The organism is Paenibacillus haidiansis (assembly GCF_036553665.1).
GTDB lineage: Bacteria > Bacillota > Bacilli > Paenibacillales > Paenibacillaceae > Fontibacillus > Fontibacillus haidiansis.
Genome location: NZ_JAZHPZ010000010.1, coordinates 1 through 57,671 on the forward strand (window position 1 = coordinate 1; position 57,671 = coordinate 57,671).

Sequence of the window (57,671 nt, forward strand, 5' to 3'; positions counted from 1 at the left end):
AAATCATCTATGCGGCCTTGGTCCTGAATTCCATCGGACTGAGGCCGTTTAGTTTTCTCTGTAATCGTTCGTAATTGTAGAAGTGGATATAGTCCTCAATGTCTTTCTTTAACTGTTCAAAAGTTCGGTAGGTATGCAAATAATATTTCTCGCATTTTAGCGTCCCCCAGAAAGACTCCATCGGTCCATTGTCGATGCAACGACCAACTCGAGACATGCTCTGTTTCATGTCGGCGTTATCCAACATCTCTTTAAAGCTTATCGACGTATATTGGTAACCTCTGTCGCTATGAAGCATGGGCGTACTGCCTGACGCAGCTTCCTGCGCCAGCTCCAGAGTTCTTGCATAGAAGCTGTATGCTGAGCGACTCTGCCTGTTGCACGGCTTGTATTTCGAGATAGACATTCTCCTGTCGATGCTGGCTTAGCGTCGCCTCCTTTGGAACTCCTGTAACTTTTTTAAGAAGGCATTCTCCGCTCGCAGCCGCTCAACTTCGTACTCCAACTTCTTCATGGCTAGCTTTTGTTGGTCGACCTCAGTAAGCTTCCTCAGTAAGCTTCTCTGGCGCCTTCGTGCGTCCTCTGCCGTCGCGAAGAGCCTCTGGGCCAGGTTTTGTTATTTCACCTGTCTACCGTATGGGGAGCATATCAAAAGGGCGGTCTGTTTTTCACAAAGAGCCATTTAGCTTAGTCGGCTATAGGATGAAAGCCTTACGGTCCCGAAGCAAAGGCTTAATTTGACTCTAATAGCCTGCCGCCGGAGCCGTCTGAAGACAAAGAATCCGGCTCCGTTTTCGCCAAAACGCCTTTCTTAAGAAACCAGCAGAGAAAAAATGCCGCGATGATGAAACCAAGCGAAATCGTGAAAATAAACTGAAAGGCGCCGGCGAATACCGTTTGCACTTTGACGAGCACATCCGCATTCAATCCTTGGGGAATTCCGCCGGTAGCGATTTGGCCGGCCGAACCGGCAGGAAGCTGATCAGCCAGCGCGGAAACCCCGTCCTTGATATGACCGGCGAGCAGGCTGCCGAATACGCTGAGTCCGATCGTAGTTCCAAGTGATTGGAACAGCTGCACCGTTCCGAGGGCAATACCGCTGTGCTCCTTGTCGACGGATTCCTGTACGATCAGATTGTCTCCGCCGAACAGCGCTCCGAACCCCAAACCAATGATGATAAATGTCACGATAAAGAAAGGCACGGATGTTGTGATCCCGATTTGCGTCAGCAGGTATAAACCGATAATCGAAAGGGCGAAGCAAGCAATGAATAAATAACGGTAAGGTATTTTGGTAATCAGGAATCCGTTCAGGATACTGGAGGGAATCGCACCCGCCATGAAAGCCATCATAAGGTAACCCGCCGCCGTTGGCGTCAGTCCCATCACATTTTGGGCGAAGAACGGGAATGCCGAAGTTCCTCCCATGACGCCAAGCGTCGAAATGAATAAGAGTAGCGACATCACGACGATATTGCGCTTCCGGAACAAATGCAGGGGAATGATCGGCTCCTTGACCTTGGATTCGATACGGGTAAACAGCAGAATCAGCAGACCGGCCAAAATGAGCAGGCCGATAATGAGCGGTGACGACCACAATAAGCCCTGATTGTCGATCAAAACCGGGACCAGCAGCAGGGACAGAAGAGCAAGCACGAGCGTGACCGCCCCCGCCCAGTCGATTTTTTTGTTTTCGGTACTCCGGGATTCGCGCATGCCGACGGATAGCACCAAAGCCGCCAACAAACCGACGGGAATGTTGATTAAGAATACCCAGTGCCAACTGACATGTTCTACAAAATATCCGCCGACCATCGGCCCCAGCAACTGGGGCAAAATCATCATCGGCCCGATCAGGCTCTGAATTTTGGCCCGTTGTTCCAGCGGGTAGGCATCGCCGATGATGACGAGCGCAATCGGCATCAATCCGCCGGCACCGATGCCTTGAATGCCGCGGCCCAGCAGCAGTACGGCCATCGAAGGGGCGATTCCGCTGATAATCGATCCCAGGATGAACAGCCCCATACAGCTGAGATAGATGCGTTTACGTCCGTATAAATCCGCCAATTTGCCAAGAATAGGCATAAACATCGTCGCCGCGAGCATGTAAACGCCGGCGACCCAGCCGTAAAGCGACAACCCGTGCAGCTCGCGGATAATGGTCGGCATCGCCGTCGATACGACGGTTTCGTCCAGTTCGGCAAAGACCAGGCCGATCAATAGGCCGATCAGGACGAGGCTCTTGTTGTCTTTTATTTGAGTCATTTCAAAAGTTCTCCCCATTCTTCGATATTTTTTCCTCTAAACCAGCTAGCTTACGGATGCTCATTTTTCCATCATTTGATTCTTAGAAACAATATTGATTCCAGGAATCAATATATAATTTTGTTTCCGTCCTGTCAATAATGTTTCCCGGAATCTTTATATTGCCGAAAATGTTTGTTATACTAAACACAGCAAATTTCAAAGGAGATTTTCCTATGAATGGTTATCATGTCAATGCGCCGGCACAAGAACCGGAAGCCAATAAGGTCAGCCTAATTCATCAAATTACGGATGCGATCGAAAAAGTGCAGAAGCGTTTTCAAGCGGAAGGAGAAGACGAAGAGAGCTCTTGGATGATCCGGCAAACGGATAACCCTGCCGCCATTTCCTTTCTCAGGCGCGCAACTGTTATGATGCTGCATATCATTGACGCCATCGAAGAGCTGGAACCGGTAAACGGGATTCGTATATCGCAAAAGTTGGGAATTCCCAGGGGAAGCGTGTCCAAAATTACGAGGAAGCTGGTGCAGGAGAATGTCATTCAGATGGAGTATTTGCCTGACAACAAAAAAATGATATTGTTTCGGACGACCCCGTTCGGCCGGGAAATTTCCAGGATCCATCAGTCGTTGCATCGGCAAATAGGGATAAATGTGCACAACTTTTTAAATAAATATGATGCGGAACAATTGTCTTTCCTGGTTCACGTACTGCAAGACACTTTGGAAACTTCCTGGGTTGAGGACAACGCAAGCGGTGTGTCAGAGCCGAAAGGGATTTCCGCCGCATCCGGCCAGAAGTCCGGGGCGGTGCTGTCGGACGACCCGCTGCCCGACATTATGGATATGCTGAAGAGGTTGGATGCGGAGAGCCTGCTTAAGGTTAAGAAACTGATGAAGGTGTTATTTTTCGATGCGGATGTGAGACCATGAATCTCCGTTGTCGTCTATAACGATCGATCCCAATGAAAAGCGCCCGGCATTGAACCCGCCGGACGCTTGTATGCTTATGCCAGTCTATTCACCGATTGAAGTATAGCTATCGGTCAAACTGACATTGGAGAACTTGGCATAGTTGAGTTGCTCAATTTCATTCGCAACGTCGTTGCTGTCAACGGCAAAGCCGACATATACCGAGCCTTGCATCGCTACGGTTCTCTCGCCGATCGGCGTCCACTCTTTGCCGTCGGTCGAACCGTAAGCGTAGAAGGTATCGCCCTGGCGGCCGAGTTTGAGCCAGTAACCTTGCTCGACCCCGTCGATCTTGAACGGGATATCCGGGAGAAGTTGAATGCCGGCCTCTTTGGCCGCTGAAGCGCTGTCGAGCGTTTCGGTCAATTGATCGAAATCTCCACCCTGCGCGTCTCTGCCCGTCAAATAAGACGACCAGCAGTAAGCGTTGGACAGCTTCACCCAGGATAATCCGAGGGCCGCGGCGGCGCTATTCTCCGTCAAGTCATCACGGATCATCAGGCCTGTAAAGGCATGGTTGTCAACGGCTCCTATCTCCTCAAGTTTCGCGGTAATCTCCATATCTCCGGTCATTTCCTTATAAACGAAATGGAAATCGTCCTTGGCGGCATCATACTCTTGCGACCGTTCCGTGCTGCCTTCGCTCGTTCCAAGCTTTCCATTGCCCTTTATGGTTATAACGCCGTCCGTTTGACTTCCGGAACCTTCCAGGTCCGGATTGCCGATATCGGCGGATGTCCAGCCGCCGCCGGCCAGTGTCCCGCTATCGGTATTGATGTGAATTTGGGCCGCGGTCGTTTGGGTCGCATTTCCTTCCGCGTCGGTCACTCTTGCGGAAATGTAATGGGAAGCATCCTCAAGCCCTTCAATGGTATATACATACTTTCCTTTATCCAATACGGCGTCTCCGAGGTACCGGGATCCGTTGTATACGGCCACCTTCTTGATTTTGTGTCCGAATTTGGGGGAAGCCTTGATCTCCACCCGCACCGGTTCCCCTAAAGCAAATTGCGCGTTATTCGCCGGAGCCGTCAGCTTGGCTTCAGGGTTTTCGGCCGTATGCCCCATATCGGCAAGGCCGTTGATGTAAAGCTCAAGCCAGGTATACCCCTTATCCGTAACGGTTTTATAGGCGTCCGTGATGCCCCAGATTTTATGTTTCTTTTCCCATTGATCGTCAATCCCGTTTTGATTGGTATCGAAGTCTGCGGCACGCTGCTGCTCCACGACGCCAAAGTCCGAGATATATCCCCCAACCTCATGTTCGGTGTTGATATATCTCCCCAAGCCCTGCTCCACTTCCGCGACAATCCTGGCATCTATCGCATCGCGCCGCGGATAGGTCGCGCCCGCCTGCCCCAGCACGTCGTTCAGCAATTTTTCGTTCGCGGCTTTCACGCCATGCTGCACGTAATCGTCAAACGCTCGATTCGCAACACCGTGATTCGCTCCCGTACTGTCCGCGGACAGATACGGTTTTGTCGCATAGGTCGTTATATTGTCGCCGCTTGAGTCGCCGGAGCTTTTTACGTACGGCGACGATCCGTCCAGCAAACCTGTAAGCTTGCTGTTGATCCGATTGCCGGAGATGTAGAAACCGCCGAGCTTTTTGGATTCGCCCGCGTCAATGACCCTGGCTTCAACATTGTCCCTTGTACCCGGCCCTGCGATTTCGATATTGTTCATGAAGTTGGTAAACGTAAAGCCCCCGCCGTATGTGCCGTTAAAGCCCCAGTTATAAAGCACGTTGTTGGAGAACTGAACGACCGCCACGTGGTCCGCATCCGCGGCTCCGCCATATCCGCCGCCGAGCCGCGGATTCCGCGAAGTATGGTTCACGTACAGATTATGATGGAACGTGGTTTTGTCTCCGCCCGCAATGCCGCCGTAGCCGTGTCTGCCCTTGGAATGCCCGGAAAGCGTCAGGCTTTCCGAAATAATGGACCACTGCACCGTGCCGTTTTCGCCCCGGTACGTCGACAGTGTCTCGTCCGTATTCCAACTGAAGGAACAATGGTCAATGATAAATTGATTGTTGTCTCTTCCCCACAGCGCATCCATAGAATCGCTGCCGTTAAATACATTGGTCGCGCCCGGCCGGAAAGAGATATATCTGATGATGATATTTTCCGAATTGCTGATATTGGTGTCCCAGCCTGCGATGGTAATGCCGTTTCCCGGTGCGGTTTGCCCGGCGATGGTTAGATTTTTAATATTGTTCAGTCGCAGGGTGCTTTCCAGCAGAATCGTCCCGGAAACATGAAAAACGATCGTACGCCCCTCTTCGGGCGTGGATAAGATCCCATACCGCAGGGACCCCGGAATCGGTTGTTCATTTTCACCGTAATCCTCCAAGGTCGTTACGATGTAGACATCGCCGCCCCGGCCCCCGCTGGTGTAAGCGCCCCCGCCTTCCGCACCCGGAAATGCGACGACAGCCTCGCCCGAAGGCTTTTGTCCGGCCTGGGCCGAAGCCGTATCAAACGGCTGCACCCCCGAGATTGTAAGCGCTACCGAAATACTCAAAAAAACCGCCATGACCCTCCTGAACCCTTTAACCTTCCATCTCATCTCTTTTCCGTATAACCTGGACGCATCCTTTGCCGCGCAATGCTTCGGTCCCGTTATACTTCCTCCCTTCGCCGAAATGTTATGAAGGTAAGCTCAATTCATTCAGCTTACTGCTAATACTTTAAATCTTTTAGGCCATGGTTACCTGCCATATTTGACATTTTTTTATGCCAAATATTGCCCAATGTCCTTGTGTTAAATTGCAAATCCATTTATGTTCTTTGTATCCGAATTAAATTTCCTCACTGCCGGGAGACATTCACGCTGAATCGGGAGGTTTAGGCCATGAAAATCAAATACCAGCATCGCGATCAGCAATTTCATGCATTTATCTCCACCAATAACACCTATCCGCCGCATCTGCATAAAAACGTTGAACTCGCCATGGTCTTGTCCGGCCAAATCAACATCAGCATCAACCGGACGGAATATGTTCTGTCCGAGGGGGATATGGCCGTCATTTTTCCCAATCAACCACACAGCTATAAAACTATAGAAAACAGCCAGATCCTGCTGATCTTCTTCGATGCCGCATTTCCGGGGGATTATACGGGGGATTTGTTAAGCTATGTTCCGGAAAATCCGGTTGTCCCCAAGAATCCGTTAGTTTCGGCCACCCTGTCTACATTGTTCAAACAATACACCGAGCGCTGCGACCAACGTCTGCTCAAGGCCTACACCTCTGTCTTGCTGGGACACGCTATTCCGCTGATGTCTCTAAAGAAAATAGATTACATGAAAGACGCGGATATCGTCCAAAAAATTCTCGCCTACATAGACATTCATTTTTTGGAGCCCCTAACCTTGGATACGCTTTCAAGAGAGCTCGGCATCGGCAAATTTCAGATTTCGCGAATCTTTTCCGAGCAGTTCCGCATTTCTTTTCGCGATTACATTAACGGCCAGCGGGCGGCCTATGCCCACATGCTGCTGCAATCCACCACGCATCCGGTCACCGAGATCGCGTTCGACTCCGGATTCAACAGCTTGCGTTCTTTCTATCGCGTCTTCAAAAAGGAATACGGAATAACCCCCAATGAATTCCGCCGGAACATTCCGGAAGCGATGCAGGCCGGCGGATTAGGGAAATGAAGATTCTATCGAATAATTCGTTCTCCTATTAAAGATTAAAAAACTTCGCCGCTGTCTCCGTCGTCGCCTTAGCAACCTCTTGGGCGGGTATTCCGATACAGCTCGCAACAGTTTGCAGGATATGCGGCAGGAAGGCGGGCTCGTTCCGCCCTTCCGCCGGCTTCGGCTTCATATCCCGCGGGGTCAAGAACGGCGCGTCCGTCTCGAGCATTAACCGGTCAAGCGGTATGATTCGCACCAGATCCCTGAGATGCCGGCCTCTCCGCTCGTCGCAGATCCATCCGGTAATCCCGATATGGAGGCCCATTTCGAGGTATGTTTTCAATTCCGCATATGTACCGGTAAAACAATGGACCACCGCTTGTTTGACTTCATGCTCCTTCAGGATCGAGGCAAAATCCGCAAAGGCGTCCCGCTCATGCAGAAACAGCGGCATGTCCAACCGGGTCGCCAGGCGGATTTGCTCGGCAAACCATTTGCGCTGCACGTCCCGCGGCGAGAAATCGCGATTATAGTCGAGGCCGCATTCCCCGATGGCGGCCACCTGCGGCAGCGCCGCCAATGCTTCAAGTTCTTTGATCGTATCCTCATTGCATGACTTCGCGTCATGGGGATGAACCCCCGCAGTAGAATACAGTTTTCCCGGGTAACGGCCGGCATAGCGAGCGGCTTCTTTACTATCCCGCAAATTCGTTCCCGTAATGATCAGCGGAGTTACGTGGTTCGCAACCGCTCTTTTCACAACCTGCTCGCGATCCTTATGAAACGAACGATGCATCAAATTGACGCCGATATCGATAATGGGGTGGGTCATGATCGGTAGCTCCTTTAAGCTTTTATAAATAACACAATATGGATTTTTCGATCCAATACGCGAATGCCGTATCGGGACAGAGCTTTTCGAACTTTTTCATTTTCAAATACAGATCGATTCCGTCCGATACGTCATGCCATAAATCCGTAAACACAAAGTCGAATTTCCCTTGCGGCATCCCTGTTTGCGCATATTCAAAGGCGTCGGCTTTGACAAGCTTAACCTTATGAGCGTACTTGAATTGCGGCAAAATATATTTTTTAAACAGATCGATGACATCCTGATTCGAATCGACAACCGTAATGCTCGCTACATCATCCTTCTCGGAAACCATATAAGCGTAGTAGCCGAGTCCAAGCCCGTATGTAAGCACGTTCCCGGACGCTCGATCGACCGCTTCCTTCATCGTCTCGATTTCATTGGGCGTAATCGTCATCCAGATGCGGCCGTTCTCCAGAACCGCAGGATACCTGAATTCCGTGTCGAAAAATCCGATTTGCGGAATTTGTCTTCCCTCCGGCGTCCGGAGAATATCATCGCAAACAAAACCTTCAAAAGGTTTGTATTTTTCATACTTCAATTCACTATTGCCGATGTTCACCGTCGGAATTTTGATGTTCTTATAATACGGATTGTTATAATATTCACCAACCTCCAGCCGATGTACCATTTTGCTGAAATAGTTGTTGAACAACTCCTTATCTTCCGTATGATCAACAATATCCAGCCCGAAGGCGGCGGTTAATATCGCCGTGAAGGCATATTCGTAAGTCACCCCGTAATCGGCGATATCCTTGATTTCCTCTGCATTGATAAAATCGGAAGCATTATTCAAATAATGGCTCAGCAATGCAAATACTTTGGCATTTTCTCTATTAACTTTATCCGACGACACTTGGTTACTGCGATCCATATTCTCACCTGTTATTGAATTTTCCATTTCAGTTTTATTTTAGCTCACTTTACATAGGTTTGTCGTGATGAGTCATAATATTCGCCTTTTGTTCTGGACGTATCTATTTTGAGGGATTATAATAACAAACAAACCTTCAAAAAACGAACATTAAGGCGGTAATTATGATTAAATATATGCAATTGTTTCATGGCACTGCTTTCACCAGCATCTCTCCTAAAAAAATCAAAATTTTAAAGGATCATCTTTTTTGCGTTAATGCGGACGGAATCATCGAAAGAATCGTCGCCCCGGAAGATTCCGATTATCAGTCTTTATTGGATGCTTATCAGGGAAAAGACAACTTTCACCGTTTGGCCGAAGGCCAATACTTCCTGCCGGGTTTTATCGATTTGCATGTTCACGCGCCGCAATGGGCCCAGTCCGGAACCGCGCTGGATATTCCGCTTTATGATTGGTTGAACACCTATACCTTCCCGCTGGAATCCAAATTCTCGGATCTCCGTTTTGCCGGGGAAGTCTACGAGGACGTGGTCGGCACCTTGCTTGCCAACGGTACGACGACCGCGCTTTATTTTGCCACGGTTCATAAAGAAGCAAGCTTATTGCTGGCCGAAATATGCGCGAAGAAAGGTCAGCGCGGGCTGGTCGGAAAAGTCGTCATGGACGATCCGCAGCAGAACCCGGAGAATTACCGCGACAAGGACACCGTGACGGCGCTCGCGGATACGGAAGAATTTATTCTGGCCGTCAAAGAGCTGGCCAAATCCGCGAAGCAGGGCGTATATCCTGTCGTGACGCCGAGATTCATTCCAAGCTGTACGGACGACGCCTTGAAAGGCCTGGGAGAACTGGCCGCCAAATACGATACGTATATTCAGTCGCACTGCAGCGAAAGCGATTGGGCGCACGGGTACGTTCGGGACAGATTCCAAAAGAACGACGCCTTCGCCCTGCATGATTTCGGTCTGCTGCGCGATAAATCCGTCATGGCCCATTGCAATTTCCTGAGCGACGAGGACGCGGCCTTGTTTGCCGATACCGGAACGGCAATCGCGCATTGCCCGATATCCAACGCGTACTTTGCCAACAGCGTCATCCCCGTCGCCCATTTCCATGACAAAGGAGTCGAGATCGGGCTTGGTTCCGATATTTCCGGGGGCTTTTCGCCAAGTCTGTTCGATAACATAAGACAGGCCGTCATCTCTTCCAGAATGCTGGAAGATGGCGTCAACCCCTCCCTTCCCTCCGGGGACCGCGGCGTTCCGAATTCGCGCCTTACGATTCATGAAGCGTTCTATCTTGCTACAGCCGGCGGCGGTGAAAGCTTAAGCTTGCCGATCGGGCGTATTCAAGAGAGTTATGCATGGGATGTACAGATCATCGATACGAAACAGCCGTCCGCCAAATTGCCGATATTTGATGAGAATGAGGCTTTAGATGATATTTTCCAAAAAATCATGTATCTCGCCAGACCCGAACATATCCGTGAAGTCTGGGTACAAGGCGAAAAAGTCCATTCCCGTTAGAAATAAAAATCCAAAAAAATATGAGGTGTGCATCCAAAGTGAAAACACAAGCAGGCGAGCAAGAATTAGCGGAAATGAAGTCCCAACATCAACTAACAGTCTCACCCGATGAGAAAGTTTCGTTCGTCAAATCGGTCATCCTGGGCTTGCAGCATGTTATAGCCATGGACGTCTATGTCGTGCCTTTCCTGATTGCAATGCTGATCGGTCTATCATCCGATCAATCTAGCGCTTTGATTCAAGCTACTTTTATTGCAGCCGGACTTGGAACGATCGTACAAACCTACTTCTGCATGAAAATTCCTATGGCGCAAGGGCCTTCCTATGTTCCGCTCGGGGCGATCGTCAGTATTTTTGCCGCCAGCGGCGGCGGGCAATTGGGATGGAATTCCGTGCTCGGTTCCAGCTTAATCGGCGCCGTCCTGGTCATTATTTTGGGTCTTACCGGCGTCTTCAATAAAATTGTCAAGTCATTTATCCCGCCCATTGTAGGCGGTACGATCATCTTCATTGTCGGCCTTTCCTTATTGCCGACCGCGATAGCGGACAATATTTACGGCGCCACGGATGCTACCATCAATCAAAACGTGCTGCTGGCTCTCATTTCGGGGGCGGTGCTTCTGATTTTTGTCATCTTGAGTTCATTGATCGGGGCCAAGGGTTCTATCTTTCGGATTACTTCCGTGATCGTCGCGTTAATTGTCGGCTGTATCTCCGCCGATGTGATGGGCGTCTTGGATTTTTCGGCTGTTCAAAATGCCAAATGGTTCAGCATGCCGCAGCTCCCTTTTGCCGATTTTGGCTTTTCTTTCAACTTCTCCGCGATCATCACCATGATCATTATTTATCTCGTACTGCTGGCCGAGACAACAGGTACTTGGTTTGCCGTCAGCAATGTCATCGAGAAGACGTTATCGGACAAAAACATTAACCGGGGCGTGATCGGGGAAGGGATCAGCTGTCTGATCGCTTCTCTGCTCGGGTCGACTCCGGTTACGGGCTACTCCACCAACGCCGGAATCATCTCCATTACGGGGATTGCCAGCCGCCGCGTGTTTCTTGCGGTAGGCGGATGGTTCGTGATTTTCGGCTGCTCGGGCAAATTGGCCGCACTTATTTCTTCGATACCTACCGCCGTGATCGGCGGCGTATTCGCCATCGTCTGCGGGATTATCGCAATCAACGGGATTCAGGTAATGAAGAACGAGAAGATCGGCGAAAAAGAAATGTACATTATCGCGATCCCGATGATTATCACCTTGGCGTTAGTGCTCATTCCCGATGAATTCTTATATTCGCTGCCTACCTTCGTGCAATACCTGTTCGGCTCGCCTCTGCTGGCCGCATCGCTCGCGGCGATCATATTGAATAAATTGCTGCCGAGCAGAAAATAAGTTTTCTATTCTAATTGGAAAAGCATAGTATGTTGGTGGAAGCTATAAGAAGAAGACGCACGGATATATCCTATCCATGCGTCTTCTTCTTATTCTTAACGTTCATTGTTCATAATCAAAATAAAACCCTGTAAACTCTCCGTATGGCCGACCCTTGCCTTGTTTAGCGGAAACAGCGGCTAATCCAACTTTTGCTCCCACCCAAGCACCTTTGTCGATCACAAAAGGATCGCCTATATCGCTGAATACGCTGCCGTCCATGCTGAACCGGAGCACACAACGGCCGGGCTCGGTTACCTCGACTTGCAGGTACACTTCGGGCACTTTGACTTCGACCCTTGCCAGGACTATATCTCTTCGCCCATCGGGTTCTGACTCATATAAAGTCAGTGCGTATAAATCGGATTCGCTCGCTAACATCAAAGCTGCGGCCTTCTGTCCAAAAACGACGACTCCCGCCCGGTCGCCCGGGGAGAAATCCCATGCCCGAAGCTTTGTTGTAACCTTAAAAGCCGGGGCCGGAAACTTCTGCATCAAGAGCTGAGGGGCATCGTAAAGACCCGTCTCTTCTTCCGGAAGCGGCCATGCAAATAACCGAAGCGCCCCGTTTTCGGGCTGGCATTCGTACCACTCGTCCCGCGGATTGGCCTGCCACTGCCATTGCAACCCTAGCCTTTCCCCCCGAAAATCATCGGAGGTTTGCGGAATCGCTATTCCGGTCTCCCCGACTATATTCGGCTTGCCAAAGCTCCTCGCAGGCTCTCCGATCTTCTGATCCGGGGGTACGTTCCCCATCACAGGCCAACCTTCCACCCATTGCATCGGCTGCAAATGAACAATCCGCCCATACGCCCCTTTATCCTGAAAATGGATAAACCATGATTCCCCGTCAGACAATTCAACATACCCGCCCTGATGGGGACCGTTAATCTCGGTCGTGCCCTGGCTCAATACGATTTTGTCCTCGTAAGGACCGAATATCGAGTCGGACCGGAACACACATTGCCATCCTTCCGTTACACCGCCCGCAGGGGCAAAAATATAGTAATAACCATTCCGCTTATACAGCTTGGGACCTTCCAGCGTGGGATGTTTTACGGTCCCGTCCACAATAATGGTCCCCTCATCTAGGAGCCGGCGCCCGTCCCGGGACATCCGGCATAGCTGCAGCAAATGCTTCCGGCCGGAACGGCTAAACGCAAACGCATGGACCAAATAAGCCTCGCCGTCGTCGTCCCAGAACGGACAGGGGTCAATCCACCCCTTGGCTGCATGAACCATATGCGGAACAGACCATATTCCCAGCGGATCCTCGGCATAGCTCATGAATATGCCTTCATCCGGGGTGCTGAAGAATACCCAATACTTTCCTTCGTGATAGCGCAGGCTTGGCGCCCACACTCCTTTGCCATGCTGAACCCGGTCATATCCCGGCAAATCCAACCGTTGAATGACCTGGTTCACAATCGTCCAGTTTACCAAATCTCTGGAATGCAGGATCGGCAGCCCGGGCATATGATTGAAGCTGGAGGAGACCATATAGAAGTCCTCTCCCACACGAATTACATCCGGGTCGGAATAATCGGCGTGAATGACCGGGTTGCGATAAGTGCCGTCCCCCTGATCCGGAATCCACCCGACCGCTGTCTGGTCCGGCGCTCGCTTATTCATTTGTTCACCCTCCAAGATTCGGATTTCCCGTTCGTTTATGTTAGTCAAGAGTTCGATTGCTCATAGCTTTCTTTCTCTTCCATTAACAATCTGGCCCATTCATCCAGCATTTCCTGCGCGGTCATTTGTTTGGCCATCACCTTCTGGATCATCGGCTCCACCTCTTTTTGAACATTCCCATAGCCCGGCAGATAATAAGGGGTATCGGCAAATTTCGTTTCCGGATTATTAAGCAAATCGGAAGCCGATTTCATATAAGGAACATTCTGCACCCAGTCATCGGCCGCAGCGTCTTTATTGGCCGGAATTTCACCGTACAGCTCGGAATAACGGCTATTAATATCATGCGAAAGATAGAACGTCATAAACTTCCACACCGCATCCTTGTGCTCTGCGGACTTGGACATCGTTAGGCCAAGCGGCATCAGGCCGGGATGCTCTCTATAGCCCTTTACGCTTTGCGGAAAAGGAATCGCGGCGAATTTATTCCGGTCGCCGTCAAAAGCTTTCTCATGGGAGCTTGCTGACCCGAGATTATGAACGACAATCGCTGCCTTATCCGATTGAAAAGTCGCTGCCAGTTCGCTCCAGCCCTTGTTCAGATCATCCTCTGGAGTATAGACATTGTAGGCGCCGAGATATTGCTCAACAAATTCAGTATGCAGCGGATCATTAATCGTTGCTTTGCCGTCGGCCGTGAAATATTCGGTAATCCCGGAGTAGGAATACATCAGCATTTCCAAGGTGTTGGCACTGCCCGCACCGCCGCGGATGCTCAAGCCGTAATGATCTCTGGACTTGTCTGTCAGCTTCTCAACAGCTTCGAAAAAATCCGGCCAGGTATCCGGCAGTTCCAGACCGGCTTCTTTAAACCAATCAGGGCGTACCCACAGATTCCAGGTCTGCGAACTGTACGGCAACGCATACAATTTGCCCTCTTTGGTATCCAGCTTGCGGTTACTTTCCAGTGTCTCCTGAGAGATCAGATCTTTATCTTCCCAGGCTGCGAGATATTCATCCAACGGTTCCAGCACATCCCGGCTAATCAAATCGGCCTTGAAATCATTCATGATGTCAGGTGCCTGATCGGCGGCGATCGCCACATTCACCTTTTGCTGATATGCGGACAGATCTCCCGGTACTCCCAGAAAGTCAACCTTGATGTCCGGGTTCTGTTCTTCAAATTCCTTAATAATTTCCTCAAAGAACTGATTCCGCTCCGGTGTTACAGCCGCGGCCCAAAAACTGATCTTCTTCTGTTCTGCTTGTTCACTGCTGTTAGAATCGGCTTGTTTTTTTCCTCCCCCGCCACAGCCCGAAACCAGCAGGGACAAAGAAAGAATTAATACTGCGGATATGCGATAGATTCCTTTTCCCATTTTCATAATTGATGCCCTCCAAGATAAAAATTAGGTTTGTTAAGGAAAAAGCAGAATTAGCCTTTGACCGCTCCACCGCCAAGTCCTTGAATCAGATAGCGCTGGATATACATAAATAGCAGGACGGGCGGAATTAGCCCGATGATGCTGCCTGCGGCCAGAGAAGCGTACTCCACGCTGAACTCGCCGATCATGAACTTGAGTCCGATAGGGATCGTGAAGCGGTCCGGCGTAGTAACAAACGAAAAGGCCACGAGAAACTCGTTCCATACCCCGATAAATGCAAACGCACCGGTTGCCACAATGCCGGGGAGCACAATCGGCGTGATAATGGAAAAGATGATGCGCAGTCTCCCCGCTCCATCCACCATCGCGGCTTCATCAATCTCCTTCGGCGTCCCCGAAATAAAGCCCCGCATAAGGATCGTATTAAAAGGCACCTGGGAGACGATGTAGAAAAGAACAAGAGAGAACGGCGAATTGATTAATCCCAGATTTTTAAAGATTAGAAAAAGCGGAATAATGAACAGAATGACCGGCATCATCTGGGTTGCGAGCAACACCAGCATAAAGGCCCCTTTGCCCCTGAATTTGAACCTGCTCATTGCATAACCGTTCATAATGGAGAGCACTGTGATTGCGACAACCGAAATTAGGGATACCAGCAAACTGTTATAAAAATAAGTGGAAAAGTTATTTTGAGTCCATACTTTAACGAAATTATCCAAAGTCGCCGGACTCGGAATATATTGAATCTTTGAGCTAATAACATCGGATTCCCGCTTGAGCGAAGTAGAGATCGCCCACAGGAAGGGAAGCAAAACAAAGATCATTGTCAATGCGAGCGGAATATAGAACAACAGCTTGGAGCCGATTTTGCTCCAGATCGGACGTTTATTCATCCTGCATCCCTCCCGCCTTGTTCAGCCATAAATACAGGATGACAAAAATCATCAGAAACAAGAAGGTGACTACGCCGATTGCCGAGCCGTAACCGTAATTGCCTTCGAGAATGGAAGTCTTCATCATATAGATCGGCAGAGTTGTAGTCATATCCATCGGACCGCCGTTGGTCATGGTAAATATCATATCGATGGAGTTGAACTCCCAGATGGCTCTCAGCAGTGTAGTGAATACAATAGTCTCCTTCAAGTAGGGAAGCGTAATATAGAAGAGTTTTCTGGCCTTCCCCGCCCCGTCGACCTCACAAGACTCGTAGACCTCTCTCGGAATAGATTGCAGGGCCGCCAGCAAAGTAATCGCGAAGAACGGAATGCCTCTCCACAGTTCGGCAATCACTACGGAACCGAATACCGTATGCGTATTCGCCAGCCAGGCTATATTCTCATGAATGATTCCAAGCCGCTTTAGCAGATCGTTAATAACCCCGATATGCTGGTTATACATTAAAGACCATAGCATCGTTGTCAGTACGCCCGATACCGCCCATGGAACGAGAACCAACGAACGGACCAGACCGCGGAGCTTGAACGTCTCATTCAGCAGCAAAGCTACAATCAGCCCGAGAACCAGTTGCAACACCACCTCCAGTACGACCCATTTCACGGTAATGCCTACCGTACCGGGAAACAGTTTGTCATGGAAGAAGATGTTTCGGAAATTTTCTAATCCGATATATCCGGCCTCTTTCAGACGCGTAAAATCATAGCTCTGAAAGCTGAGATCGAACACCCGGAAGATCGGAAACACCATCACACCTACAATGAGAAAAAAGGTAGGCGCAATCAGGACATAAGGCAGCCAACCGTCGCTTTTTTTCCATCCCCTCTTCTTTTTGTATAATGGCTTTTCGTTCTGCGCCAATCTTGTAGCAGCCATAGCAGCACCTCCACATTTATCGTAATGGAGAGGTTTCTTAAGCTGAATACAATATCTTTCAAATAATGTTTGTTTTCTTTCACTGAACTGTTTGCAGATCAAAAATGAACTCCTGCCGCGCTTAACGGCAGGAGCTTTCTTGAAACTGTTTTCGGTATTCGGTCGGCGATAGCCCCGAGTATCTCTTGAATAAAACGCTGAAATATTGCGGGTTGCCGTAGCCAACCCTTTCGGAGATTTCATAGGCCTTGTAATCGGTTTTTGCCAAAAGTTCCGCGGCTTTCTCCATTCGAACACCCATAATATAATCCCCGAGATTGACATGGTAATATTTTTTGAACAAGGTACTCACATAACTTGGAGATGTATGCACCTCGCGTGCGATTGCGATCAGGTTCAGTTCCTCATCGCCATAGAAACGATCGATATACGCTTTTGCCTTGCTCAATAAAATCCGATGGGAGCTTTGCAGCTGCTCGATATCACCGCTCATGAACACCCCCGGTTCTTTCGCTACCTCTCTGGCTTGAACGGCATCCAGCGCTTCGCAGTATGACTCCGCAATTCGGTCATAACCCCAATACCTTCCGCCCACGCCGATGCTGAACGGGATTTTCAGAATTCGTTCCAATGAATTTCTCACCCCCTGCAGCAGTTCCGCAAGCTCCTTGTTGCCGTCCATTTCCTCAAAACAGAAGATCAGATTCATCCGTTGATTATAATGAACTATATAATAGGGGAACGCATGGATGTCCAGAATTTCCGCACATATATTGCGAATCGAGAACAGCAGCAGTTCGGCTTCCCGGTATGCATCCGATCTTGAGAACCTGGAGAAATCCTCCGGCGCGATGACCGCTACCTGAAAGTAGTTCTCAATGGCCGGGAACTGCAGCAATTCGATCTCTCTTGTCAGCCACTCCCGGGTGAAGCTGCCCTCCAATAGATTTACAAAAAGCTGGTTCACCATCAATGTGCTGCTTTTTCGTTCTTTCTCCATCGCCATCCGCTCTTGCATCAGCTTCTCACCGGCAGCAGCCACAGCATCCAAAATTATGGAGTTCTCCTCATATTTCAAAATATAATCGAAGGCTTGCAAGGTCAGCGCTTGTTTCGCATACGAAAAATCGTCATAACCGGTCAGGAAAATGACCTTTATGGGCATCTCCAGCTCTTTAATCTTATCCGCTAGCTGCAGCCCGTCAAGAAAGGGCATCCGAATGTCTGTGAGCACTATATCCGGATGAAGACTGCAAGTCATCTCCCAACCCTCTTCACCATCGGCTGCAATCCCGATCACATCGATTCCCCGCGCTCTCCAATCGATATTCCGTCGTAGTCCTTCCCGAATCCATACGTCATCGTCCACAATCAGCAATTTCAGCATGCTGGCCACTCCTTTCCCGGTCATAAGGAATTTCGACTCTTACACAAGTAAACGCTCCCGACTCGCTCTTGATACTCAGTCCGTAATCCGTGCCAAAATGCAGGCTAATCCGTTGATGGCAGTTGCGCAGCCCGTAGGTTATGGGTTTGTCATCGATTTTATCGGCATAGATCGAGCGCTCGAGCTTCCTTATGTCCCCTTCCTCCATTCCCGGGCCATTATCTAATACTTCAAGAATCGCTTTGCTTCCTTCCCGGAACCCTGTAACAGACAGGAACCCCGGGCCGCGCCTACCCTTGATTCCGTGATAGATCGCATTCTCTACAATCGGTTGCAGGGTCAGCTTAGGGATCGTCAACGCCAGCAATTCTTCCGGGATCTTGATTTCATATTCAAAATCCCCACTATATCTGATATTCAGAATCAACAAATAACTTCGGATATGCTCGATCTCTTCGCGAATCGTTATCAATTCACGGCCCTTGCTGAGGCCGATCCGGAAGAAATGCGTTAGAGCATCGACCATCCCGGATGCTTTCTCCTTTTCCTCCAGATCAATCAAGTGTTTTATAGAACATAGCGTGTTATATAAAAAATGAGGCTGAATCTGCGCCTGAAGCGCTTGTAACTCTATCAGGCGCTTCTGTTCCTGTTTTTGGCGAACTTCTTCCAGCAGCATCTGAACCGATTCGGAGAGCCGTGCCAAGCCGTTTCCCAGAACACCGATCTCATTGCGCTCATCCAACTGAAAATTCACATTGAAGTCGCCGCGCTCAAAACGCTTCACTTGTTTGGACAAGTAGCGGATCGGGTTCGTAAGCGTGCGGGCTACCACTGCAGCAACGATCACAAAAATAAGCAGTACGATAAGAATGATTAATAATGACACATATTTAATCGTATTCACGCTTTCGAGAATATCCTTCTCGGGGACAATGGCCGCAAGCACCCATTTATTGAGCGGCAGAGTATCATAGGCAACCTTTAACTTTTCTCCCCGCGCGCTCGTTACAGTCAGACTGCCTCTGTCGCCGGACATCCCCGCCAATTGCTCCAAAGTTTCCGGGGTAACCTCATACTCCGGAGCCATTGTTTTGGAGAAGAGCGTGCCGTCGCTGCTAATCAGAGCCAGTGTACCGTTCGGACTGATCTTCATATTTTCCATGATATTGAGAAGATAATCTTCTCGAAGGTTGATCAGAATAAGACCACTTACCGGGGAAGTTGTGCTTCCGATCATCTTGAAGCTGCTTAGAACCTGCCGCGGCTCCACAGTGTCAAACACTTGATCTCTATGACTATTCAACCAGTAATAGCCTTTATCCGACTGATCATATCTCGACAGCCAATCATTAAGATCAGCACCTACCTTTCGCGGCACAAATTCTTTCTGTAAATTGAATGAGCGTCCGTTGCTGAAGCCGACATAGATGGAATCTATCATTTGAAAATTGCCATGATATATCTCTTCGAACCGGTCATGCAACCCAATAATATCGGTGTAGCGATTCTGATCCTTCTCCTGCCCTTCATTTGAAAAAATATGACGAAACGAATTGTCATTCTCAATCGCTACCAATTGCTCGAAGATGGTGAGCATTTTATCATTAAGAAATAAGGTAGTTTGCTGGACCGTATCCGAGAGGTTGTAATAGCTTGTCTTTTGAAGCTGGCGCACTACCGATAAATAAGAGAAAAGTCCGGTCATCACAACCGATAAAATCAGGATAGGCAAAAAAAACAGCAGCAGTTTGGATTGAATCGGCCGGTCGCTTATCAAACGCTTAAGCAGCTTCAACAGTCACACTCTTCCTTTCAACTTCACTAAGTAAGCGTCGTCGTTAAATGTAAGCGCTATTATTTTGGTGCAACTATCATTTTATATCGCAAGCGTGGAGCAGGCAATGATTTTGCTTTCTTCTCCGATTTTGCAAAATAAAAATTGCGAAAAAATAGGCCAACCAAAGGAATCCGGTTGACCCATCACATCATACATTGACGGAAGATTATTCAAAGCCTTCTTAAGAGATCCTTCTTCTTCAAGCCGTTCTTCTTGGCGGTGGAGTGCCAAAAGGAATGTCCGGCTAGATGCCAGGCAATGCGCGGAAAATTGGGGCTGATCAGGATGGGTTCACCCGTGGAGCGGGTATGGATGTTATTGGCCAAAGTGGTCATGGCGCCGCCCAGATTTTTCATCGGGCCATGGCCGAGAGGCACCTTTTCAATAAAGCTTAGCATTTCGCCGGCGCCTTGGCCGATGGCCTGCCCGAAATGCAGCCCGGAGCGGATGCACCAGTTTTTAATGATCTCAATCGCAATATGATTCTGCTTCCCCTCGTAAAAGCCGTTATTCACCATGACATAAACGTATATATCCTTTTGGCGTTCCTTTTTCATATATTCCTCAAGGGTAACAAGCATTCTGAACAAGTGGGAAGGGATTCCGTCCACATAGAGAGGAAAGGCCAGGATCAGCTGGTCCATACGGCAGAGGTCGCTATATTGCTCAGGGGTAAACGGTTTTCTGCTCAGGGAAAAATGCACGATTTCATGTTCATTGCCGATCAGCGTTTCGAGGGACCTCAGCAGGATGGAGGAATTGCTTTTGCCCAGTTTGGGACTTCCGTCGATCATGGCCATTCTCATATCATAGCCTCCTTGACGGCTTGCGGGTTGTGATGGAAATACACCCTATTTCCCGTCGAGTTCAAGTTGACGCTATTCGCCGCAACCAGCGCCCTTGCCGTTTCCTTCTCGGACTCCGTGACATCGTCCCCATAGAAATGCACGGTGAAGGCGAAGGTGTGAGGATAACGTTCTCGGTGATGGGTTTCTCCGTTTTTCTTAACAAAATAAGGCAGCATGTAAGAGATGCTTCTGTTCAACACGTTGAGGACGAAGGGGCTGTAGCTTCCATAGACGCATTGGGTGATGATGATCAGCTCGTCGCTTCTGGCAAGAAGCTCGCCCATGTGCTGATAGTCGTCCTTGATCACGCATCTTCCGGGTGTTTTGGTCCAGCATCCGAAGCAGCCCGTACATTTGCGGATCGTGCCGTTGTCGGAGATGACCAATACATCTTGATCTTCGGCTGCGCCCCATGCCGCAAAATCCTGCTGGCTAAGGTCGTGCACAATCATTTTCATACTTCCCTCTCCTTTGCTTCCAATCTTTTGATGAAAACTTCACGCCAATCCCCCGAATACCGGACACCGGGATTCGTAAGCAGCGAAGCGATGCCGTGAACCATGGACCACAGAGCGATCAACCGCTGGGAATCGCCGCTTTCCGGCTGTCCCATCCTGCGGAACATTCGGTAGGCCGTCTTCCTGAACAGGGCGAACGCCGGATGCTCCATGAAAAATTCAATGTACGCCTGCCCAAGCAAGGAGACGGCTTCGCGGCTGTCCTCCCGCCCCCTGATGGACGCGCGCAGTTTATCCATAAACCGTTCCGTCACATGCTCTCCCATGGCACCAACCAGCTCATCGATATTCTTAAAATGGCTGTACGGCGCAGCGTGGCTTACATTGCATTTGGTAGCAACCTTGCGCAGGGAGAAATCCCTGAGTCCAACTTCATTAATAAGTTCAATTCCCGCTTCAATCAGCTCGTTTCGCAGGTTGCCGTGATGATAGGGCTTCTCCTTCATGGACTGAAACAACTTCCTTTCGCAAATCTTTACACTGTAAAGATTGTTACGGAAAATATTTACAGTGTAAAGGGCAGTAAAAGGATATTTTCCCGAAAACAAGAATATTTAATTTACGGCTATTTTTTTACAGGAGGGATTGCAATTGGAAGAGTTAATTAAGGAATATGCATTAGGATACTCCATGCTTCGGGAAGCCATAGAAGGACTAACGGAGGATGTGCTTCGTTACAAGCCCGGACCGGACAAATGGAGCATTCATCAAATCCTCATACATGTTACGGATTCCGAGGTCTCGTCCACATCGCGGCTAAAAAAGGTCCTGGCCGAAGACGAGCCGCTTCTGATTTCGTTTGACCAAGACGCATGGGCGAATAACTTGGGGTACGATTTGCTGGACCGTGAACAGTATCTGCTTCTGTTCCAATTGCTGCGTTCCAGTATGCAGCCTATTCTGGAACATCTGACTAGCGAACAAAGCAATCGAATAGGGGTGTATCCCGATCAGGAGCGGTTCACGTTTAAAGAATTGTTGGAATTCCGTGTCCGGCATGTCCGCGACCATCTTGCTCAAATTGAGCGGGTAAAGAAAGCTTACCGAGAGAACCGAGTGAGCTATTAAACTGCTGCAGGTGGTGTCCGGTTCCGGTTTGTTTCATGATGCTCATCCTTGAAATTTCCAGGTTCGCGTATGTTAAAATAAAGAGGAATTTACCTTTGGGTGAATTTAACTTCAGACGAAAAAGAAGGGAATAAAAATGAAACTATGCATTGGCACTGCTCCGTGCAAGGTCTGAATCGGACGAACCTGCACGGAGCGGACCTGCATTCGTCCGTTCGGCTTTGCACTTTCATTTGAATCTTTAAGATTTTAATTGAAAGAGGAGCAAAGTCATGATAAAAAAATTCAAAACGAACATCGGGGAGCTTCGTACTTTCCTGATTTTGTGGATTACACAGTCATTTTCGGCACTGGGCAGTGCAATGACCGCCTTTGCACTGGTGATCTGGTCTTATCAGCAGCAAGGGTCGGCTCTTACCACCTCGCTTTTGACCATCTGTTCCTATGCACCCTATGTCCTGCTGAGTATCTTCGCGGGTGCCCTGAGCGACCGATGGAACAAGAAGATCACCATGCTGCTCAGCGACAGCTTTGCGGCACTTTGTACCGTTTCGATACTGATTCTGCTGACAACGGGTAAACTCCAGATTTGGCATCTGTATTTGATCAACACCTTGAACGGACTGATGAACACTGTGCAGCAGCCGGCGTCGGATGTAGCCGTCAGCCTGCTGGCTCCGCAAAAACACTATCAGAAGGTTAGCGGGATGCGTTCCTTGTCCAATTCGCTGGTCACCATACTGACGCCTGTACTCGCTACTTCATTGCTTTCTTTTACAAGTATCCGGGTTGTCATCCTGTTCGATCTGATTACCTTTGCCACAGCGTTCGTGGCGTTGCTATTCTTTGTCAAAATCCCGCAAGCCGCAAAACCGAGCGGCACCGGGAGCGAGACGATATTGCAGTCGGCCAAAAGCGGCTTGCGGTATCTCAGGGACAACCGGGGAATCCTGGATCTGATCCTGTTTTTGGCCGTGATCAATTTTACCGCCTCCATCTTCAATGCCGCCCTGCCCGCGATGATGCTCTCACGTGTCGGCGGCGGAGAGTTTGCGCTGGGCATGGTCAATACCGTGACGGGGATAGCCATGATGGTTGGAAGCATTTCGGTCGCCGTCCTGCCGCCGCCTAAGAGCCGAGTTCGCGTCATTTGTAATTGCTTGCTTTTTTCCATGAGTACCGAGAATTTTATCCTTGCTTTCGGCAGGAGCACGCCCGTGTGGTGTTTGGGCGCCATCCTCGGATGGATATTCATTCCTGTTATGAACGCCAATATGGATGTACTTTTTCGCACAAAAATCCCTATTGAGATGCAGGGGCGTGTCTATTCGGTAAGGAATACCTTACAGTTTTTCACCATTCCTTTGGGATATCTGTGCGGCGGTGTTTTGGTCGACAGGGTGTTTGAACCGTTTATGGCGGTGCAATCGATGGACAGTTTGTGGGTCGCACTGGTCGGAGCGGGAAAAGGCTCCGGAGCAGCCCTGCTGTTTCTTGCCATCGGAATTTCCGGTGCATTATCTTGTCTGCCGTTCCGGGCCGACAAAAATATTTGGAGATTGGAAGAATAGTTGTCCTTTAGCCAAAACTATAAATAAGCACAGGGCAGCTTTTATAGCTGCCCTGTGCTTTTCTGTTGCATCAGCTCTATTAAAGAATCAACGTCCGTAGAGTTGACCGCATGCCGCATCAATGTCCGTTCCGAATGGAGTTCGCACAGTGACTTTGACTCCCTTGGGTAGTACGGTCATTCGCTCATATTCACCGATTCTTTGCTTGAAGATCGCATCCGTAATTTGTTGGAACCGGTATGCGGGTTGTTTCAATTCTGCCAATATGCGTTGAGCCATTTCATATTTCGAAGTTGATTTCATGTTTTTTCTCCTCTTGAGCCGGAGAAAATGCCTTAAGCACCAATAAGAGGTGTTTAAAAAGCCTACATTAACCAACTAAATTAAAACCCACGAAGCCTGTAGCTAGAGTCGCTACGTGCATCTATCAATAGATGGATAATGCTCCGGCATCCGTTTAGTTTGATCGTGAACCGTGCCAACGGACAATGAACGGTTCACCTGAACATTTACAACTTCAAACATTGATTTCAACCTCCATAAAAAAAAGGGCTACAAGAAAGGCACCCTTCTTGTAGCCCAAATAGATACACTAGCCCATAGCATTAATGAAATAGCAATGTATACCACTTTGAGTAAAGAGAATAAGTAACTTTCTTGCTTAAAAAGAATAAAACAGCTAATGTTCTGTCTTTTCTAAGTAAGCAAGAAATATTACATTATTCACTTCAACTCCAGTATACTCCTTGTAACAAGCCAGGTCTTATGAGGCTTGTAGGCCTGACCAATTGTTGAACCGCCTCTGTTTCGGCGCTTGTTTCTACGCTCCCGCTAATGCGGCGACTTGCTTCTGAAGAGCCTTCACTTGCTTTTGCAGATCTGCGGCTTCTTTGTGCTGCTTCTGCACCACGGAGGTCAGCACCCCGATGATGTCCATCAGGGACACGGCCTTATGGTCGGCAGTGGAGAAAATATCGGGCACATCCTCTGCGATAAAGCCGATATTATCCTTCTTGCCGATATCCTCCTTGTACCGGAAGGTGACCGGGGTCAGCTTGTTGAGCAGATCCATAGCCGATTTTGCGGACAGCTTCGCAATGCTTTCCTTCATAAGCCGGGACGAGGTCTGAGTCAGGTTGACGGCCCGGATTTTGCCGTTGACGTCCAGCTTGTAATCCTCCTCCGCCGTCTTGCCGATCCCCACGTTATTGTCGGCGTTCACCGTAACGGCACCGGTCAGCGTAACCAGGTCGGCGTGGGTATGATCGCTATACGCCAGCTCCTTCAAGCTGCCAGCAACGCCCAGCTGCCATTCGTCTTTGTCCTCGTTCCACAGGATCTGAGCCTTCGGGTCGGCGCCGCGGTCCAGCTCAAGGCCTTGGCCGACAGTCAAAACGCCGGTAATATCCGCGTCTTTGGCGACCAACTTGTTGCCGACCGATACGTCCTTTACCGTCAATGCACCCGTGACCTCCGCGTCCTTCGCGGTCACCTTGTTACTGACTTCGGCATCCTTCGCCGTCAGCTTGGCGGTGACCGTAGCGTTGCCGGTAATGGCGGTGTCGCCCGTAATCGTCGTGCTGCCGGCAATGTTCACTGTACCGGCCACATCCAACATCGCCGAAGGCGTAGCGGTGCCGATGCCCACGTTGCCTGAGCTTACCTTGAAGGCGCTGGACAGTTTCGTCAGCTCCTCGTGGGTATGGTCGCTATACGCCAGCGTCTTCATGGCGCCGACGATGCCGGCCTGCCATTCGTCTGCCGTCTCATCCCACAGCAGTTGGGCTTGCGGATCGCTTCCGCGAGCCACCTCTATGCCTTTGGCAACGGTCAGGCTGCCCGTGAACTCCGCATCCTTCGCGGCCAGCTTGTTGCTTACCGATGCGTCCTTCACCGTCAATGCGCCCGTAACCTCCGCATCCTTCGCCGTCAGCTTGGCGGTGACCGTAGCGTTGCCGGTTACATTCAAGCTGCCGTTTACATCCAGCTTCGCCGTAGGCGTGGCGGTGCCAATGCCAACATTGCCCGCGCTTACCTTGAAGGCGCCGGACAGATCCGTCAGCTCCTGGTGAGTATGATCGCTATACGCCAGCTCCTTCAAGCTGCCGGCAACGCCGAACTGCCATTCGTCCTTATCCTCGTTCCACAGGATCTGAGCCTGCGGATCGGTGCCCCGGTCCACCTCAAAGCCTTGGCCGACGGTCAAAACGCCAGTAATATCCGCGTCTTTGGCGACCAACTTGTTGCCGACCAAAGCGTCCTTCACCGTCAATGCGCCCGTGACCTCCGCGTCCTTCGCCGTCAGCTTGTTGCTGACTGCGGCATCCTCCGCGGTCAGCTCGGCGGTGACCGCAGCGTTGCCGGTCAGCGTAAGGTTGCCAGTCAGCGAAGCATTGCCGGTTACATTCAGGCTGCCGTTCACATCCAGCTTCGCCGTCGGTGCAGAAGTGCCGATGCCGATGTTGCCTCCGCTGACCTTCAGGTTGTCGGTAATGGCCGACATCTCCGGATGGGTGTGCCCCTTGAATTCCAGGGCCTTCAGACTGTCGGTTACACCGGCTACCCATTGGTCCGCCGCCTCATCCCACAACAGCTGTGCCGCCGGCGCTTTCCCACCGCGGAATACCTCCAGCCCTCCGTTGATGTCCATCGGCGTATCCCGGTTCGCGTACTTGTTCACTCTGACGATGTTGTCTTCCACTTCCAGTGTCGCGGCGTTAATCGTTACCATATCGCCGCTCACTGTCAGATTTCCCGCAACGTTCAAATCCTGCCATATCATCGCGCTGCCGCGTACATCAAGCTGCGCCGTAGGATTAGCGGTACCGATCCCCGCTTTCCCGTCCTTCGTGACCGCGAAGGCCGTTTGTCCGTTTTCGCCGTTCACGTCCAGCAAGGACCGGGGCATATTGGTGCCGACACCTACGTTGCCGACGGAATCGGCAAAGACGGCGATCGTATCCATATCCGCGCTGAACAGCTTGTTCTGGGCTCCGCCGCCGGAGCCCAGAGCCGTCAGCTCGGTTCCCGTGCCGTAGAACCAGGCTCCCTGCTCATTATCCCAAAGCAGCTTGGCGTTCGGAAGAACGGCGCCGTTGCTGTCTTGCCCCCGCTCAAATTCGATGCCGCCGGCAAACAGCTTGCCTTCCACCGTTATCGCATGCTTAATTACCGCATCCTGGGCGGTCAGCGTTTTATTGAAGGTCGCATTGTCGCTAAAGGCAGCCCCTTTTCCCACGTTCAGATTACCGCTGACCGTGGCGTCGCCGTAAACTAAAGCTTCCGTGCGGAAAAGCGCCTTGCCCGCAACATCGAGCACCTCCGTCGGGTCCTCGGTACCGATCCCAACCTTCCCGCTGCGGGATACGGCGACCGCTGTTTTGTCCGCCGTTCCCAGCTTCCAGCGATCCTTCACCCACTTCATTTGAGCATGGGTGGCATTGGTTTGCGGGATCTCGATTCCGTCCCCCAGAGTCATGGTGCCTGTGACTGAGGCGCTGGCCGCCGTTACGGCGCCGCGGAAATTCGCACCGCCCGCCTGCAGCGTGCCGCCGGAGACGACATTGCCGTCCTTGTCCACGGCGAATACATCCTTACCGGATACGCCGAGCTTCCACTCCTGCTTCGTCTCGTCCCAGGCAACCTGTGCGGCAGGTTGGTCTTTGCCGCGGTACACTTCGATTCCGCCGCCTGCTGCCACAGCCATCTCTTCGCCGTTTTTGTTCAGAATAACCGTCGAGCTTTTGATCTTCGTTTCATCGGAGTTTATCGTGGTGGACGGACCCCTGACCTCCAGGTTTTCGCCTACGACCAGATGGCTGCCCACGCTCAAATTGTGATGGACATCCACATCCCCTTCCGCGATGGCGCTCAGCGCCAGCAGGTTGCCCTCGGGATCGTACAGCTGGCTGTGATTATGGAGAGCATCCGCGTTCGTTTGCTTGGTCAGCTTGTCCCAGGCGCTGCCGCTGGCAATGATCTCGAGGGCCTCTCCCGCTCCCACCTTCCATGCGCGCTCGCTTTCGTCCCACATGATCTTCGCGGCAGGCAGGCTTTCCCCGCGGTATACCTCCAGACCGCTTTCGTCCACGGGCATGTCTTCGCCGTCGAACTTGTTGATCTGGATTACGCTGTCCTTCACGACCAGTTCTTCCTTCGTAACGGATGTGGTCGTCCCTTTGACGAACAGGTTCCCGTCGACCGTAACGGCTCCATTGACGTACAAACCGCCATCGATATCCGCTCCGTTATGGGCGGTCAGGGTCCCCATGATTTCAGCATCGTTCGTCACTTCAATATTTCCGTCGGAGTTGACGGACAGCATGGCTATTCCTTCGCTGTCGTTCAAAGCACTGTGTTTATGCAAACCATCGGCGTCGGAAGCCACGCCTCCGGTCAATACATCCCAGTTACTGCCGTATGCAATCTCCGACAGCTCTGTGCCGATGCCCAGCTTCCAGCTGCGGGAGTCCTCGTCCCATACGATCCGGGCCTTCGGGTTTTCCTTGCCGCGGAACACCTCGATGCTCGTTTCCTTCGATTTGGAGCTGTCACCCTCGTATTGGTTCAGCTCGATCTTATTGTTGCGAACAACCAGATCGATTTTCTCCACCGTCTGCATCTTGCCTTTGACGACTAAATCTCCTTGGATGGTTGCGGTGCCGCCGACATTCAAATTTGCTTGGAGATCGGCCTCTTGGCCCACTTTAAGGGTTCCGCCCAGCTCCAGATTGCCGTTGGCCTGCAAATTGCCGTTATCGTCGGCTTTCAGCGCGGTGCCGCTTCCCCCCGCCGTACTCAAGGTACTATGCTTGTGAAGCTGGTCTGCCGATGCACCGTTGACCAGGCCCCCGAATTTGGTGCCGTACGGGATGTCGGCCATCTCTCCCTTGACCCCGATTTTCCATCTCCGGTCCGCTTCGTCCCATTCCATTAGAGCTTCAGGAAGATTTCCTCCCCGGTGAACCGCAAGACCGCCCTCTACTCCCAGGGGAGAACCATTCTCCGCCTTGTTGACGGTGATGAAGCTGTTGTCAACCTGAGGCTCTACCCGGACGACGGTAACCTTTTCATCCTCGACGACCAGCTTCTTGACCGTCAGCGTCTCGCCGACGTTCAATTCATGGGGAATGCTTACATTGCCGTCCTTGCCGATCTCCAGGGCCAGCAGCTTTTTATCCTCGCTGTGAAATTGGGTGTGAGTATGCAGGGAATCGGCGTTTTTGCCTCCGCTTGTCAGCGTGTCCCAATCTTTGCCGTCGGGGATATCGTTCATTTCCCCGCCAACGGTGCCGATCTGCCATGACTTGGTTGCCTCGTTCCAGGCGATCTTGGCGTTCGGCAGCGATTTGCCCCGGGCGACCTCCAAGCCCCCGTTGCCCGAAATGAGGCTTCCGGTTACGGTCATCGTCTTCTCGACGGCAATATTCCCATCGGAATCCGCGCTTAGCACCGGCTCGCCCTTCAACGAATGAATCAGACTATGCTTATGAAGATCGTCCACCCGGGAGCCGTTATGCATATTATCCCAGTCCGGTCCGTAGGCAACCTTGTACACTCCGCTGCCCGCCTCAGCCGCGCTCTCCTCCGTCCCGATCTTCCAAGACTTGTCGGCTTCATCCCACACCAACATGGCACTGGGCATGTCCTTCCGGCGTACCTCAAGGCCGCTTGCGCCTTGTTCTTTGACGCTCTGGTTCATCGTCAGCATACTGCCGCTCACGACGACCCGCGGAACATCCAGGGTCGCCTGTCCGCCGCTGACCTCAAGCCCGCCGCGGGCGGTCAGGGTGCCGGAAACCGCTGCCGAGCCGGAAAGCTCCATGTCTCCGGAAGCGTTCACTTTGAGCGCCGGATCATTGTCGACCTTTACCGTCAAGGTGCCGTTCACGTCAACGTTGCCGTAGGTATGAACAGGGCCGCTGTTAATAGCTCCGCTGAATTCCGTTACGGCGGCATGAACGTACAGGTTATTGATATCTGTCGTTTTATCTTCCTCGGCACCGGACAGATAAGGATACGCGGGATCCTCCTTGGAGCCGACGATCAGTTTCTTCGCGTGGAGCACCTGCCCGCCTACGGCGCGGGTAACCACCTTGTTTCCTTCGGGGTCCAGCTCGCTGATCTCGCTGATGGCAAGGCTGCCTGTCTGGTCGTGGTTCAGAATGATCCGACCGAGGACAATCTCCTTGCGAGGATCCTCAGGCAAAGCGGAGGTCAGCTTAATCTCGGGAATCTCGTAAACGTGGATCTCTTTGTCCCCGCCCTTGACCGAATCCTTGTCCGCCAACTCCTCGTTATAGCTGACGGTGACATAGATGCTGTCCGTGGTGCTGAAGCCGGTCACCTCCAGTGTTCTTCCCGGATGGTTGTCGCTGATCAGAATTTCCTGGCTGATCTCCTCGTTATTAACGGAATCAAACACCCGGTTCAGCGCCATCCCGGAGGCAATCTCGATCTTGAGCCGGTCTACCTTGCTGACCGTTAAGCCCGTGACGATCCCCCAATCATGGAAATGCCGGTTATGAAGGCGCTGCAGCCGTTTATGGTATTCCTGATCCAGGGTCAAATCTTCTTCTTTCAATAAAAGCCCGTCAAAATAATTCATGCGTTTCATATCGTTCGGCACAATCTCACTCCTCCCGGTTCATTATTGAACGTAAGCGCCTCTTCGCGCAGTGAACCCAGACTATGCCTTATGCATGGACCGGTTCTTCCTCTTTGGCCAGCAGCTCTTCAAGCACCTGCATGGCGCCGCTGATGCGCAGCATGGTGGCGCTTAGATTGTTGCGCTTCTCCTCCAGATCCATCATCAGCTGTTGGCCGGATTCCAGCTCCGCCTTGAGTTCATTGATCCGTGCTTCCAATTGCTCTTTCATATTCTTTTCCTCCTAAAATTTTTGTGGAGTATTTACATTCAGAAATCCGCTTCGAAACAAAACTTGCTTCGGAAGCATTGAATCTTAGTTAGACTTAGGCCCCCATCAGGGTTCCGATTTGCTTTTGCATGCGGGTAATGGCTTTTTGCTGGTCTTTCAAAACGCTGGTTAGCACTGCGATGATCTCCATGGGGCTCACGGCCTGTCCATGGGGATCCGCCACTTGGCCGGGAACTTCTTCCGCAATGAAGCCCATCGTCCGATTCTTGTTGCTGCCTTTATAGTGGAAAGAAACGGGATTAAGCGAATCCAAGAGCTGCTTCGCTTCCTTGATGGAGACGTCGGCAATGTCGTCCTTATATTCCCGGGAGGAATAATAATACCAGTTGCCGTAGGCGTATACACCGCCGCTGGCATGCAGGTTGATCCGGTCGCCGCTGTCGTTGCTGACCCCGATGTCGAGAACGCAGTTCTCCCCGCTGGTCGGATAGTACTTGATCCAGGCCGAGTCGCCCCAGCCGCCGCCGGGATCGGACGGGAAGATGATCCCGTTGTTCCCGCTGCCCGCGCTTGGTACAATGGCTCCGCTGACATGCAGGCTGCTGTGGACGGCCGCATTAGCCCAGTCGTTACCGTAGTTCAGCACCAAAGTGCTGCCTGAGTCGACCAAAGCCCGGCCGGGACCTCCCCGCCGCCCGGAATAACCTATACAGAAGTCTGCACATCGGACGGTAGCCGTAAAATAGTTGGCCACGTCCAGCTTGCTGAACTGTCCGTCAAAGTTCAGCACCGCGGCCTTGATAGTACCTCCGATGGTCAAGTCGCCCGAAATAGCCGCGTTTCCGTATACCTGCAAAAATCCGTTCACGTCCAACCGGTCCCAAATGGCGACCTTTCTGCCTTGCAGGCCGGAAGAGTTCCCCACAATCATCAAGGCCTTGTAGTTCGTCGTATCGTTGCTGATCTCGGCCTCGTTCTTCACCGAATCCGGGAATCCGCGCCAGCTGGAGGTAAAGCGGATCGGGTTCTTGTCCGTCAGGATCCTTACGCCGCCGGCTACGTCCAGCTTCTCCTGGGGCTCCAACGTACCGATGCCCACATTCCCCGAAGGATTCAGCGAGATATGGTCTTCCTTATCGTTGGAGGTGCCGATTTCCAGAGAGCAATTCTCTCCGGTTCTCGGGAAGAACTTGATCCAAGCCAAATCCCCCGAGCCGCCTCCCGGATCTCCGGGGAAGATAATCCCGTTGCGGCTTCCTTTGCCGACGCTGGGGATAATCTCCTCGGAAGCCTGCAGCTTGCCGTTCACGTACAGGAATCCGTTCACGTCCAGCCGGTCCCATACGGACACCTTCCGGCCCTGTCCGGCGGATTGGTTCCCGACGATCATCAGGGTTTTGTGGTTCGTCGTATCGTTGCTAATTTCCGCCCCGTTCAGCTTATCGTCGGGGAACCCGGACCATACGGAGGTAAAGCGCAGCGGATTTTTACCGCTAAGGATGCGCATGTTGCCGTCTACGTCCAGATTATCCTCCAATGTCTTTCTCGGTCCGATACCCACATTGCCTGCGTTATTCCACGAAAGGGCAGGCTTTTCCACTAGCGTGACGCCGTCCGGGTTGTACCCCCGTGTACCCAGAATGCCGCCGCTTTTCCCGAATAGAACCGGCCCGTCGGCTTCAGCGCCGGCAAAGGGCTTCCCTTTGCCGAACCAGCCTAGACCGTAGGCGCTGTCTACCGCATTCTTGTCGGTGGCCTTCAGCCAGATGTTTCCGGCATCCTTGAGGGCTAAATCGCTGTCCAGGTAGAGCTTGCCGGAATCATTGAAGCCGACGGTATTTCCGCCGGGAGAGGTTAACCGGCTGTGCAGATGCAGGCCGTCGACAATCCCGCCCTTCGTCAGGCTTTCCCAATCGCTGCCGTAAGCGATTTTCTCCAACTGATTGCCGAGTCCAACCTTCCAGCTGCGTTCGTTTTCCACCCAAACGATCCGGGCATCTTCGGTGCCGTTGTTGCCCCGGTAGACCTCCAAGCCACCGTCTCTCGGCCCGGGAAAATGGTAGTCCGGGTCGTCCGTATTCTCGCTGTTGACTTGAACGAAACTGTTCATGATTCTTAGTTCATCTTGCGATTTATTGGTGTTTCTCAGAATCAATTCGCCCACCAGGCTCAAATCGCCGGCAATGTCCACGTTGCCGCTGAATTTGGTCGTAGGCGCTTGAACCTCCAGCACCGCTCCGTTCTGGACGGAGGTTAGGGTGGGCATGTCAATCAGCGTTTCGTCGTTGCTTGACATATCGTCGGAGTCACTTTTCGTTTTGACGACTAGAGTTTCGGCGACCACCTTTTTCCCTGCGGCCCCCGCATACACTCTGAGCGGAGTTTGCTTCGTATCGCTGTCGTAATCGAATATACAGCTCTTATCGATGACGAGGCCTTTATCGCCCTTCTTCGGAATCACCCGGGCAAGAACGATTTTGGACGGATCCGTCGGTTTCACGATGCCGTGGCCGATCTGTCCCCGTTCCCAGGTATGGATTTCCTTGCCCTGGCCCCGCTCGATGTTGCGCTCCGCCGCCTCCTCCAGGTAGCTGACCCAGATATAGATGTTTTCGTTAGCCCGGTATTCGGACAGGTCAACGGGATTATCCGGATGGCCGTCATAGATCAGGATTTCCTGGCTTATGCTTTCTTTCTTTTGCGTCTTCTCGTCCGTTACCTGTACCCGGTTCAGCGCCAACCCTTCGGTAACCCGAACCTTCATCTTCTCGCCCGAACTATCAAAGGGTTCTACCTTCAGCCCGACCACGATTCCCCAGGTATGGAGATAACGGTTATGCAGCCTTTGCAATCTCAGAAAAAACTCTTGATCCAGCTTGTAGTCCTCTTCATTCAGAAAGAGGCCGTCAAAGTATCGCATTCTCACAAATTCTTTTCCCATGAATCTAAGTCCTCCGGTTTTCAAATTTCTACTCCTCTTGCATTCCCCCAAGCAGGGTCTCTCTGCCAATCCGGCCGTATACACCGACTCGCATGGAGGGGACCTCTACGTTCAGCGAGGCATTCGTATAAAACGGCTTTTCCTTCCCGAGGGCTTCGCGGATGATTCGTACCTTGTTCGTAAGCAGCGTCCGGGTAGGGGCGGGAATTATCGAATGGACCGAAAAATAGCTGGGATCCGCAGCCCCTACCATCGCGTTCAGCCCGATCCGCCTGGCATATCCAATACCGGCCGGTTCCTCATAATCCTCTATGGCGATGGTGACTTCTTCCCCGGCAAAAACCTGCAGGATCTCCTTCAGGCCCTCCATGGTTCCCCGTTTTTTATACAGTTGCACGATGTTGCCAATCAGGTTTCGGTTCACCGAATGGCGGCTTACGCCGAGAGGAAGAATTTGCACCGGGGCTGCTTTGCGTTCCATATGGTCCGCTTCTCCGTCGTATTCCGGCCCCTCTTCCAGCTCCAACCCCAGCCATCCAGCCAACCAAGGAATAAACTGGGAGGGGGTACGGTTCGGGTCGAAATACTGGTGAAACTGGTCCAGCAGTGCCTCGATGCCAACGGATTCTTCGCTGACAGCCCCGGTCTTGCCGGACAGCATGGCTTCAAATCCTTTAAGGAAACGGCCGAGAAAGTAATCCGCCTCGGTCTCTTCAGCTTTTTGCTGAAACACCCTTGGAAGGTATTGCGTAAAGTTATAGCTTTGATCCTCCTGATTCGTTCCTTGGACGCTCATTTGATCGGTCATGTTTCCACCTCGACTTTCAGCTCTTTCAGCTTGAACAATTGATAGGGTTTCAGCTCCTGGTTTGTAAGGTCGATACGGACGACATGATCGATTCCCGGCAGCCCTTCCACCAGATGGTATAAATCGGAGGGATACAGCTTTCTTCCCGGGGGCCAGCCCTTCTGCTCCACACCCCCCGTAACGGGATCAAGAAACCCTTCGACGGCTTCCTTCACGGTGTTTCCGATGGCCTTGTCTTTACCCGCAACAAGGAGCTCGACGTTTACGTCGAGGTAATCCGGCTCCACTACATGAATCCGGGTCGTCAACAGCTTGCGTGCCTCGAGATACTCCTTCACCGCCTGCTTGATGCTTTCGATTTCCTTGAGGTATTCCATCCGGTTCTGGGTGCTAAGGACGAGGATGACCGTTACGTGCCCGAAGCGTTCCTTCGTTTCCGACATGCCGTTCTCCATGTCCTTGTTCACCAGGCAGATGGTCCGTACGGCAAGATCCGGATACCGGTCCAGCAGGTTCGGGATTTCCATCAAGCCCTGCATGGCGAGCAACTCGTAATCTTCGGCGGTTACCGCTTTATACCGTTCCGAGAACTGGCTTACGCCGCGGCGGATGCCGCTTTTCAGTTCTTCCCCGTTCTCAAGCTCGACGCCCATAAGCTTCAGGAATTGCAGTTGATTTTCCTCCGTTACCTGGTCGATCCGGTACAGAACCATCTCGCAAAACCAGGCGAACAGCTCGATCAGGGTGATCCCGGGATCGGACGGATTGTAGTTGGTCCACTCGGGATCATAGACGGGGATAAGTGCCTTGGCATCGGCTACCAGCTGGTCAAACCCCAGGTCGTCCAGGTTCGGTACTGGCAATGACATTCGTCTCCCTCCTTTCTAAGCGCCGTCATATACTTTCACTCTCCCATAGGAAAACAGTAGGGACATCTCTTTGGAAGCGGCTCCGTATCCGGAAGCTTGGCCGTATACTTTCTTTCTTCCTTCGGAATGTTCTCCAGCCCGCATTCCGCCACGGTTCCGCTCAAATCATGAATCTGGTCATTCTCTTTATCCAGCAAATAAGGGAATACGAGTTCTTCCTTCTTATTGATAAAATGGAACCCGCCGTAGATGAGCTCATCCTCCTCCAGAAAGATGTTCTCCGACCGGACCTCGTGAATCTTCAGCGGGGTCGTATTGACATATTCGTCCGTCCGGCTCAGGAACACGATATCCTTAGGCTCGAACAGCGCGATTTTGAGGTAAAAAGACGCCGCACCCTTGGGAACCTCGTTCATGATAAACGTGCGGACGGTGAAGTCGTCCGAAACGTCATACTCCAGGTCGCTGCCTTCCGGGTAATCGAAAGGCAGTCCCTCCCCGTTCACGGTACTGCATTCCAGCAGGTCGCCTTCCATGGAATCGAGACGAAGCTCCACCGGATCATAATTGCGGTAGCGCAGACGAATCTTTTCATTTTCCTTGAAGCCCTTGACCATCAAGGTTTTGACCCCGGTCCCGGCCTCGACCTGCTCCGCCAAGGAGAACAGGATCGTATTGTCATCGGTACGTACCGCGCTGGCCTTGGGATAATTGACGATCGGCTTGTAATAACCTTTTTCCAGAGGCTCCAGCCGCAAGGTCAGGCATTGGACCGATGCGTGGGCGGCGATATCGGAAACATAATCCACGCCGGGCGTATTCTTGATCACGGAGTATACCTCGGATACGTACAGGTTCTTGCCCAGATCCCATCCCGTATTCCCGTCGCCTCCGGTAAGCGGGTGAAAGAACGCCTTCAGGTTATCGATGATTTGCCCCTCCACGACCTTGCGCTGCTCCATAGAGGTGAAGGTGACGTTGGCATCGATGCCGATGCGCACATAGTCCGGACCGATGACCTCAATGCCCGGAACGCTCGTATCAAGAACGGCGGACATCCGCTCGCAGAGATAAGCTTCAATCTCGCCAAGGAGCTCCTGGCTGGGCATCGGCTTCGGCTCGTCGCTGTCCGGCACCACGATGACGGTGGCTTTGCCTGCGGCGAACTCCAGATCCCGGTTCACGGTGCTTAGGCACTTCACCTTGGCGATCTGCGGCATAGCTTCTCTAACAAGCCATTCCATGTCTTCCGCCGTTACGCCTCTCTCCCAGCTTTTCAGTGTATGGGGCCCCCGGATCTCCGCCTGCTCCGGCTCCTCCCGGTCGAACCCGCCGTCGGCCGCTACCGGATTTGTGACGGAGTCCAGCCAACTGAAGCTGTCCCATACCTTGGTGATGGAAGCTGCCTCCACGTTCCCCCTGGAACCGCCTCCATGCTTGTAATCGCACTTCAGGTTATCTATTCCCGTAGGGGGAACCATGCCGTTCTTGCCGTCTCCGAATTGAATCGTTCCGGTGCTGCGGTCCAGGATGTAATGCCTTCCGTCGGACCCCGACAGGGAAAAGGTGCTCACTTCCTCCCAGGGAACCCAGTCCCCCGTCTCGGCTGCTTCCCGCACCATCAGAACCTGGCCGGGCAGCACCGGCGTCTTCGATAGGGTGAAGCTTTGCTCCCCTTCCCCGTTGCTGGAGCCCAGAATCTCGCCGGTGATCGTGTTGGAATGCCGCGCCCATACGGCATTGGAATAAATGGCGTCGATTTGCGGAAACACCCTGTAGGTTCCTTCGTCCAGCCGGGCCCGGATCCAATACTGCTCCGTCCCGAATAAGGGCCGGGGCTCGATATCCGACGGAATGGCGAGCTGAAGGATTTCCCTTCTCGTAAAATGACGCAGGGCATCATTGACGCTGAGGGTCATCCACTTTCTGCCGTTCCAATACTCCCAGGCCACGATCGGATTCTCTCCCAGCTGCTCGCCGGTCAACGGGAAGAAAAGGGAAACGGGCAGGTCGCTGATATCCCGGTCGAAGGCCAGATAGAACATAGGGTCCCGCTCCGTACAGGGATAAAAAGGTTTGAAGTAACTGTTTTCGGTCAGGCATTCTTCCGTTGTATCGCGAAACGTAAAATTATTCTCCGTCAGCACCTTCTCAGGATGCGCCCCCACGGTATAGCTGTAATCGATGACGAGATTATGGACGGAAGGCGGCGCGAAGGTTGCTTTCGTGTATTGCAATTGGGCGATATTCACTGTTTGATCCCCGATCATGATGGGGGTGTCCTCGTAATCGTACTTATCCTCTTCGCCGTAATTGCCTCCGGTGATGCGGATCCGGATCCAGTAATTCTCCTCCCCGTTCACGACGCAAGCCTTTATCCCCGGACACTCGAAATGCATCGTTCCCGAAGCCGTCAGCGTTTCAACGGTGCAAAGGCTTTCCGGCTGCTCCGGTTCGCCTTCCTCCACTGACTTGGCTAATGTATACGTCGACTCCTGCAAGTTCTCGATCGCGGTCCATTCCGAGCCATTCCAGTATTCCCAGCTCAGCTTCACATAGCTTGTATCGGGCGGCTTGCTGATTTCGGGGTCAGACAGCTCCACGGTGAGGGACACATTGGAATGTTCCTTCGCGAAGGCCTCCCGGCAGGCGATATAAAAGGTATCGTTAACCTTCGGCTTCTCCCCGAAGGGATAAAAATCTTTGCTGACATCAACCTCGGTGCCGTTCGACAGCACCTTATCGGGATGCAGCGCTTCCGGGTTGACGATGCCCAGCTCCATCCGGATTTCCTCGATATCCGGCATCGGAGTGCCGGACGTAATGGGCGTCTTCAGCTCCGCGAAGATCCACTTGTTCGTCCAATCCATCCGTTCTTCCGAGGAGTCATAGCCCGAAACGGTCTTGGCGTATATTCCGGACAGATCGGCAAAGATATAGGCCGCGCTCCAGTCGGAATCCCTGGAATGCCAGCTGCCGGTCACATTCAGCCGCCTTGCGTTTCCTTCCTCGTCGAAGCAGTACCAATCCATGTCCAGAAGCGGCTCTTCGGAGCCTTCAGGGCTTCCCTCTACCCCTGGCTTGTTGAAATACACTGTCAGTTGGTTTCCCGGCTCATCAAAGGACAGAAGCTGGGAATGGCCCAGATAGAGCCGGTGCACCACCGTCGAATCGCCCTGGAACAATTCCGCAAACTTGCCGGTACGTTCCTCTGACAAGAGGAAATCCTGGTTGCTCCACCGGTCCTCGCCAGGGTCCAGGCTGACGGCGCGGACCGGCCGGGGCTGAATGACGGTCAACCCCTTTTCCGTTTCGAAAATCACTTCCTCCTGGTTCTCCGGCTGGGCCGATACCTTGGTCCCCGCCGGCAGGAAGCCAAGCTTGTCCCAATCGTCCTTCGCCTTGACGAGCAGCGGCGCCTTAGCTGCCCTCGGAGGCGTCGGACCGATCCCCAGCAGGTTCAGGAAAGCGATGAAGTTTTTTTCCGGCGCCTTATTTAAGCGCTCGATGACATTCTCCATCATGCGGGAAAAAATGCGGACCAGCGTCTCCGCCTTCTTATCCGCTTCCAGCGCAGGCAGGCTGTCCCATTCCTTCCCGCAATACCGATAAATGATTCGTCTCAGCTCGGGAACCAAATCTTCCTGATTCCGCCGGTCAATGTAAGGCACAAGTTTCCCCATTATTTACCCACACTTTCAAGAAAAAATGGATACACAAGATTGTATTTGCTGTTGCTGGACTTGATCGCGTAATCGATGGAAATATCCAAAACCGGAAGATCCGCGCTGGGGGTTACGGAGATATCCAATACCTCCACCCGAGGCTCCCAGTTCATGATGGCTTCCTCGATAAAGGTTTTGATCAGGGTGGCGGTGCTCATATTGTTCGGCGCGAATACCAGCTCCTGAAGCCTGCAGCCGAAATCGGGCCGCATTACCCGCTCGCCCTTCGCCGTCGACAAAATTAATTGAATGGACTCTTTGATGGACTCTTCCCCGTCGGCCCCGTTAATGCTGCCTCTTTGGGCCGAGAAGGGAAATTTCCAGCCTCGGCCCAGAAAATCGATGACTTCCATAAACTTAACCTCCTATGAAGACCGTTCCTGCGGCCACCACTTTCCCTACGGGCATGTCCGCGGGATCATTGCACGTTAGCGCCGTATCGCCGTTTCTGGCGGCCATTTTTCCGTTGATCTTTACCGTGGCGCTGCCCAGCATGATCTTCCCTTTGTTTTGCGGAGGCTTTTGAAAAGGCCCCCCTTGGGGAACATGGGCCGGAGTGTTGGTCGCCGTGGAATCCACCGTGGCCGCCGGTTTCCCCATAATCTTGACATTGCCGCTTAAAGCCCCGTCGATGATTCCCGTAAACGGATGGGGTAAAGGAGTCGGTACTAACGTCGGACCGGTGGGAATCATCACGATGTGGGTATCGGTGGCAAGAATACGGTCCCCCTGTTTCGCTGCCGGCTGTCCCATGAAGCTATCCCTCCTGTACTGAAACTAATTGATATTGACCGTTGCACCTTTCACGTTCATGGTGCCTGAAGCCTTGATGTCCATCCCCGCCGAGGACTCGATCTTGGTTGCCGCCGACGATTTCAGCTCGATGTCCTTGGCCTGAATGGACAGCTTTCCTTTGGGAGCGGCAATTTCGATATCCTTCTCCGATGTGATGGCGATTTTATTGTCCTTCGTTTGGATGACGATCTTGTTTTTGCCCGACTTATCGATGATTTGGACGGTCTCCTCGCCCTTTTTGTCGTCCAGCCGGATCACATGTCCTTTGGCCGTCGTGAGGGTCACCGATTCTTCATCCTGCTTGTCGTTGAACTTGAGAACATGGCCGCTCCGGGATTTGATCATCCGGATATTGTTTTTCCCGTCGCTATTGATGTCCGGCGGCGCATCCTTCCCGTTCCACAGAGCGCCGATCACATAGGGGCGGTTGACATCCCCGTTCTCGAAGGCGACCAGCACCTCATCGTCGATCTCCGGCAGGAAAAAAGCTCCCCGTTCCTTCCCCGCCATAAAAGAAGCCAAGCGTGCCCAGTTGGATTCTTTCATGCCGAGGAGCGGAATCTTCACCTTCACCCTGCCCGGTCCGGGCTTCTCCCCGTCGTTTGCCGAATCGTTCTTGATCACGATCCCGACCATGACACCGTATATTTTTCCGTCGTATTTGCCGCCGTCCCCGTAATTCGAAAAACCGATTCCCTCGCTCATAGCCCTGTCCTCTTCACTTTAAATGTAGTCTTGTACCCCTGATTGTCGAACTTGTGCACCGTCGAAACGATGTAGTAGATTCCGCTGAAGCGCTCGTCCATGCCGAGAAGCTTGACCGTCTTGCCCGCCTTAAGCAGCGGGTTTCCCCAGCACATGCCCTCGCCCGTGATGAACTCCCGAAGCCTGCTGTTATAAGCGGCGGCGGCCATGGACTTCGCCTCGTTCATGTCGGTGAGATTCTCCGCGGAGATGGCGATGGGGGACTCTTCGATGGCTTTGGCCGTCAGCTCGTAGCCGGATTCTTTGCCGCCCATCTTCGTCGTCTCGTCGCCCTTTTTCGCTTCGGCTTCGATCTCCTTCTTCTCCTTCACATCCCAGCCCCTTACGGCAACCTTGCTGCCGCGGGTCAAAGCACGAAGCTCCAGGTTCAGCTTCTCGAAGTCCTTCTTGAAGGTCAGATCCGGCAGCTCCGGCGACTTGCCCGCCCGGGACTTGACGAAGTACAGCTTCTTGTCGTCCGCATACAGCTCGTAGTCCAGCATCGCCGCCCGTTCCAGCAAAAACTCGTAGTTGCTCTGGTTGTTCTGGAACAAATAAGGGTACAGGGTTTTGGTATCGTCGACCACCGGAGTCAGCCCGTGCTCCTTGGCGATTTCAGAGGCGATATCGCTGTCCTTTTTCTTGGAAAAGACCTTGCTTCTCGTCCCCATGCGAAGCCGGTGCAGCAAATCGTAGCCCCGGATATCCAATATGGAGTGCTCCGAAAGGTTCAGGTCCAATGATGTTATCTCGCCGCTGATCATGGGCTCCACTTTGTCGAGGCCGAGGGAAACCTTGATTTTGTCCCCCGGCTTAAAGGTTTTCAGATCGATGCCCCGCCACGTTCCGTTGCCCGAGTTCACCATGTTCAGTTGGATAGAAAACATAGCGGGCAGGTTCAACTCGTCCTCTACCGTCACGCCCTCCACCGCAGCCGTCAGTTCATCCGAAAGCTTGCTCCCGTTCAATTCGATTTTAAAATTCGCTACGCTGATACTCATCCGAATTCCACCTTAATCCGGGATGACCAAGGTCCTCCCTACATCGTTTTGGCCCGGAAAGCCAATGGGGTTGACGATCCGGTTCAGCTCCGCGATGCGGCGCCATTTCGTCGCATCCTTCAAGGCTTCGTTCGCGATCAGGTCCAGCCGGTCCCCGCTTTTCACCACCCACAGCTTCCGGCAGGCGTTCAAGCCTTGGCTTTCCTCGATGACCTTGTCAGACTCCATAGAGGTGAAGGTTACATCCATCAGACATCTGACAGGCGTACCGTTTTCCAAAAACATCGTAAACTTCTGTTCGATCTTCGTTAAAATGCCGCGATAGGTAAAGCCGCCCCAGACAAACAGGCACACTGGAGGCCGCTTCGTGCTCTTCCCGCTGACCTTCGGGTCCAGCAGGGAAGTCAGCATCACGGTCTGCTTCCTCACATCCGTTCGCTTCTCATAGGTGTCATAAAACAAGGAAACTTTGAATTCCGGTGTCGATGATCTCTGAAACTGCATGTTGTTCTTCTCGCCCGTGTACTTTCCTTCGAAGGACACCGTGTATTCATTGGGGTTGAACATTACCTCAATGGCACCGCCGCCCATATCCAGCGGGATAATTTTCGCTTTTTCGGCCATTTACCTCAGTCCCCTCCGATCCTTTTGAATTCCGATTCTTTTTTCAAGGACTTGATAGACTTGCTCCGCCAAAAGCTTCACTTCCTCCGCGCCTATATCCAGCTTGGCTTTGGCGCTCTGGCCCGGAGCCGTCGCAGTATGGTTCTGTCCTTGGGCCGCGGCGGCCCATTCCGGAGCGGAGGCTTCCTGCGGCTTGGATTCGGCGGCCGCGGCCCGCTTCTCCGGATGGCGGAGCACGAGCTTGGGGGCAGGCCGATCCGACAGGACGCCCACCCCTTCTTCACCGGGCTCCGTCATCCGCGCCGCCCCTCCCCCTTGTCGTAGGTGGGACAAGGGGGAGGCATTGGCGAGCCGGGCGGGCGGCTCCTCGGCGGGCTCGCCGGTCACGACCGGCCACGGCGCGCCCAGGGCCGCCGGGGCCAGCGCCCGCCGCGCGGGGCCCCGCATGAGCGGCACCGCCGGCGGGAGCGGCTGCCCCCCTTCCCCTTGCCGGGCAAGGGGAAAAGGAGGAGCCGCGGCGCCTTGCGGCAGGGCCGCAAGGGCAAGGCCGGCCGGGCCATGGACAGCCCGTGACCAAGGCAGGTCACGGGGACCGAGGGCGGCCCGGGCGGTGGCAGATGCCGCCGGCCCCGGCGGGCGGTAGCGCTCGTCCAGCCGCTCCAAGGCCCGCTGGGTGCCTCGGCCCAGCACCAGCTTCAGCCCCGACGGCCCTAGGCCGCTAGGTCCCGCTGGGGGATTCGCGGCGGCAGTTACCGTCCCGTTCACGGAACCGTCTGTTGCTGCCGACGGTTTCATGAACGGCTTCCCGCCGCCGTTCCCCGCCGAAGCGGAAGCCGGCGCTGCGTGGCCGGCGCCCGGCACGCCCAACCCCTGCCGACCGCCGCTCTCCCGCTTCACGGTCAGAGGCTGGGCCCTGCCGTGAACCGGGGCCTTGCCCGCCTGCTGCCGGTAAGCCTCCAACGACTGAAGGGCGCGGATTTGCTTATTGATAGCGGAGGGCTGTTGAGAAAGTCCCCCACGATCACCACGGCCAGCCAAAGGATCCGCACTACCTATATCCTCTGTAGCTCCTCCCTCAACCGGGAGAATGCCTTGCATCCGATGCGTGAACGGCTGCTGCCTTCCCCTTAAACGTTCCGGCTCCTGCTTCATCTCCCTGTTGGTTAGACCGCCTGCGTCTTCGCTGTTACTGCCCTTTGGCAAGAAGCGCCCGGCAGCCTTTCTCTTCCCGCCGCCTGCCTCCAGCTCCCTTAAAGCCTTAGCAGCAGGGAGCTGCATGGATATGAACCTGCTGATCTTGTTATCAACCCGTTGACCTTGCGAATCGGAGCCCTTTGGGGGTAGCATCACTGTAACCACCGGGGTTAGGATCCTCTCGATGATCCGGCTTCCCTCGCCCTTCGCGTCAGCCAACCGTACCGTTTCTTTCGTGATTTGCCGTATGTCATTGTAGTGATGAATGTGGTTCGTGATGCGGACTTCCTTGCTCTCCGGCGGTTCCGCCGCTTCTTGCGGTTCCTGGAACGGCACCGGGTTCTGCCGCAAAACCAACCGATGGAATTGCCTTCGCCACCTGGCCATGCCGTACTTGCTCATAATTCCCAGAGCAAACTCCGTTTTTGCCGTTTTGTTCATATCCATCCAACCTTCATATTCGAAGTGGACCTTCCTAGCGCCGTTACCGGTATCGGTACAGTCCGTTATGGGTCAGCACCAGGCTTTCCACCGCTACGGCGCTGCTGGTCGCATTGAAGGCCGGCCCCTCCCACTTGATCGGGCAGGCTTCGATAAAGTTCCACCACACCCGCGGACTGCCCTCATGATCCAGCAAACAAATGGACCCGCTTCGCCGTTCGACGATCCCGCCTATGGCCAACTGGTACCAATTCCACAAAAAGTCGTCGGTCGTTACACCGTTTTTCAGCGTGATGTCGGAAAACTTCGTCTGCGTTAGAAAAGTAAATTCCCTATGATTCTCCCCGCCGAAGGTTTTCCGCTCCACCTGAGTTTCGATGCTAAGGCCCGAAACCTCCGAGAACCCGGCTACGGAAATGCCGTCGATCTCTACCACGAAATTGTAGGCAAGGTAAGGATCCTTCCGATATCCGGGCGCCCAAGGCGTTCTCCCTCCGATATTCACCATGTAGTGCCTCATTACCAAACCTCCTAAACCTCAAAGAAGTCCTTATTGTTCTCGTCGCCGTTCAACTGCTGATTGATTTTGCTGACTTCCTTGCACCAGCGTTCTCTTTCAAAATGCTCCAGGGACAGCACGGTTTTGTACTCCCAATGGGTGTAATACGTTAAGAAGGCTACCTCCTCATAGAGGCGGTCGAGGGGGTAGCCGACTATTCCCCCGCCGGTTCCAGTTCCACTTCGAAGGGGTGCTCGCATTTCGGGCATTTTGTTTGCAGGGCATTGGCGCCATGCTGGTTAATCCGGTTGTACATTTCCTGCAAATAGGCAAAATCGGAAGTGTACAGGTCCTCAATGACCCTGGGCGTAATCATCTTCAGCCCGTCCAGGCTGACGACGACCCGCGACAGCAGGATCACCGTCAGATAGGCCGGATTCTGCTGCACCCGGGGATCCCGGAGCGGCATGATTTCGTCCGCGGCGGTAGCCAGACGCATGGTCCCCTGCTTATGCAGCGTCCCCGTTTCGTCCACATACCCCTTCGGAAGGGTAAAACTGAATTCCGTTTGCAAAAAATCCATAACGATACCTCGCTTTATCCCATAGGATTCATGTACAAAAAACCGTCCGTAAATGCCGCAAAGAACATCAAATTGAAGTTGATAATCATACCTTTTCGTCCTGTGGTATTTGGCGTATATTATCTATTCAATTTGATGCCTTGCGGAAAATTTAATATGTCAGGCAGCCTTATCCGGCTTCCCTTACTTCACGCGGCTGACGCCTTCGTGGACCAGCTCGATGGATTCGATGCTGACCTCATTGCCTTTGGCGCTCAGAGCGCTGACATCGTACTTCACCGGCCAAGCCTCGAGAATATCCCATTGGGCTTTGTCGTTGCCTTCCTCGTCGACGAGAATGATGGACAAGCTCTTTCTGTTACCCAGCGCCCCCTTCTCTTGCACGCTTTTGCGCCAATTGTAGAGCTCCAAGGAATCGGTGAGGCCTTTTTTCAAGGTAATGTTGCCGAATTTGGTCAAGCCCGACAGCTTTCTGGAGTGGGGGGCATCCACGCCCTCCCGGTACTCTACGGCCTCCGTGGAGGTATCCGGAATGGTCGCGTCGGCGAAGGCCGCCGTTTGAATGCCGTCAATGACGACCCGGAATCGGTAATTGCGGTAGGGATCCATTCTTTTGCCTGTAGGCATAGGGTAATTCTCCTCTCGTTATGTTATTTGGACAGGGTCTTCTGGCTAACCCGGATAATGACGAATTCCGCAGGCTTCACCGGAGCGACTCCGACTTCGATAATCAATTGTCCGGCATCTCTCACGGCCGGAGGGTTGTTCTCCTCGTCTACCTTGACAAAGAATGCTTCTTCCTGGGTGGAACCGTATAAAGCCCCGTCTCTCCATACTCGGGTCAGGAACGCAGTCAGGTTCCGCTTCACCTTGCCCCACAGGCCGGGATCGTTCGGTTCGAAGACAACCCATTGGCTGCCTTGGTCCAAGGATTCCTCGATATACATCAGCAAGCGGCGAACGTTGACGTAGTTCCACTCGGAGTCGGCGGACAAGGTGCGGGCACCCCATACGCAAATGCCTTCCGGCAAGGAACGGATCACGTTGATACCCGACGGATTCAGTAACTCCTGCTCCGCCTTGGTAATGATCTTCTCGATGCCGACAACGGTATCCAGGTAGCCGTCGGAAGTACCTGCAGGCGCTTTATGAACGCCTCGGACGGAGTCCACGTAAGCGTAAGTACCGGCAACGGCACCGGACGGCGGCACCAGCTTTTGCTTGCCGGTCAGCGGATCGTTAATGAATACCCACGGATAATACAGCGCTCCGTAAGAGGAATTGAAGGAATTGCCCTGGAATTGTCCCGCGCCTTCCTTGAAATTCATCACTTCCTCAGGATTCAGGCCATGAGGCGGATCAACAATGAAAATACAGTCTTTTCTCAGCTTGCAGTAGTTCAGCATCTCCAGAATCGTATTGCGGCTGAAAGGCATGTCCGCCACGTCGGGCACCGCGACGATATTGATATTGTCGATGGTGTCAAAAGCGTGGATGCCGTCCCGGGTGGTTGCGCTGCCCAGGAAATCGATGGCTTTCATCCCATCTTCGCCGCCGGTTAAACCCAAGGCGGTCTCCTCGGTGAATTTCGGGATTTTCTCCAAATTCTCCAACACGGTCAAATCCACCAGCGGACGAACCGATACGAAAGCGGATACCTCGTTGATTTTGTCCTCGAAGTTGGTCAGCATCATGTTGTCGAATACTTCCACGATTTTGCCGCCTTCATCTCCTGCGTATTCGTCGTTGAAGGAGCTGTCTTTTTGATACTGAACAGTCAACTTAAAGCCGAAATCCTGCTTATTGGACGACGGACCCACCTTGACGGAAATCCGGTTGCCCCATGCGCCTTCGGAACGGGCCGTGACCTCGAACAGGTCTGCATTCTCCGAATCCTTTATGGCAAGGGTCGCTTTCTTGATATCATTCGGAGCCGCTCTCACCACATAACAGGATGTGCCGCCCTCGGCAAAAAAGTTGTACACGGCATAAGCCAGGTATCCGTTCGGAATAAAGTTTCCGAACTCATCGGTAAATTGTCTCCAATTGGTAACAAGCACGGCTTTGCCGATCACGCCTTTTTCGGAGATCCCTACGAAGGCCCCTACCGATGTGCCGACACCTGCGATCGGCTTCACTCCGCTAGATACTTCTTCCACATAAACACCCGGTGCTGAATAATTAGGCATCTCATATCCTCCTCGAATCGAGTGATTTTGGTCATTTTCCCGGCCGGCCGTTCATACCGACTCGGGGTTCATGACGGTGTACTGCTTACGAAAAAACCGAATACCTCCCTCCCATGAATCACTCCTTTCCAAGCCAAAACAAGCATAGGATCGGTGTTTTATATTGGATGAACTCCCAGATTTCTTTCCTGAACCCTCGGTATCGTCATGATCTTATCCGCCGGCAGCCTTACGGGAGACACGAGATAAGACAGACTGACCTTGGCAGGCTTTCCGGGAAAAACCTCCCACAGCTGCTTGATATCCTGGATGGTCAGATTATTGTAGGAAATTCTGATTTTTTCGTTGCCGCAAGCCTCCAGGTTTCCCTTTAGGTCGGTGTCGCTCAACACCGGATGCTCATGAAATAATTGGAATATTCTTCCTAGCAAAAGAAGCTCGGTTTCCCTGTCCTTCGCATAGGGAGTCATTAAGTAGTAGAGATCCAGATAAGCGGGCGGATATTGGAACTGGTCGGTGCCCTCCATCTCCTCACGTTCACTGTTTCGCATGCTCGGACTGTGGCTCAGGTAGTACAGACACATGGAGAGCTTGATCGTCGACGTGTCGATATCACTGGGTGAACCGAAGCTGATAAAGCTGTCGTCGTTCAGTTCGGGAATCCGGGCTTTCAAAAGCGTCTTCAAGCTGGTACTGACGTCTCTGATCACTGTACCGGTATCGATTGCCATGGCCTACGTCACCTCCATCCTTGTGGAATACGGCTCGAAATCCGATTTCAAAAAGGTCTTGCCCAGCTTCGCATATTCCCGCTTCGCCGCCATCAGGATCTGCTTCATGCCGATGGGGCAGGAGGCCTCGGCCGCGTAAAAGGCCGCGTTCAAGGCGATATTCTTGATATTGCCGCCGGCCATGACGAACTTCTCGGCCATGAATTCGAAGTCCATGTCCTCGTCCAGCGGGGCTCCCTTCGGGAACATTCCCCTCCAGATCCGCTCCCGCTGGTCCTTCTCGGGGAACGGAAACTCCACCTTGAAATGCAGCCTTCGCAGAAACGCTTCATCCAGGTTCTGGTTCAGGTTCGTCGCAAGGATGACAATGCCCTGATACTCTTCCATCTTCTGAAGCAGATAGCTGATTTCCACGTTGGCATAGCGGTCATGGGCTTCCTTCACCTCGGAGCGCTTGCCGAATAGGGCGTCCGCCTCGTCGAAGAACAGAATGGCGTTGGACGTTTCCGCCTCGTCGAAAATCTTGGACAGGTTCTTCTCCGTTTCCCCGATGTACTTGCTGACGATCTGGGAAACGTCGACCTTGTAGATCTCCAAGCCCAGTTCGGTGGCGATAACCTCTGCCGCCATCGTCTTCCCTGCGCCCGGAGGACCGGAAAAAAGAACATTCAAACCCTTCCCGAGAGAAAGCCGTTTAGCAAACCCCCAGTCCCCATACACGACGGAGCGGTACTTCACCTGATTGCAAATGTCCCGGAGCTGGCTCATCTGGTCCTTCGGAAGCACCAGCATGTCCCAGGTGTAGGCCGCATGGATCTTGCTGGCCAGGGACTCGATGTTCCGGTTGGATTGAAAATAACAGGCTTGGTACAGATCCTTCTCTTCCACCCGGATTTTAGCGGCACCGGCGGCGTTCCAAACCGCCAGGTCCACGCCTCCGGACAGCGCCGACCGGATCTGGCCGGCCGTAAACCGGAAGCTGCCGGAGAGCCCCTCCAGATCCGCCTTCGGGGAAAGGGGAACCTTCTTCGCGCAGGATTTCCAATAGGCACGGCGCGCCGTATCGTCCGGATACGGAAAGTCCATTTGCACGAAATGGACATCCGTGCCGTCCACCGCCATGTTCCATGGGGCTTGTCCATGGAGGAAGGTAACCGGGACCCCTTCCCGCAGCATTTCCATCAGCTGCCTGCCCTTGAGCCGGTTTCTTCCGTCCTCGCCGGCCATGGCGTCGAAGCGGGTAAAGCAAAGCGCCGATTGTTCCATGAGCGCATGCCGCTGTAGAAGCCGGAGCATGTCCCGGTACTCCATTTCGGAGTCCAGCAGCTTCTCCGTATCGATGAAGAGAAGCGGCAGGTTTAATCGGCGGCAAACCGACACGGCCGTCTCGGCCTTTGCCGGATCGTCCGGACCGCTGCAATAGAACAGCACGCTTGCGGACAGCGGTTCCGGCTCCGGCTCCGCGGGTCCGAAATACCGGATAAAACGAATCGCCTTTTCTTCAAGCTCTTCATGGGATCGGCCCCGTTCCGGATATTCTTGGTCCTCCGGTTCCGCTCTCTTCGCTACCTTCAATAGGCGTTCGTCCAGTACCGGGAATCCGAGCAGGCAGCTGATCACCCAGTTATCCAGCTTTAACGGCATTGTTATTAGCGTGTAACCGTTAGATGACTTTTCCCTTTGATCCATCGAGAACTTCATCAAAGGCCCATCCGGATCAAACAAGATCCGGGAGCGAATCCTCTCTTCCTCCGAGAGTCCGAACAGCGCAAAGAGAAAGTCCGGCGTGGGCGCCTTAGCGGAAAGATCATTTTGCAAGAAGGCATAGATCCGTTCGTATTTCCGATCCAGCTCCGGCGCAAGGCAGGCTATGATGATGCTCTTTTCCAAAGGGCCGAGGGGTAACCGCCTGGACATTCGCGGCAGCATGAGGCGAACTCCCTGACGGAGGCTGGCCTGAATCCTCTCCTCGATCCGGCGCTCCTGTTCGAGCAGCTCGGATTCCCATCGCGCCGGGTCTCCCTCAGCTGCATCCAGCAAGCTCAAGCCTTCCAGGAATCCGCCGATGTCCTCCTGCAGCAGTGCAATTTCCGCAAGGGGATTGCCGCCATCGGAAAGCTGCTCTCTCGCGAAATGAAGCTTGATCGCCAGGTCGAGCTTCCTCAGTTCGTCAGACAGATACTCCAGGTTCGAACCGTAGGCCAGCGCCGCGTCATTCACGGCGCCCTCGGAAGAAGCCTCCATCGTCGGCAGCATCGTAACTTTGGTTTTTTTATTCATCGCTCGTTGCTTCCTTATTCTCATTTTGTCTTTCATATAATAAGGAAGCGGGAACGGTTGATTTACAACTGAACATATGGAGAAATATTTGTACTAATGGGCAAAAAGAAAAGGCCTTAACGGAGGCGAAAACTCCGTTAAGACCTGGGGTTGATTGGTTCACACTGGGTAGTGCCAACAAATAGACTACCTCTCCTCTCGGCACAAATGAAGATATTGACCAAATACAGGGAAAACATCCCAATTCTTTTCAAGGGTATCTTTAGCCTCACGTTCCTCAACAGAACCCGTTATTAAGTCTCTCTTTTCCATGATTATATAGCCATCTTCTCGAAAGCCATAAATTAAACTGTTTATTTCGTTATCGGTTTGACCATCATATTCCCAATACATTGCTGTTCTTAAGAAAAGTTTAGCATCGCTCATAACTTTAAAATCATAATTCAAATATTTACGAATCAAATCATCATAAAACCCTACTGAAACCCAATCTTTTGTCACTTCTATAATATACTTAGGTTTATCATCCTCAGATAATACTGCTGTGTATTGTTGTTTCTTTTGATGACATAGGGATGCAGTCAATTCATCAAGAATGTTCCATGGCTTCTTTTTAATGTCTGACCATTCGTCACAATAGTACATTTGCATCAATTAAGTTGCCCGCCTTTCAGAACATTCGGATTAAACGGATTATTTGACAGTTCAGACTCTTATTTCCCTAGCCCGCCTTCATTACAGCTGATCAATTAACTCCTCTAGACTTTTTGCTATCTCTTCAAATTTTTCCGTTTCATGATCCTCAACAAAAATTTTTCCTGTTTCATTATGAACTACAACGACTGAACCATTTGCTTCGAATCCAATAGGTATATGTGTAAGTTGATGATTATGATTAGCGGAATACTCCTCCAGATTACGAAGAAAATCCCCTAATCCGATTCCAGGAACAACAGGTTCGAGGATTATGCTATAGCCCTTGCATTCCCCTGTTAATTCCAGAAACCAAAATGAATTAAAATAATTTTTAATGTCAGTATTTAAGTTAAAATGAAGATCATCTTGTATTTGCCTAAAATCATAAACTTCGTCTTTTTCAATAGCTTTCCACTGTACGTACCCCTCACTATTTACATCTCCAACATACATAAACGTTGATACATCCTCATCCCAACCTATCATTGGCAGAGTATTTTTATAAGCTTTCCATCTTGCATATTTTCTTTCAAAGTGCTGCTCAAGAGCGTGTTTCATGTTATCCTCACTCTCCCTATTCTATAGGTGGCGGCAGGCGGCAGATAAAAGTATACTACATGAGTTTGTCTTCATAAGACTCCTTGAACCATTCATAATTTTCAAGGATACGTGTCTTATTAGAGTCGCGGTATTATAAATATCTTCTTACAATTGCATTTAGAAACTCGTATGAAAGCGACTCTCCAAATGGTTGTAAACTATCTGCTGATAAACTGTCCATCATTGCTCCTAACAATGCTGTAGGTGCACCTATTATTTTTTTGTTATAACCCTTTTAGCTTTCTCATTGTCAAATTCATAAAGCAAATGAAAAGCCACCGCTTGGAGAAACTCGTCTCCCAAACTTTCCTCGAGTATTTTAAGACAAGGAGGTCCTGCTAATTCCTTATCCCTTATAGAAAGTTCTGTTAGAGCAGTAGTAACTTCATCAAAATCCTCTAATCTGTTAATGACAGCAATTAATTCATCATTATTCATTCTTGCAATATAGGTCTCATGATTTATCGTCCTATCTAATGCTTTTGCTTTATCCTGACTGTCCATATTACACCTCCATCTTAAACTTTGATTTTGGGCATACAAAGAAAGCTCATTCCTACTCATAATTCAAGTAAGAAAGAGCTTTTGAAAGTTTATCAAGTGTTTGAAATAAACTAAACCACATTCTCCCACCTTAAATTCTCTAGAAGTCTTCTGTCAATATATGACTCTGTTATCACTGAAAAATCATCTGAATTATTGTGAAGCCCATGCGACAGTATAAACTTATTCCCATTACCCATAATCATCTCAACACCGACCTCATTCTGCAGCTCAGCGAGCAAAGCATTTTGAGGATCACGTTTAATGATATTAACCATCTTTATATTCTGCCCTACAATCTGACTCCAATAAGAATTGCTATATTGATTATCCAAGGCACTAATCGTATAGAGATCAGTATCATTTTCGATAGGCTCGTCAGTTACGTAGCCTGTATCATCCCTTTCAACCCATATTATAACCGAATTCTGTGCGGGGTCACTGGCTGCCCCTACTACTAACCCTGATTGAAAATACATTAACACCGGCCCAGCGGTTAGTGAGAAAACGTCCTCTTGGGCTATTTCACATTGTTCCATTGCATCACTACTCTCCCACCAGCTGAATCTTATCAACTTGCAAAGCGTCTGATTCTTTACAACTTCAAATAATTTAACTTTTTCAGACGGGATAGAACTTTTTTTATTGTCTGCATCCATTGAGCGTCACCTCATTTCATTCTAAATTTTTCTTAGCGGCCTCAATAAGTAGATCTATCATTCTTATGGGCTTCCCGGTGATGTTCATGGCAGGCAGCACCTTGTTGATGGCTCCCGCCATATGGTAAAAAGAAAAGGCCTTAACGGAGATAAAAACTCCGTGATGACCTGATCATTGATTCCTCTATAAAGTTTACCTTCCAGAATATACTGGCGGAAGAAGCTTTTACGAGAACCGCTTTGTCGACGGCACATTTGATGGGGCCGTAGGTGCGTTTGACGATACCAGAGAAGCTTATCTACTAAGGTAATCCCCTTAAATAAGATAAAGAATTACTTTGAGCTTCCCTCTAATAAAGCTGCGATTTCCATCTGCCCCCATTCCTTTGCAAAGGCAAGTGCATTCATATCTTTCATAGTTTCTCCGGTATAGCTTACAGTTGTATCAATGCCGCTTCTAATTAACAACTTTGCAATTTCCACATGTCCCTTATGAATCGCGGCAAATAACGGATTCCTTTGTGGCTCGCTTACATCAAGCTCAGCACCAACAGACAATAAATACTTAACGATTTCAATATGTCCCTCGGAAGCTGCATAATTTATCGCTCCACTATCAAAGGTCCCCCCGTGGCGATTCACATCGGAACCTAAGGCTATAAGATGCTTTACCATTTCAAGCTTTCCTTCGGAAGAAGCATAATGGAGCAAAGTCCCAAATGGTGTTTGCACCATTATTAGATTTTCGTGTTTGTTAACTGCCTGTGTCACTTTTTTTATATCCTCTTCGTCGATCGCATCAAGCATTTCGTTAATGATTTCCTTTAACTCCATAATCATCATGTCCTCCTTGCGGCCAATTCTCCTAATTCATTCAGCTTCTTTATTAGATTCGTGCGAATTCGTTCAGGAGAACCACCCATATTTTCCACCTCGATTAGTTGCTCAACAACATTTTGAAGTGCCAATTTAGCATGCTGACCCTTGATTCGATTCGGAGCCCAAATCAAGTTTTCTTTACCAAATATCGGATCTATATTATATCTTCGCAGCAATTCCTGTCCTTTCTTAACTAATGCTTTTTGCGCTTCCCCGTGACCCTCTTTAAACAGAATGTGATGTGCATGAGGGTCAACCATTCCACTAGGCGGATCACCAATTAAACTTCTTAGGTGTTTACCAAAATCAAAATCACTAAATCCTTTTACCTCAAATTTAATAGTTGTACCAACTTTTGATACTTCTTTACTTAGTTCCTTAAGTTTTATTTTTGCCTCTTTCGTATCCGATAACGCTTCTATCTTCGTAATTTCTTGATTCAGACGTTCGATACAATCAACAATATTTCCTTTTTTTGCATTATCATCAATATTCTGCGCTTGCGTGCTATAATCCTCTAATTTCTTGCGTAATTTTTCTGGCGTACTTGCCATCATGACCACATTGCGGTTGCCTTGTTTCTCAATCCACAATTTGTGGCTTTCGTTTGCAATGTTGAACTGTACCATCAGTCCGGCGACAAAATCTTTAGCCTTATCCGCTCCGGCAAGCACAAGCTTCTTGCCCGACTGGAGCAGCAGCCGTTTACCGATGGAGAGCAGGCGGACGTGGATGCCGCTCTTGACGGTGCCGAGAAAGTCTCCGCCTTCACCCTCGGCGGATTCTTTAGCGCCGCCTTTGCCGCCTTGGCCTGGGCCTTGGGCTTTGGCGCCTTCCTGGCCTGGACCCGCCGCGCTTGCACCGGACAGTTCCGTCAGCAGCTTGCTGCCATTGCTCAGGAAGGAGCCGGCCTTCTGCTCGGCATCGTCCACCATACCGGTGGCACCGTCGGTCACCTGGTCGATCATGCCGCCGACCTGTTGCACCGGCTGCTCCAGCGGCTTCATGAGGCCTTGGACCGGGCCGGACGCGGCGATCTTGTCGAACAGCTTATCCGCAAAGGGGATATACTGGCGTACCAGCTCCACGATGGATTTGCCCGCGACCGCCTCGATGCCCTTGAACACGGCCTTGATGAGAGCTGAAGGCGGGTGGGTGATGATGAAGTTCAGCACCATGTCCACCGCCTTGTTGGCAATGGTCTTCATGAGCAGGGCCGGCTTGCCGAGGATGGCTACCTTCTCTTTGATGCTGCCGGCGGTTTCGGTCACCTTGGTCTTGATGCCCTTGAAGAAGCTGCCTGCGGCTTCCTTCAGCTTGGCCGTACCCTCGTTCAGAGCTTGGCCCGGGTTTTGGATGGGTAGAGATTGAAAAAAGGTTCATTACTGATGGTGTTACCATCAGTAATGAACCTAAGTTGATCAAGGCTATTAAAGGAACTGATACTTACTCATTCATTGCTTTTATCATTTATATACATTCAAAACTGCTACCTTAAAATCATTAAACATGTGTATCGCCTCATTTAGTAACTTCTCCAGCTCTTCATAGCTTCTAAAAGTTGGGCGAAATATTTGTTTATCTGTACTTATATCCCATTTCACAAGAACACCTAACGGTGAGCCTTCAAGCAATTCTTTACCTCTCCACACGCACCAAATTAAATCTACTTCTCCATACTTTAATGAAATATTCAACTGAAATTTAAAGTTTTGTTCTTTTGAAGCTAATTTAAAGAAGTTTTCCTTTTTATTATATGTCGCTTTGAAGCCCAACGTATTAAGTATTTCTAAAACCCTTTCGTTTTCAATATTTTCAAATTGCTCTTTTACAGCGACCTGATATTTTTCAGAGAGTCGTAAATACCTATCTGAAGAATTACTTAGCCGAAAAGCCTTTTGTATTTCTTTGTCCATCATAATTATTCCTCCGTAAATTTAATCTCAATATTATATTTCTTAGCTAAATTGATATACTCTTGAAGGCCACTATAAGTCTTATTACTAGCAGTTATCTCCAAAACTTGCTCAGATCCTCCGCAGGGTATTGACAAAGCCCATGACGGCGCCTTGCGGAACAGCTGGGGTAGGTTAGGTAGGAAATTGAAAAAACAAAAGTTCATTATGATGGTAACACCATCACAATGAACCCGTAGTTGGTCAAGGTTATTCAATAGTTTTTACTCAATAGGACCTATAACTTCTTTCATAAAATAGATATGCTCTACCAGTTTGACTTTATTTAAGTTTTCCAGCTTCTCCGAACCGCCTAATGCGAGAATAGGTGTAAATGCAAAACACTCTTCATATCCTGGTTCGCCAAGCTTTTGAACCGCTTCCGGATAAGGAAGCCAGTCTAGGTTTTCTTCCAAGAATGATTCATCCTCTAAATCCGAAAAGAAAAACGTAAAACCTGAAGATATACCTTTAATTTTTCCTCTTCTAAAATTGAGTTGAATCAGATATTTATTATCTTCCCAAACAATAATATCTCCCATTGATGTCGTAAATAGAACAAGGGCATCCTTATGACGAACATATACGTCCTTCAATATCGGTTGAAAAATATCTGGATTGACAACTTTTAGATAGCCTCCTAAAAAACTCCCAAAACCGTACTGTTTCCAAACCTCGAGTAAACTTTCAGGTACAGCCCCTGTGTAATTTTTAATGACATCATCGGGAGTGCTTTCCTGGAACTTGAAATCAATCAGAATTTTTTCTGACAAAGTCGTCACCTCACAATTAGAATGTTAGTTTCACATTTAACAGAACAGATTTTTTTTCGGTTTCTGTCATCTTTTCTGAGGCACCTCTTACATGCTTATCAAGCCCATCAGCTTTATTTTTCCACTGAGAACCTAATGAAGAGTTAATTCTGGTATCCCCCATCCCAGTAATATCAAGTGGATCCCCACCTGCAATTTGGTCAGGATTGTGTAAAGCAGCTTGTCCTTTAATCCACTCGGAAGCTTGATTTTCCGCTTCTTTACGTGACAACTTTTGGTTTATCCTTAACTCTTCTACTTTATCTAGATAGGCCTTTTCTCTTGTTGTGCAGCGTTTCCTTCAGGTGCTCTTCCTTGCTCTATATATCTGTCTCTGTTATGAAGAAATTCATATACGGTAAGTAAATTCAGTCCTTTTTCTTGTCCTTTTATTTGTCTATCAAATTCCGTCGCATCATGATTAGGATTTCTCTTAAACATAATTACAATTTGGGGTATTCTTTTTATACCATCTCCTTCTTTAATCTCTACGCCTACTTTTGATACGTGAACGGCAATTTCACGGAGTTTAGTTTGAACCTGCTTGGTATCGACCAATACTTCAAGAGACGTTAATTCTTGCCTTAACCGATTAATTGTTTCGATAATTTTTCCTTTTTTTGTATTGTCAGATATATTCTGCGCTAGTACTTCATAGTCCTCTAATTTCTTACGTAATTTTTCAGGCGTACTCGCCATCATGACCACATTACGGTTGCCCTGCTTCTCGATCCACAGCTTGTGGCTCTCGCCCTTGATGTTGAACCGTACCATGAGCCCGGTGATAAAATCCTTAGCCTTATCCGCTCCGGCAAGCACAAGCTTCTTGCCCGACTGGAGCAGCAGCCGTTTACCGATGGAGAGCAGGCGGACGTGGATGCCGCTCTTGACGGTGCCGAGGAAGTCTCCTCCTTCACCCTCGGCGGATTCCTTGGCGCCGTCTTTGCCGCCTTGGCCTGGGCCTTGGGCTTTGGCGCCTTCCTGGCCTGGGCCCGCCTTCGCTGACGTCGGAAGGCTCCGTTAGCAACTTGCTGCCGCTCCTGGGGAAATTTTTGTACTAATGTGCAAAAAGAAAAGGCCTTAATGGAGGTGAAAACTACTCCGTTAATGCCTGGGGGTGATTTCTTGATAACAGCAAATTGATGTGCATACAATAGAAATGGAAAAATCTTTATACGTATGTGGGTTGTATGGGTTATATGGGTTATATGGGTTATATGGGTTATATGTGTTACTGGTTGAATGATGACGTCATTCGACATTGGGTAGCCCCAAAAATCTATCTCTCCTCTCGGCACAAATGATGATATTGACCAAATACAGGGAAAACATCCCAATTCTTTTCAAGGGTATCTTTAGCCTCACGTTCCTCACCTCAACAGAACCCATTTTAAAATCTCTCTTTTGCATGGCTATATAGCCACCATCTTCTCGAAAGCCAATAACTAAACTGTTTATTTCGTTATCGGTTTGACCATCATATTCGATTCGTTCTACTTTTTCCTCAACCGACTCTCTGAGCAATAAAGTGCCTCGCGCTATTCTCAAGTTCGAT

At 51.1% G+C, this 57,671-nt stretch carries 50 protein-coding genes and 1 pseudogene; 7 read left to right on the forward strand and 44 right to left on the reverse strand.

Annotated elements, in window-relative coordinates:
- Positions 1-7: 7 nt before the first annotated feature.
- Positions 8-406, reverse strand: a complete 399-nt coding sequence (locus V3851_RS17980) for an IS3 family transposase (RefSeq protein WP_331845828.1) — start codon at positions 404-406, stop codon at positions 8-10.
- Positions 407-732: 326 nt separating this feature from the next.
- A complete protein-coding gene (locus tag V3851_RS17985) occupies positions 733-2,265 on the reverse strand; it encodes an MDR family MFS transporter (RefSeq protein ID WP_331847943.1) in 1,533 nt (510 codons plus the stop codon).
- A 215-nt stretch (positions 2,266-2,480) separates the two neighbouring features.
- On the opposite strand from V3851_RS17985, the gene V3851_RS17990 reads away from it, so the two are divergent.
- On the forward strand, positions 2,481-3,197 hold the full coding sequence (locus V3851_RS17990; protein WP_331847944.1) for a winged helix DNA-binding protein: 717 nt from the start codon (positions 2,481-2,483) through the stop codon (positions 3,195-3,197).
- Between the two features lie 84 nt (positions 3,198-3,281).
- On the opposite strand, the gene V3851_RS17995 is transcribed toward V3851_RS17990, so the two are convergent.
- Positions 3,282-5,774 carry a pectate lyase family protein gene (locus tag V3851_RS17995; RefSeq protein WP_331847945.1) on the reverse strand — a complete coding sequence of 831 codons (2,493 nt, stop codon included), beginning with the start codon at positions 5,772-5,774 and terminating at the stop codon, positions 3,282-3,284.
- 318 nt (positions 5,775-6,092) lie between these two features.
- On the opposite strand from V3851_RS17995, the gene V3851_RS18000 reads away from it, so the two are divergent.
- Positions 6,093-6,899, forward strand: a complete 807-nt coding sequence (locus tag V3851_RS18000) for an AraC family transcriptional regulator (protein WP_331847946.1) — start codon at positions 6,093-6,095, stop codon at positions 6,897-6,899.
- A gap of 28 nt (positions 6,900-6,927) precedes the next feature.
- Here V3851_RS18000 and V3851_RS18005 read toward each other — a convergent pair whose 3' ends face one another.
- A complete protein-coding gene (locus V3851_RS18005) occupies positions 6,928-7,713 on the reverse strand; it encodes a TatD family hydrolase (RefSeq protein ID WP_331847947.1) in 786 nt (261 codons plus the stop codon).
- 22 nt (positions 7,714-7,735) lie between these two features.
- Positions 7,736-8,626 (reverse strand): spermine/spermidine synthase domain-containing protein, encoded by an 891-nt coding sequence (locus tag V3851_RS18010; RefSeq protein ID WP_331847948.1) that lies wholly within the window; start codon positions 8,624-8,626, stop codon positions 7,736-7,738.
- A 164-nt stretch (positions 8,627-8,790) separates the two neighbouring features.
- Between V3851_RS18010 and guaD the strand changes: the two genes are divergently transcribed.
- Entirely contained in the window at positions 8,791-10,155 is a 1,365-nt protein-coding gene (gene guaD / locus V3851_RS18015) for a guanine deaminase (RefSeq protein ID WP_331847949.1), read from the forward strand.
- Positions 10,156-10,193: 38 nt separating this feature from the next.
- Positions 10,194-11,549, forward strand: coding sequence for a uracil-xanthine permease family protein (locus V3851_RS18020; RefSeq protein WP_331847950.1), 1,356 nt, complete (start codon positions 10,194-10,196; stop codon positions 11,547-11,549).
- 102 nt (positions 11,550-11,651) lie between these two features.
- On the opposite strand, the gene V3851_RS18025 is transcribed toward V3851_RS18020, so the two are convergent.
- The 9 genes from V3851_RS18025 to V3851_RS18065 all read right to left on the reverse strand — a co-directional run bounded on the left by V3851_RS18025 (position 11,652) and on the right by V3851_RS18065 (position 21,477).
- Positions 11,652-13,220, reverse strand: a complete 1,569-nt coding sequence (locus V3851_RS18025) for a glycoside hydrolase family 43 protein (protein WP_331847951.1) — start codon at positions 13,218-13,220, stop codon at positions 11,652-11,654.
- 44 nt (positions 13,221-13,264) lie between these two features.
- The gene (locus tag V3851_RS18030; RefSeq protein WP_331847952.1) at positions 13,265-14,605 is read right to left on the reverse strand and encodes an ABC transporter substrate-binding protein; all 1,341 of its coding nucleotides are present in this window, start codon (positions 14,603-14,605) and stop codon (positions 13,265-13,267) included.
- A 50-nt stretch (positions 14,606-14,655) separates the two neighbouring features.
- Complete coding sequence (locus tag V3851_RS18035) at positions 14,656-15,501, reverse strand: carbohydrate ABC transporter permease (RefSeq protein ID WP_331847953.1); 846 nt, start codon at positions 15,499-15,501, stop codon at positions 14,656-14,658.
- Positions 15,494-16,438, reverse strand: coding sequence for a carbohydrate ABC transporter permease (locus V3851_RS18040; protein WP_331847954.1), 945 nt, complete (start codon positions 16,436-16,438; stop codon positions 15,494-15,496). The genes V3851_RS18035 and V3851_RS18040 overlap by 8 nt, the downstream gene beginning before the upstream one ends.
- Positions 16,439-16,559: 121 nt before the next feature.
- The gene (locus V3851_RS18045) at positions 16,560-17,825 is read right to left on the reverse strand and encodes a response regulator (RefSeq protein ID WP_331847955.1); all 1,266 of its coding nucleotides are present in this window, start codon (positions 17,823-17,825) and stop codon (positions 16,560-16,562) included.
- Complete coding sequence (locus V3851_RS18050) at positions 17,797-19,560, reverse strand: sensor histidine kinase (RefSeq protein ID WP_331847956.1); 1,764 nt, start codon at positions 19,558-19,560, stop codon at positions 17,797-17,799. The genes V3851_RS18045 and V3851_RS18050 overlap by 29 nt, the downstream gene beginning before the upstream one ends.
- A 275-nt stretch (positions 19,561-19,835) precedes the next feature.
- Positions 19,836-20,471, reverse strand: a complete 636-nt coding sequence (locus V3851_RS18055; protein WP_331847957.1) for an NADPH-dependent FMN reductase family protein — start codon at positions 20,469-20,471, stop codon at positions 19,836-19,838.
- Positions 20,468-20,971 carry a flavodoxin family protein gene (locus tag V3851_RS18060; RefSeq protein ID WP_331847958.1) on the reverse strand — a complete coding sequence of 168 codons (504 nt, stop codon included), beginning with the start codon at positions 20,969-20,971 and terminating at the stop codon, positions 20,468-20,470. The genes V3851_RS18055 and V3851_RS18060 overlap by 4 nt, the downstream gene beginning before the upstream one ends.
- Entirely contained in the window at positions 20,968-21,477 is a 510-nt protein-coding gene (locus tag V3851_RS18065; protein WP_331847959.1) for a TetR/AcrR family transcriptional regulator, read from the reverse strand. Before V3851_RS18065 ends, V3851_RS18060 begins: the two co-directional genes overlap by 4 nt.
- A 145-nt stretch (positions 21,478-21,622) precedes the next feature.
- Between V3851_RS18065 and V3851_RS18070 the strand changes: the two genes are divergently transcribed.
- Positions 21,623-22,099, forward strand: coding sequence for a DinB family protein (locus V3851_RS18070; protein WP_331847960.1), 477 nt, complete (start codon positions 21,623-21,625; stop codon positions 22,097-22,099).
- 272 nt (positions 22,100-22,371) lie between these two features.
- A complete protein-coding gene (locus tag V3851_RS18075; protein WP_331847961.1) occupies positions 22,372-23,670 on the forward strand; it encodes an MFS transporter in 1,299 nt (432 codons plus the stop codon).
- A gap of 87 nt (positions 23,671-23,757) precedes the next feature.
- Here V3851_RS18075 and V3851_RS18080 read toward each other — a convergent pair whose 3' ends face one another.
- The 29 genes and pseudogenes from V3851_RS18080 to V3851_RS18220 all read right to left on the reverse strand — a co-directional run bounded on the left by V3851_RS18080 (position 23,758) and on the right by V3851_RS18220 (position 56,890).
- Entirely contained in the window at positions 23,758-23,973 is a 216-nt protein-coding gene (locus tag V3851_RS18080) for a hypothetical protein (protein ID WP_331847962.1), read from the reverse strand.
- A gap of 517 nt (positions 23,974-24,490) precedes the next feature.
- Positions 24,491-30,298 carry a tail fiber domain-containing protein gene (locus tag V3851_RS18085; RefSeq protein WP_331847963.1) on the reverse strand — a complete coding sequence of 1,936 codons (5,808 nt, stop codon included), beginning with the start codon at positions 30,296-30,298 and terminating at the stop codon, positions 24,491-24,493.
- Between the two features lie 67 nt (positions 30,299-30,365).
- Positions 30,366-30,548 carry a hypothetical protein gene (locus V3851_RS18090; protein WP_331847964.1) on the reverse strand — a complete coding sequence of 61 codons (183 nt, stop codon included), beginning with the start codon at positions 30,546-30,548 and terminating at the stop codon, positions 30,366-30,368.
- Positions 30,549-30,642: 94 nt separating this feature from the next.
- A complete protein-coding gene (locus tag V3851_RS18095) occupies positions 30,643-33,489 on the reverse strand; it encodes a tail fiber domain-containing protein (RefSeq protein ID WP_331847965.1) in 2,847 nt (948 codons plus the stop codon).
- A 28-nt stretch (positions 33,490-33,517) separates the two neighbouring features.
- Positions 33,518-34,297, reverse strand: coding sequence for a phage tail protein (locus V3851_RS18100; protein WP_331847966.1), 780 nt, complete (start codon positions 34,295-34,297; stop codon positions 33,518-33,520).
- Complete coding sequence (locus V3851_RS18105; RefSeq protein ID WP_331847967.1) at positions 34,294-35,166, reverse strand: baseplate J/gp47 family protein; 873 nt, start codon at positions 35,164-35,166, stop codon at positions 34,294-34,296. The genes V3851_RS18100 and V3851_RS18105 overlap by 4 nt, the downstream gene beginning before the upstream one ends.
- Before the next feature lie 35 nt (positions 35,167-35,201).
- Positions 35,202-38,849 carry a putative baseplate assembly protein gene (locus tag V3851_RS18110; RefSeq protein ID WP_331847968.1) on the reverse strand — a complete coding sequence of 1,216 codons (3,648 nt, stop codon included), beginning with the start codon at positions 38,847-38,849 and terminating at the stop codon, positions 35,202-35,204.
- A complete protein-coding gene (locus V3851_RS18115; RefSeq protein ID WP_331847969.1) occupies positions 38,849-39,244 on the reverse strand; it encodes a GPW/gp25 family protein in 396 nt (131 codons plus the stop codon). Before V3851_RS18115 ends, V3851_RS18110 begins: the two co-directional genes overlap by 1 nt.
- 4 nt (positions 39,245-39,248) lie before the next feature.
- Positions 39,249-39,644: a PAAR domain-containing protein gene (locus V3851_RS18120; RefSeq protein WP_331847970.1), complete on the reverse strand. Its 396-nt coding sequence runs from the start codon at positions 39,642-39,644 to the stop codon at positions 39,249-39,251.
- Between the two features lie 24 nt (positions 39,645-39,668).
- Complete coding sequence (locus V3851_RS18125; protein WP_331847971.1) at positions 39,669-40,391, reverse strand: phage baseplate assembly protein V; 723 nt, start codon at positions 40,389-40,391, stop codon at positions 39,669-39,671.
- Positions 40,388-41,431, reverse strand: coding sequence for a phage late control D family protein (locus tag V3851_RS18130; protein WP_331847972.1), 1,044 nt, complete (start codon positions 41,429-41,431; stop codon positions 40,388-40,390). Before V3851_RS18130 ends, V3851_RS18125 begins: the two co-directional genes overlap by 4 nt.
- A gap of 12 nt (positions 41,432-41,443) precedes the next feature.
- Positions 41,444-42,055, reverse strand: coding sequence for a CIS tube protein (locus tag V3851_RS18135; protein ID WP_331847973.1), 612 nt, complete (start codon positions 42,053-42,055; stop codon positions 41,444-41,446).
- Complete coding sequence (locus V3851_RS18140; protein ID WP_331847974.1) at positions 42,056-43,690, reverse strand: hypothetical protein; 1,635 nt, start codon at positions 43,688-43,690, stop codon at positions 42,056-42,058.
- Positions 43,691-43,733: 43 nt separating this feature from the next.
- A complete protein-coding gene (locus tag V3851_RS18145) occupies positions 43,734-44,210 on the reverse strand; it encodes a phage tail protein (RefSeq protein ID WP_331847975.1) in 477 nt (158 codons plus the stop codon).
- Between the two features lie 11 nt (positions 44,211-44,221).
- Entirely contained in the window at positions 44,222-44,458 is a 237-nt protein-coding gene (locus V3851_RS18150) for a DUF6760 family protein (protein WP_331847976.1), read from the reverse strand.
- Positions 44,404-44,772, reverse strand: a complete 369-nt coding sequence (locus V3851_RS18155) for a hypothetical protein (protein WP_331847977.1) — start codon at positions 44,770-44,772, stop codon at positions 44,404-44,406. The genes V3851_RS18150 and V3851_RS18155 overlap by 55 nt, the downstream gene beginning before the upstream one ends.
- Positions 44,773-44,955: 183 nt before the next feature.
- Positions 44,956-45,399: a phage tail protein gene (locus V3851_RS18160; protein WP_331847978.1), complete on the reverse strand. Its 444-nt coding sequence runs from the start codon at positions 45,397-45,399 to the stop codon at positions 44,956-44,958.
- A 23-nt stretch (positions 45,400-45,422) separates the two neighbouring features.
- Positions 45,423-46,961 carry a phage tail sheath family protein gene (locus V3851_RS18165; RefSeq protein WP_331847979.1) on the reverse strand — a complete coding sequence of 513 codons (1,539 nt, stop codon included), beginning with the start codon at positions 46,959-46,961 and terminating at the stop codon, positions 45,423-45,425.
- A 158-nt stretch (positions 46,962-47,119) separates the two neighbouring features.
- Positions 47,120-47,692, reverse strand: a complete 573-nt coding sequence (locus V3851_RS18170; protein ID WP_331847980.1) for a Pvc16 family protein — start codon at positions 47,690-47,692, stop codon at positions 47,120-47,122.
- A gap of 3 nt (positions 47,693-47,695) precedes the next feature.
- Positions 47,696-49,972 (reverse strand): ATP-binding protein, encoded by a 2,277-nt coding sequence (locus V3851_RS18175; protein ID WP_331847981.1) that lies wholly within the window; start codon positions 49,970-49,972, stop codon positions 47,696-47,698.
- Between the two features lie 186 nt (positions 49,973-50,158).
- Positions 50,159-50,623: a hypothetical protein gene (locus tag V3851_RS18180; protein WP_331848094.1), complete on the reverse strand. Its 465-nt coding sequence runs from the start codon at positions 50,621-50,623 to the stop codon at positions 50,159-50,161.
- Positions 50,624-50,707: 84 nt separating this feature from the next.
- On the reverse strand, positions 50,708-51,226 hold the full coding sequence (locus V3851_RS18185) for a SecY-interacting protein Syd (protein ID WP_331847982.1): 519 nt from the start codon (positions 51,224-51,226) through the stop codon (positions 50,708-50,710).
- Positions 51,227-51,481: 255 nt separating this feature from the next.
- The gene (locus V3851_RS18190; RefSeq protein ID WP_331847983.1) at positions 51,482-51,772 is read right to left on the reverse strand and encodes a hypothetical protein; all 291 of its coding nucleotides are present in this window, start codon (positions 51,770-51,772) and stop codon (positions 51,482-51,484) included.
- Between the two features lie 110 nt (positions 51,773-51,882).
- Positions 51,883-52,470, reverse strand: coding sequence for a hypothetical protein (locus tag V3851_RS18195; RefSeq protein WP_331847984.1), 588 nt, complete (start codon positions 52,468-52,470; stop codon positions 51,883-51,885).
- 333 nt (positions 52,471-52,803) lie between these two features.
- The gene (locus V3851_RS18200; protein WP_331847985.1) at positions 52,804-53,304 is read right to left on the reverse strand and encodes an ankyrin repeat domain-containing protein; all 501 of its coding nucleotides are present in this window, start codon (positions 53,302-53,304) and stop codon (positions 52,804-52,806) included.
- Between the two features lie 5 nt (positions 53,305-53,309).
- Positions 53,310-54,620: an AHH domain-containing protein gene (locus tag V3851_RS18205; RefSeq protein ID WP_331847986.1), complete on the reverse strand. Its 1,311-nt coding sequence runs from the start codon at positions 54,618-54,620 to the stop codon at positions 53,310-53,312.
- Positions 54,621-54,815: 195 nt separating this feature from the next.
- On the reverse strand, positions 54,816-55,268 hold the full coding sequence (locus V3851_RS18210) for a hypothetical protein (protein ID WP_331847987.1): 453 nt from the start codon (positions 55,266-55,268) through the stop codon (positions 54,816-54,818).
- A gap of 260 nt (positions 55,269-55,528) precedes the next feature.
- Complete coding sequence (locus tag V3851_RS18215; protein ID WP_331847988.1) at positions 55,529-56,077, reverse strand: T6SS immunity protein Tdi1 domain-containing protein; 549 nt, start codon at positions 56,075-56,077, stop codon at positions 55,529-55,531.
- Between the two features lie 16 nt (positions 56,078-56,093).
- Positions 56,094-56,890 (reverse strand): annotated as a pseudogene (locus V3851_RS18220) (polymorphic toxin type 15 domain-containing protein).
- On the opposite strand from V3851_RS18220, the gene V3851_RS18225 reads away from it, so the two are divergent.
- Positions 56,858-57,121, forward strand: coding sequence for a hypothetical protein (locus V3851_RS18225; protein WP_331847989.1), 264 nt, complete (start codon positions 56,858-56,860; stop codon positions 57,119-57,121). The pseudogene V3851_RS18220 and the gene V3851_RS18225 sit on opposite strands and share 33 nt — an antisense overlap.
- A 246-nt stretch (positions 57,122-57,367) precedes the next feature.
- On the opposite strand, the gene V3851_RS18230 is transcribed toward V3851_RS18225, so the two are convergent.
- Positions 57,368-57,664, reverse strand: a complete 297-nt coding sequence (locus tag V3851_RS18230) for a hypothetical protein (protein ID WP_414859332.1) — start codon at positions 57,662-57,664, stop codon at positions 57,368-57,370.
- Between the last annotated feature and the right edge of the window lie 7 nt (positions 57,665-57,671).

Excerpts from the sequence above, each read along its gene's own strand:
- V3851_RS18145 (WP_331847975.1), bottom strand. The coding sequence starts at position 44,210 with ATGAGGCACTACATGGTGAATATCGGAGGGAGAACGCCTTGGGCGCCC.
- V3851_RS18100 (WP_331847966.1), bottom strand. The coding sequence starts at position 34,297 with ATGACCGATCAAATGAGCGTCCAAGGAACGAATCAGGAGGATCAAAGC.
- V3851_RS18180 (WP_331848094.1), bottom strand. The coding sequence starts at position 50,623 with ATGCAAATGTACTATTGTGACGAATGGTCAGACATTAAAAAGAAGCCA.
- V3851_RS17980 (WP_331845828.1), bottom strand. The coding sequence starts at position 406 with ATGTCTATCTCGAAATACAAGCCGTGCAACAGGCAGAGTCGCTCAGCA.
- V3851_RS18055 (WP_331847957.1), bottom strand. The coding sequence starts at position 20,471 with ATGAGAATGGCCATGATCGACGGAAGTCCCAAACTGGGCAAAAGCAAT.
- V3851_RS17990 (WP_331847944.1), top strand. The coding sequence starts at position 2,481 with ATGAATGGTTATCATGTCAATGCGCCGGCACAAGAACCGGAAGCCAAT.
- V3851_RS17995 (WP_331847945.1), bottom strand. The coding sequence starts at position 5,774 with ATGGCGGTTTTTTTGAGTATTTCGGTAGCGCTTACAATCTCGGGGGTG.
- V3851_RS18025 (WP_331847951.1), bottom strand. The coding sequence starts at position 13,220 with ATGAATAAGCGAGCGCCGGACCAGACAGCGGTCGGGTGGATTCCGGAT.
- V3851_RS18110 (WP_331847968.1), bottom strand. The coding sequence starts at position 38,849 with ATGGGGAAACTTGTGCCTTACATTGACCGGCGGAATCAGGAAGATTTG.
- V3851_RS18030 (WP_331847952.1), bottom strand. The coding sequence starts at position 14,605 with ATGAAAATGGGAAAAGGAATCTATCGCATATCCGCAGTATTAATTCTT.
- V3851_RS18135 (WP_331847973.1), bottom strand. The coding sequence starts at position 42,055 with ATGGCCGAAAAAGCGAAAATTATCCCGCTGGATATGGGCGGCGGTGCC.
- V3851_RS18060 (WP_331847958.1), bottom strand. The coding sequence starts at position 20,971 with ATGAAAATGATTGTGCACGACCTTAGCCAGCAGGATTTTGCGGCATGG.
- V3851_RS18155 (WP_331847977.1), bottom strand. The coding sequence starts at position 44,772 with ATGGATTTTTTGCAAACGGAATTCAGTTTTACCCTTCCGAAGGGGTAT.
- V3851_RS18210 (WP_331847987.1), bottom strand. The coding sequence starts at position 55,268 with ATGATGGACAAAGAAATACAAAAGGCTTTTCGGCTAAGTAATTCTTCA.
- V3851_RS18040 (WP_331847954.1), bottom strand. The coding sequence starts at position 16,438 with ATGGCTGCTACAAGATTGGCGCAGAACGAAAAGCCATTATACAAAAAG.
- V3851_RS18160 (WP_331847978.1), bottom strand. The coding sequence starts at position 45,399 with ATGCCTACAGGCAAAAGAATGGATCCCTACCGCAATTACCGATTCCGG.
- V3851_RS18140 (WP_331847974.1), bottom strand. The coding sequence starts at position 43,690 with ATGAACAAAACGGCAAAAACGGAGTTTGCTCTGGGAATTATGAGCAAG.
- V3851_RS18200 (WP_331847985.1), bottom strand. The coding sequence starts at position 53,304 with ATGGAGTTAAAGGAAATCATTAACGAAATGCTTGATGCGATCGACGAA.
- V3851_RS18090 (WP_331847964.1), bottom strand. The coding sequence starts at position 30,548 with ATGAAAGAGCAATTGGAAGCACGGATCAATGAACTCAAGGCGGAGCTG.
- V3851_RS18035 (WP_331847953.1), bottom strand. The coding sequence starts at position 15,501 with ATGAATAAACGTCCGATCTGGAGCAAAATCGGCTCCAAGCTGTTGTTC.
- V3851_RS18065 (WP_331847959.1), bottom strand. The coding sequence starts at position 21,477 with ATGAAGGAGAAGCCCTATCATCACGGCAACCTGCGAAACGAGCTGATT.
- V3851_RS18045 (WP_331847955.1), bottom strand. The coding sequence starts at position 17,825 with ATGCTGAAATTGCTGATTGTGGACGATGACGTATGGATTCGGGAAGGA.
- V3851_RS17985 (WP_331847943.1), bottom strand. The coding sequence starts at position 2,265 with ATGACTCAAATAAAAGACAACAAGAGCCTCGTCCTGATCGGCCTATTG.
- V3851_RS18130 (WP_331847972.1), bottom strand. The coding sequence starts at position 41,431 with ATGAGTATCAGCGTAGCGAATTTTAAAATCGAATTGAACGGGAGCAAG.
- V3851_RS18170 (WP_331847980.1), bottom strand. The coding sequence starts at position 47,692 with ATGGCAATCGATACCGGTACAGTGATCAGAGACGTCAGTACCAGCTTG.
- V3851_RS18185 (WP_331847982.1), bottom strand. The coding sequence starts at position 51,226 with ATGAAACACGCTCTTGAGCAGCACTTTGAAAGAAAATATGCAAGATGG.
- guaD (WP_331847949.1), top strand. The coding sequence starts at position 8,791 with ATGATTAAATATATGCAATTGTTTCATGGCACTGCTTTCACCAGCATC.
- V3851_RS18075 (WP_331847961.1), top strand. The coding sequence starts at position 22,372 with ATGATAAAAAAATTCAAAACGAACATCGGGGAGCTTCGTACTTTCCTG.
- V3851_RS18165 (WP_331847979.1), bottom strand. The coding sequence starts at position 46,961 with ATGCCTAATTATTCAGCACCGGGTGTTTATGTGGAAGAAGTATCTAGC.
- V3851_RS18105 (WP_331847967.1), bottom strand. The coding sequence starts at position 35,166 with ATGTCATTGCCAGTACCGAACCTGGACGACCTGGGGTTTGACCAGCTG.
- V3851_RS18000 (WP_331847946.1), top strand. The coding sequence starts at position 6,093 with ATGAAAATCAAATACCAGCATCGCGATCAGCAATTTCATGCATTTATC.
- V3851_RS18115 (WP_331847969.1), bottom strand. The coding sequence starts at position 39,244 with ATGGAAGTCATCGATTTTCTGGGCCGAGGCTGGAAATTTCCCTTCTCG.
- V3851_RS18125 (WP_331847971.1), bottom strand. The coding sequence starts at position 40,391 with ATGAGCGAGGGAATCGGTTTTTCGAATTACGGGGACGGCGGCAAATAC.
- V3851_RS18095 (WP_331847965.1), bottom strand. The coding sequence starts at position 33,489 with ATGGGAAAAGAATTTGTGAGAATGCGATACTTTGACGGCCTCTTTCTG.
- V3851_RS18195 (WP_331847984.1), bottom strand. The coding sequence starts at position 52,470 with ATGGATGCAGACAATAAAAAAAGTTCTATCCCGTCTGAAAAAGTTAAA.
- V3851_RS18120 (WP_331847970.1), bottom strand. The coding sequence starts at position 39,644 with ATGGGACAGCCGGCAGCGAAACAGGGGGACCGTATTCTTGCCACCGAT.
- V3851_RS18005 (WP_331847947.1), bottom strand. The coding sequence starts at position 7,713 with ATGACCCACCCCATTATCGATATCGGCGTCAATTTGATGCATCGTTCG.
- V3851_RS18175 (WP_331847981.1), bottom strand. The coding sequence starts at position 49,972 with ATGAATAAAAAAACCAAAGTTACGATGCTGCCGACGATGGAGGCTTCT.
- V3851_RS18150 (WP_331847976.1), bottom strand. The coding sequence starts at position 44,458 with ATGCCCGAAATGCGAGCACCCCTTCGAAGTGGAACTGGAACCGGCGGG.
- V3851_RS18190 (WP_331847983.1), bottom strand. The coding sequence starts at position 51,772 with ATGGACAGTCAGGATAAAGCAAAAGCATTAGATAGGACGATAAATCAT.
- V3851_RS18080 (WP_331847962.1), bottom strand. The coding sequence starts at position 23,973 with ATGAAATCAACTTCGAAATATGAAATGGCTCAACGCATATTGGCAGAA.
- V3851_RS18010 (WP_331847948.1), bottom strand. The coding sequence starts at position 8,626 with ATGGATCGCAGTAACCAAGTGTCGTCGGATAAAGTTAATAGAGAAAAT.